This window comes from Citrobacter sp. CK185, from assembly GCF_030333565.1.
Taxonomy (GTDB): domain Bacteria; phylum Pseudomonadota; class Gammaproteobacteria; order Enterobacterales; family Enterobacteriaceae; genus Citrobacter_B; species Citrobacter_B koseri.
In genome coordinates this window covers 114706-171669 of the sequence record NZ_JAOWFR010000027.1, presented here as the reverse complement: position 1 = coordinate 171669, position 56964 = coordinate 114706, and the positions used below count along the sequence as shown (strand labels likewise).

The window sequence follows — 56964 nt, the reverse complement described above, 5'->3', positions numbered from 1 at the left end:
GATTCACGCGTGATACTTTTCACTTTACTCATCGCATTTACCTTCATTTTTGTTCAAATTGAATCAGTTTGTGATTGGTTTTGATTAATCCTGACATTATTTTTTCAAGATGGCAACGGCATATTTTTGCTTGTGAAGGGCAGTCTGGAAGTAAAGGAGAACGTAATGAAGGGCGTATAACTATTGAAATTAAATATATCTATTTGATTAAAATGAGTTTTATTGATGACTGGTTAACGTCGGGTTAATCCTTTTCTTAAGTGTGGGAATTATTTGCGTGGTGCGTCACAATTAATCAAATTCAATCTTGTTGTGATTACTTTTGAAAATTAGAGTGGTGACACAACAACCTGAGCGTACGCAGAGCTCAGCAACTTCGTCTACTGGAGATCGTTATGGAGATCCTCTACAACATCTTTACCGTTTTCTTTAACCAGGTTATGACCAATGCTCCGCTGCTACTGGGTATTGTCACCTGTCTGGGCTATATCCTCCTACGCAAAAGTGTCAGCGTTATTATCAAAGGTACGATAAAAACCATTATTGGTTTCATGTTATTACAGGCAGGGTCCGGCATCCTGACCAGTACCTTTAAGCCCGTCGTGGCGAAGATGTCTGAGGTGTATGGCATCAACGGCGCGATTTCTGATACTTACGCCTCCATGATGGCGACGATCGAGCGCATGGGCGACGCCTACAGTTGGGTCGGGTATGCCGTGCTGTTAGCGCTGGCATTGAATATCGGCTACGTGCTGCTGCGCCGGATTACCGGGATTCGCACCATCATGCTTACCGGACATATCATGTTCCAGCAGGCGGGGCTGATCGCGGTGTTCTTCTACATCTTCGGTTATCCGATGTGGACCACCATTATCTGCACGGCGGTTCTGGTGTCTCTGTATTGGGGGATTACCTCCAATATGATGTATAAGCCGACGCAGGAAGTCACGGACGGCTGTGGTTTCTCCATTGGTCACCAGCAACAGTTTGCCGCATGGCTGGCGTATAAGGTCGCGCCATATCTCGGTAAAAAAGAAGAGAGCGTTGAAGATCTCAAACTGCCCGGCTGGCTGAATATCTTCCACGACAATATCGTCTCCACGGCAATTGTCATGACCATCTTCTTCGGCGCGATCCTGCTCTCTTTTGGCCTGGATGTGGTTCAGGCGATGGCGGGTAAAACGCACTGGTCTATCTATATCCTGCAAACCGGCTTCCAGTTCGCTGTCGCTATTTTCATCATCACGCAGGGCGTGCGCATGTTTGTCGCCGAACTGTCCGAAGCATTTAACGGTATCTCTCAGCGTCTGATCACCGGTGCTGTGCTGGCGATTGACTGTGCGGCGATTTATAGCTTCGCGCCGAACGCGGTGGTCTGGGGCTTTATGTGGGGCACGATTGGTCAGCTGATCGCCGTTGGTATTCTGGTAGGTTGCGGCTCCTCCATTCTGATCATCCCTGGCTTTATCCCAATGTTCTTCTCTAACGCCACGATTGGCGTGTTCGCTAACCACTTTGGCGGCTGGCGCGCGGCGCTCAAGATTTGCCTGGTTATGGGCATGATCGAAATCTTTGGCTGCGTCTGGGCGGTGAAACTGACCGGTATGAGCGCCTGGATGGGAATGGCGGACTGGTCGATTCTGGCGCCTCCGATGATGCAAGGCTTCGTCAGCATCGGGCTGATGTTTATGAGCGTCATGATACTGATTTCACTGGCTTATATGTTCTTCGCAGGGCGCACATTGCGCGCTGAAGAAGATGCAGAAAAACAACTGGCAGAACACTCTGCTTAATAAGGAGTTCCGATTATGACCGTACGTATTCTGGCTGTTTGTGGTTGTGGGCAAGGTAGTTCAATGATCATGAAAATGAAAGTTGACCAGTTTCTGACGCAGCAGGGCGTTGCGCATACGGTAAATAGCTGCGCAGTGGGTGAGTACAAAAGTGAGCTGAACGGCGCGGACATCATTATTGCCTCGACGCACGTCGCCAGCGAAATCACCGTCTCCGGTAATAAATATGTGGTGGGCGTGCGCAATATGCTTTCCGCCGCTGATTTTGGTCCGAAACTGATGGAAGTGATCAAAGAGCACTTTCCGAACGACCTGAAATAAGGACGCAGCATGAAATTACGTGATTCGCTGGCGGAGAATAAGTCCATTCGCCTGAATGCAGAAGCGAGCACCTGGCAGGAGGCGGTGAAAATCGGCGTAGACCTGCTGGTGGAAGCAGATGTTGTGGAGCCGCGTTACTACCAGGCCATTCTTGATGGCGTAGAGCGTTTTGGTCCGTATTTTGTGATTGCGCCAGGCCTGGCGATGCCGCATGGCCGCCCGGAAGAGGGCGTCAAAAAAACCGGCTTCGCGCTGGTGACGCTGAAAACGCCGATGGTCTTCAACCACGAAGATAATGACCCGGTCGATATCCTCATCACGCTGGCGGCAGTGGATGCCCGCGCGCATCAGGAAGACGGCATCATGCAAATCGTCAACCTGTTTGAAGATGAAGCCAACTTTGACCGTTTACGCGCCTGCCGTACCGAGCAGGATGTGCTGGATTTAATTGATAACGCCACTGCGGCGGCAGTTTAAGTAAGGAATAGAAATGTCATTACCTATGTTGCAAGTTGCGCTGGATAACCAGACGCTGTCCCACGCTTACGAAACGACCCGCCTGATCGCGGAAGAAGTCGATATTATCGAAGTTGGCACCATCCTGTGCGTGGGTGAAGGCGTACGTGCGGTACGCGATCTGAAAGCGCTCTATCCGCATAAGATCGTGCTGGCTGACGCCAAAATTGCGGACGCGGGGAAAATTCTTTCTCGTATGTGCTTTGAAGCCAACGCGGATTGGGTGACGGTTATCTGCTGCGCGGATATCAACACCGCCAAAGGCGCGCTGGAAGTGGCGCAAGAGTTTAACGGCGATGTGCAGATTGAACTGACCGGCTACTGGACCTGGGAGCAGGCGCAGGAGTGGCGCGATGCGGGGATCCAGCAGGTGGTTTATCACCGTAGCCGTGATGCACAGGCCGCTGGCGTGGCCTGGGGCGAAGCGGATATCAGCGCGATCAAACGTCTCTCTGATATGGGCTTTAAAGTGACCGTGACTGGCGGCCTGGCGCTGGAAGATCTGCCGCTGTTTAAGGGCATTCCAATCCATGTCTTTATTGCTGGTCGCAGCATTCGCGACGCCGCCTCTCCGGTTGAAGCCGCGCGTCAGTTCAAACGTTCTATCGCCCAGTTGTGGGGATAAGGAGCGGATATGCTGTCTAAACAGACTCCGCTTGGCATCTACGAAAAAGCGCTCCCCGCCGGGGAGTGCTGGTTGGATCGCCTGCGGCTGGCGAAAGAACTGGGCTTCGATTTCGTTGAAATGTCTGTCGATGAAACCGATGCCCGCCTGGCGCGCCTCGACTGGAACCGTGAGCAGCGCCTGGCGCTGGTGAGCGCTATCGCTGAGACCGGCGTGCGGGTGCCGTCCATGTGCCTGAGCGCGCATCGTCGCTTTCCGTTGGGCAGCGAAGATGATGCTGTACGTGCGCAAGGGCTGGAGATCATGCGTAAAGCCATTCAGTTTGCGCAGGACATCGGTATTCGCGTCATCCAGCTTGCGGGTTACGACGTGTACTATCAGGAGGCCAACAATGAAACGCGCCGTCGTTTTCGTGATGGGCTGAAAGAGAGCGTCGAAATGGCAAGCCGTGCCCAGGTCACGCTGGCGATGGAGATCATGGATTACCCTCTGATGAACTCCATCAGCAAAGCGTTGGGTTATGCGCACTATCTTAATAACCCGTGGTTCCAGCTTTATCCTGATATCGGCAACCTGTCAGCCTGGGATAACGATGTGCAGATGGAGTTGCAGGCTGGAATGGGGCATATCGTCGCGGTTCATGTCAAAGATACGAAGCCAGGCGTGTTCAAGAACGTGCCGTTCGGTGAAGGTGTCGTTGATTTTGAACGCTGTTTCGCCACGCTCAAGCAGAATGGGTATTGCGGGCCATACCTGATTGAGATGTGGAGTGAAACGTCGGACGATCCGGCGCGTGAGGTGGCGAAAGCGCGTGATTGGGTGAAAGCGCGTATGGCCAGCGCCGGTCTGGTGGAGACAGCATAATGCAAAAACTCAGGCAGCACGTTTTTGAAGCCAATATGGATTTGCCGCGTTATGGCCTGGTGACTTTCACCTGGGGCAACGTCAGCGCGATCGACAGGGAGCGCGGGCTGGTGGTCATTAAGCCTAGCGGGGTGGCTTATGAAACCATGAAAGCGGACGATATGGTGGTGGTGGATCTCCAGGGCAAGGTGGTGGAAGGGCAGTGGCGGCCTTCTTCCGATACCGCCACGCATCTGGCGCTGTACCGTCGTTACCCTTCGCTGGGCGGCATCGTGCACACGCACTCTACGCATGCCACGGCGTGGGCGCAGGCAGGGCTGGCGATCCCGGCGCTGGGCACGACCCATGCGGACTACTTCTTTGGCGATATCCCCTGTACCAGGGCGTTAACCGAAGAAGAAGTGCAGGGTGAATATGAGCTGAACACCGGCCATGTGATTATCGAAACGCTGGGTGACGGTCAGCCGCTGCATACGCCTGGCGTCGTGGTGTATCAGCACGGGCCGTTTGCCTGGGGCAAAGATGCGCATGACGCCGTGCATAATGCGGTGGTGATGGAAGAGGTCGCGCGGATGGCATGGATTGCTCGCGGTATCAATCCGGCGCTCAGCCCGATCGACGATTATTTAATGAATAAACATTTTATGCGTAAGCATGGGCCTGACGCCTATTACGGACAAAAGTAAGACACGTGCCCTGGAATCATTACTTCCTTCGGGATGTTACCGGCCTGATTCCGGGGCCGCTTTTGCCATAAAAAAGCCCCCGGTGAAGGGGGCAAGTCAAACTATGGCAATGTTCTCGTTGGTTTTTCCTGGTGCTAGCGATAAATATCCGCGCTGGCGCGCATGTTGCCGTTACTTCCCGGTTCCCGGGTCAGGATGGCGTGGTAGTACGTTGCGCCTCGCGCATCTGTCTCTTCATTCAATGCCTGATCTGCTTCACTTTCAGTGGCGAAGTTATGGTTTATATAAATCACGCCTAAGCTCTGCACATCATCCATATTTCGTGCCTGGTGATTATCGATTTTGATGGCTGCCATCGCGTTTGCACTGAGCAAAAGCGCAGCCAGAAGGGTCATAACACGCGCTCGCATACTGTACCTCCTCGACTGCTGTGTCTGGTTAGCAATATCTCCTGTAAGTGAATTGCTTCTGATTTAATTTTAATCGCTACCAGCGAAGTCGATAGCGACCATTTCTGATGCAGTTGTTCAAAAAATTGGCGCGATGCCATGTGATTAATTTTAAATCACATGGTTAACCTGTCTTTGCGCTTCGTGTGAATTTTTGCGCAATCAACTTGTGTTTCCTCATGGGCGCAAGTATTATGACGCGTCATTTTTCAGCCGACCTTTAACACGTTCCTTGCCTCCCCGGGATTCGGCTGACCCAGACAGGAGGCTGAATAATCCGTAAGGAGCAATTCGATGCGTCATTACGAAATCGTTTTTATGGTCCATCCTGACCAGAGCGAACAGGTTCCGGGCATGATCGAGCGCTACACTGGTGCAATCACTGGTGCAGAAGGCAAGATCCACCGTCTGGAAGACTGGGGCCGCCGTCAGCTGGCTTACCCGATCAACAAACTGCACAAAGCTCACTACGTTCTGCTGAACGTTGAAGCGCCGCAGGAAGTGATCGATGAGCTGGAAACTAACTTCCGCTTCAACGATGCCGTTATCCGTAGCATGGTAATGCGTACTAAGCACGCTGTTACCGAAGCATCTCCGATGGTTAAAGCGAAAGACGAGCGCCGTGAGCGTCGCGATGATTTCGCAAACGAAACCGCAGATGATGCAGATGCTGGGGATTCTGAAGAGTAATTTCTGATGACCAACCGTCTGGCGTTGTCCGGCACCGTGTGCAGGATGCCCCTTCGAAAGGTCAGTCCATCAGGAATTCCGCACTGCCAGTTCGTGCTTGAGCATCGTTCTGTGCAGGAGGAAGCCGGGTTTCACCGGCAGGCGTGGTGTCAAATGCCCGTTATTGTTAGCGGACACGAAAACCAGGCCATTACTCACAGTATAACGGTCGGCAGCCGCATAACCGTTCAGGGGTTCATCTCTTGCCACAAGGCAAAGAACGGTCTGAGCAAAATGGTTCTGCATGCCGAGCAGATTGAATTGATAGATTCTGGAGACTAGCCATATGGCACGTTATTTCCGTCGTCGCAAGTTCTGCCGTTTCACCGCGGAAGGCGTTCAAGAGATCGACTATAAAGATATCGCTACGCTGAAAAACTACATCACCGAAAGCGGTAAGATTGTCCCAAGCCGTATCACCGGTACCCGTGCAAAATACCAGCGTCAGCTGGCTCGCGCTATCAAACGCGCTCGCTACCTGTCCCTGCTGCCGTACACTGATCGTCATCAGTAATCGGCCACGGTCCATTAATACGACTTTGAGAGGATAAGGTAATGCAAGTTATTCTGCTTGATAAAGTAGCAAACCTGGGTAGCCTGGGTGATCAGGTTAACGTTAAAGCGGGCTACGCTCGTAACTTCCTGGTACCACAGGGTAAAGCTGTTCCTGCTACCAAGAAAAACGTTGAGTTCTTCGAAGCACGTCGCGCTGAACTGGAAGCTAAACTGGCTGACGTTCTGGCTGCTGCAAATGCACGCGCAGAGAAAATCAACGCCCTGGAAACCGTAACCATCGCGTCCAAAGCTGGCGACGAAGGTAAACTGTTCGGTTCCATCGGTACTCGCGACATCGCTGACGCTGTAACAGCAGCAGGCGTTGAAGTGGCTAAGAGCGAAGTTCGTCTGCCGAACGGCGTTCTGCGTACCACTGGTGAGCACGAAGTGAACTTCCAGGTTCACAGCGAAGTATTCGCTAAACTGACTGTAAACGTAGTAGCTGAATAAGTTTTATTCTTCTATCGCGTAAAAACGCCGGCCTTGTGCTGGCGTTTTGCTTTTCTGCCCCCCTGTTTTTCGCACTGGCTATTCTTTACCCTTTTCGGGATAATAAAAAATAAAACATTATTTCAAAGTGGTGATGGAATGGAGATAACCCACCAGCAGCCCCTGTTCGCGCGTAAAAACGTTGTCTATCTGGGGGCGGCATTTTGTTGTCTGTTATGGGGAAGCGCCTACCCGGCGATAAAAAGCGGGTATGAGATCTTTCAGATTGCGACAGATGATATCCCGTCAAAAATTGTCTTTGCCGGATACCGTTTCTTGTTCGCGGGGTTATTGCTGCTGTTGCTGGCGATGGCGCAGCGTAAACCGATCGGCCGCTTAAGCCCGCGCCAGTTTGGTCAACTGACCCTGCTGGGGCTGACGCAAACCTCGCTGCAATATATCTTTTTCTATATCGGTCTGGCGTTCACCACGGGCGTGAAAGGATCGATCATGAATGCCACAGGCACTTTTTTTAGCGTGCTGCTGGCGCACTTCATCTACCAGAACGACAAACTGAGCTACAACAAAACCCTCGGCTGTATTCTTGGCTTTGCCGGGGTGATGGTGGTGAACTTCAACAGCGGGCTGATGGATTTCAGCTTTAGCCTGTTGGGTGATGGCTCCGTGGTGCTGGCTGCTTTTATTCTTTCTGCCGCGACCCTTTACGGTAAACGTATTTCGCAGACGGTTGACCCAACGGTGATGACGGGCTATCAGCTTGGCATCGGTGGCCTGGCGCTGGTGATTGGCGGCTATGCCTTCGGCGGCTCGCTCTCCGTGCACGGCCTCTCTTCTGTGGCGATTCTGGGCTATCTGACGCTGCTCTCGTCTGTTGCTTTTGCGTTGTGGAGTATTTTGCTCAAGTACAACCGCGTCGGGATGATTGCGCCGTTTAACTTCCTGATTCCGGTTTCTGGTGCGGTGCTGTCGGCGATTTTCCTCGGCGAAAACATTTTTGAATTGAAATATGCGGTTGCGCTGGTGCTGGTGTGTTCGGGGATCTGGTGGGTGAACAAGGTGAAGCGGTAACGCCTGATGGCGCTACCGCTTATCAGGCCTGCAATCGCGGGTGCCGTAGGCCGGATAAGGCGATGCCGCCATCCGGCAATTTGCGCGCTTAACGGGCGCGAATAAAGCTGCCGTTTGGCTGACGGGTAAACAGAACCTGTTGGTCATTACCGGTATCGATGGTCAATCCTGTCACCACGCCATTCGCATTCTGGCGGATCTGCACCATCTGGCCATCTTTCAGATTGCTCAGCGGCTTGCCTGCGCCTTCAACCTGCGCCATCGCGTAAACGTCCGTTGGCGGCAGGCCGTGGTCACGGAACAGCTGCGCCAGCGTTTTACCTGACTCCACGCGATAGGAGCGCCACTGCTGGTCAATTCCCCCGTTCTGCTGGAAAGGCTGTGTTTGCGGCTGGGATTGCTGCGTCTGCGGCGGCTCTTCCGGTTGACCTTCCTGGATGGGTTCCGGCGCTACGGGGGCGACCTGTCCCGGATCGTTTTGCGGGGCGACCAGTTGTGCCTGAAGTTCGGCTTCCGTCGGCGGTTGCGACTGTGACTGGATATCTGTCTGGACATTACGCGTGACGACGGGCGTATCGCGGGTATCATTCGAGGGAAGCAGAAAACCGACCACCAGCACGATAGCGGCAATAATAATGCCACGGCGATGCATAGGCGGCAGCGGGTCCATGATGCGAAAATTGTCCGGTGCATGCCAGATTTTCGCCAGGGTTGGTTTTAGTTCAAAGCGCCCGGGCATGGCTTTCCTCCTGCTCCGCGTCTCGTTCCTCAATCATAGAGTATAGATGCCTAACGCTATGATGTTCGTAGTTATACCCGCTTTCGTGACATCAGCATGGGTTATTCTTATTGTTTCTTTTTCCCCGCGATTTGTCATCTCTTCCCGAGACAAAGTTTTACCGGAAGAGACGTGGCTGTTATGCTGCCCGCTACTTTACCTCCGATGAAAGGAAATATGATGGCAACCCCGACTTTTGACACTATCGAAGCGCAAGCAAGCTACGGCATTGGTTTACAGGTAGGGCAGCAGCTGAGCGAATCCGGTCTGGAAGGTCTGTTGCCTGAAGCGCTGGTGGCAGGTATCGCTGATGCGCTGGAAGGCAAACACCCGGCAGTGCCTGTTGATGTGGTGCATCGCGCGCTGCGTGAAATTCACGAACGTGCGGATGCCGTACGTCGCGAACGTTTCCAGGCAATGGCGGCAGATGGCGTCAAATATCTGGAAGAAAACCGTGAGAAAGAGGGTGTGAACAGCACCGAATCCGGTCTGCAATTCCGCGTGATCACCCAGGGTGAAGGCGCGATTCCGGCGCGTACTGACCGTGTACGCGTACACTACACCGGCAAACTGATCGACGGCACCGTATTTGACAGCTCCGTTGCGCGCGGTGAACCGGCTGAATTCCCGGTGAACGGCGTGATCCCAGGCTGGATTGAAGCGCTGACCCTGATGCCGGTTGGTTCCAAATGGGAACTGACTATCCCTCAGGAACTAGCCTACGGCGAGCGTGGCGCGGGCGCGTCCATTCCTCCGTTCAGCACTCTGGTGTTTGACGTAGAACTGCTGGAAATCCTGTAAGCAGTGACTTCTGTTCCCCTCTTTGTTGGGGGGAACAGAAAATATGCAAGAAAACCGTAAGTTAGCCAGATGTCGATATTTTATCTTGCAAATGTAGCTATTGCGTGTATTTTTGTGAGCTAATTCGCGTTGCCAGAGTGATATGACACTCACTTTAAACATATAATTAACATTATATCTAAATCTTAGTATTCATCCCGCCGATTCTTACCTAATATCGATGAGTTCTGATAACAGGATCGTCGTATCATATGACGCACTAAAGGCCGCAGAGCCTGCACAACACAGACAGGTACAGGAAGAAAAAACATGGTAGATCAGGTAAAAGTCGTTGCCGACGAACAGGCACCGGCTGAACAGTCGCTACGGCGCAATCTCACAAACCGTCATATTCAGCTTATTGCGATTGGCGGCGCCATCGGCACCGGCTTATTTATGGGCTCCGGTAAAACGATCAGCCTCGCCGGGCCGTCGATCATTTTCGTTTATATGATCATCGGTTTTATGCTCTTTTTCGTCATGCGGGCAATGGGTGAATTGCTGCTCTCGAATCTGGAATATAAATCCTTCAGTGATTTCGCTTCCGACCTGCTCGGGCCGTGGGCAGGATATTTCACCGGCTGGACTTACTGGTTCTGCTGGGTGGTCACCGGGATGGCGGACGTCGTTGCGATTACCGCCTATGCGCAGTTTTGGTTCCCCGGCCTTTCCGACTGGGTCGCCTCGCTGGCGGTCGTTGTTCTGCTGCTGAGCCTTAACCTTGCGACCGTGAAAATGTTCGGCGAGATGGAGTTCTGGTTCGCGATGATCAAGATTGTCGCTATCGTGGCGCTGATCGTCGTCGGTCTGGTGATGGTTATGATGCACTTCAAATCACCGACCGGGGTTGAAGCGTCGTTTACTCATCTGTGGAATGATGGCGGCTGGTTCCCGAAAGGGATCAGCGGCTTCTTTGCGGGCTTCCAGATAGCGGTATTCGCGTTCGTGGGGATTGAACTGGTGGGCACCACCGCCGCAGAGACCAAAGACCCGGAGAAATCCCTGCCGCGCGCGATTAACTCAATCCCGATTCGTATCATCATGTTCTACGTTTTTGCGCTGATCATCATTATGTCGGTCACGCCGTGGAGCTCGGTAGTACCAACCAAGAGCCCGTTTGTTGAGCTGTTTGTACTGGTAGGACTGCCGGCCGCCGCCAGCCTGATTAACTTCGTGGTGCTGACGTCTGCGGCCTCTTCCGCCAACAGCGGCGTGTTCTCTACCAGCCGTATGCTGTTTGGTCTGGCGCAAGAGGGTGTGGCGCCGAAAGCGTTCGCTAAATTGTCTAAGCGCGCGGTACCGGCGAAAGGGCTGACCTTCTCCTGTATCTGTCTGCTGGGCGGCGTGGTGATGCTGTACATCAATCCGAGCGTGATTGGCGCGTTCACCATGATCACGACGGTGTCGGCTATTCTGTTCATGTTTGTCTGGACCATCATTCTCTGCTCGTACCTGGTGTACCGTAAGCAGCGTCCGCACTTGCATGAGAAGTCCATCTATAAGATGCCGCTTGGTAAGCTGATGTGCTGGGTGTGTATGGCGTTCTTTGTCTTTGTGCTGGTACTGCTGACGCTGGAAGATGATACCCGTCAGGCGCTGATCGTCACGCCGCTGTGGTTTATTGCGCTGGGGCTGGGCTGGCTGTTTATCGGTAAGAAACGTATGGCAGGAGTGCGTTAATCTTGATGCCCGGTGGCGTAAAGCTTACCGGGCCTACGGATTGTAGGCCGGATAAGCGTTAGCGCCATCCGGCAACACATTATTCCCCGGCCAGTGCGCGCGGGAACAAGACGTTGTTTTCCAGACTGATGTGTTCCATCAGATCGTCAATCATTTCATTAATGCCGTTGTACATCGCTTTCCAGGTGGTGCAGGCTTCTGGCGGCGGCGTGACGTTGTTGGTGGTGTGTTTGATCACTTCCAGCAATTCGCCAGCGTCATCGTGTTCGCTTTCCATGACGCTAATCGGGCCCATTGCCTGGCTTCCCATGCCTTGTTTGATCATCGGGAACAGGATCTGCTCCTCTTTCATCATGTGGCTGGAAAGTTCCTGATGCAGCATAGTCAGGTATTTCGCCAGACCTTTCGGTACGCTGGGTTTGTCTGCGTGAACGCGTTCCACTTTGGTGGCTTGCAGGATCAGCTCCGGCAGTTGCTCGCGGTGTCTGTCGTGGTAGCGCACGATAATGTGGTCGATAATTTCGGCCAACGGCGCGGTACGCCAGTCCTTCTCAATCGGTTGTTCAGCCAACTGTGCCAGTTCTGCTTCAATGGCTTCTACATCCAGCTCTTTACGTGCAGCAGCGCGCGCGAGCGTCTGCTTACCACCGCAGCAGTAATCCATATCGTACTTACGAAACAGCGCCGAGGCGCGAGGAATAGAGAGCGCCAGTTCACCTAAAGGTTGATCGCGAAAAGACATAGCCGTTACCTCATTCTCAATAATATAAGATGTATTTTAAATACATCTTTAAGCCGAAGATATAACCCTTTCGGGTCAGAATAAAATGTGATGACCATCACAAAAAAATGTTTGTGCCTTAACGTGCTGAATCTTATTGAAAAGGGCAGGAATACGCGCGGCAAGTCGCCGGGCAAAATTAAATATGCCGGCGGCACTGCCGATAGTTAGACCTCTGACAATACCTGCATAGTAAAAGGCAACAAATGTTCAAACGAATCAAAGTTATAACCTTACTGATTATCGTGTTACTCACCCTCGGCGCGATGCAGCTTATTTCGGCGGGCGTTTTTATCAGCGCGCTCAATAACGATAAGCAGAATTTTACCGTATCGCAGCGTTCCAGCCAGAACGTCGCGGAGTTTACCGATGCCTGGATCAGCCTGAACCAGGCGCGCGTCACGCTTAACCGCGGCATGTTGCGCCTGCAAAGCAGCATGGCCAATGAGATCAACGGCGGTCAGCTAAATGAACTGGTGAAGACGGCGAATGCTCTGCTGGCTGATGCGCAGCGTCATTACGATAAATACTACGCGCTGCCAGAAACGCCGGGGCTGGATGAACACCTGGCCGACCGTCTGGAAGAGCAGTACGGCATCTACTCCGCGACGCTGGCGAAAATGAATACCTTCCTTGCCGCAGGACAACTGGAAGAGATGTTCAAACAGAATGCGGAACAAAAACAGACGGCGATGCAGGACGTGTACCTGGAATGGCGTGCCGCGCAGGCCGAACTGACGAACGCGGGCATTCAACAAAATGAACAGGACTACCAGCGCATTCTGTGGATTCTGGCGGCCGTTATGCTGGCGGTTGTCGCGGTGATCGTGATTAGCTGGCTGGCAATGCAGCGTGTCTTACTTAAACCGTTACATGATGTTATGGAACATATCCGCCATATTGCGGCAGGCGACCTGACGCGCAATATCCATACCGAAGGCAGTAATGAAATGGCGCTGCTGGCGCATAACGTACATGAGATGCAGCAGGCGCTGGCGAACACGGTCAGCGTGGTACGTGAAGGCGCTGACACGATCTATACCGGTGCGGGTGAAATTGCGACAGGCAGTAGCGATCTCTCTTCGCGTACTGAACAGCAGGCCGCATCGCTGGAAGAGACTGCCGCCAGTATGGAACAACTCACCGCAACCGTGAGACAGAACGCCGACAACGCACGTCAGGCGTCCAGCCTGGCAAAAAATGCCTCTGAGACGGCGCAGAAGGGCGGCAACGTAGTGGACGGCGTTGTGCGCACGATGGATGAAATTGCCACCAGCTCCAGCAAAATCGCGCAGATCACCAGCGTTATCGACGGTATCGCATTCCAGACCAATATCCTGGCGCTGAACGCGGCGGTGGAAGCCGCTCGCGCGGGCGAACAGGGCCGTGGCTTTGCGGTGGTCGCTGGCGAGGTGCGCACGCTGGCGCAGCGTAGCGCGCAGGCGGCGAAAGAGATCAAAACGCTGATTGATGACTCCGGTAATCGGGTCAGCGCGGGTTCCGCGCTGGTGCATGAAGCGGGGGAAACGATGGCGGAAATTGTCAGTGCGGTAACCCGTGTGACCGACATCATGGGGGAGATTGCCTCTGCATCTGATGAACAAAGTCGCGGCATTGACCAGGTTGGCCTGGCGGTGGCGGAGATGGATCGCGTGACGCAGCAGAACGCCGCGCTGGTGGAAGAGTCGGCGACTGCCGCCGTAGCGCTTGAAGAGCAGGCGGCACGTCTGACCCAGACGGTAGCGGTGTTTAAAGTTTAACCTCTGCTCCGGCCTACAGGATAATATCTTGTAGGCCGGATTAGCGCAGCGCCATCCGGCACATTATGACTGTGAAACCACGACGACGCCGGGTTTCTGCGGCCTGGCTCTGACGGCTATCACCACCCCAACAATCAGCAGCGCAATGCCGCTTACCGTCAGCAGCGGTGGAAATTCCTGGCGCAGTATAAAGGTGTACAACAGGCCAGCCAGCGTTTCGAACACGATCAAGGGCCCCAGAATCACCGTCGGCAGCTTCTGACTGGCGACGTTCCAGCATAGCGCCCCCACCCATGAACAGAGCACGGCAATGGCGACCATCAAGGCGACAAAGACATCCGGCCGGGGGCCAAAGGGGAGAGGAAAGTCGGGCATCTGCTTACCCAACCAGATGCAGGCCGCGACATAACCCAACAGCGAAACGGGAAGCGTCACTAGCGCCTGTGCTGTTGCCCACATCATCGGATGTTTATCCGGGTTTTCCCGCAGCCAGCGGGCATTACGCAACGCGTACCATGCCCAGCACACAACGGAAACCAGCGCCAGCGCGATACCTGAACCGTAGCGCCAGCCGCTAAACTCCGGCAGCCCCTGATTCAGCTCCGCAATATTGACGCACAGCAGGCCAACGCCGATGAGCGCCAGCGCAGGCGCCAGACGCCGCCAGGATAACTTACCATCTCGCTGGCTGTAGAGCAGGTTGGCAAACACTGGGATCACCACCGGCAACGTGCCGATGATCATGGTAGAAACAGGGGCTCCCGTGCGCTGGATGGCGCTCGCCAGGCAGACGTAATAGATCAGATTGCCCATCATCGTCAGCGCGAGTGCGGTTATCCAGTCTTTGCGCGTCAACTGGCGCAGGCGCGCACGCCCCAGCCACGCCAGGGGCACAGCAATTAACCCCAGCGCCAGATAGCGCCCCATCGACTGCAATGCCGCCGGATACTCCGGTACGATCAACGGTCCGACAAAAATCAGTCCCCACATTAACCCTGCCAGCAGGGCATACAACACGCCGCTAATCATCGTTGATATCCACATCGTTTCACGTTGCGAAAAGTGTAGGCAGGAGAAATACGCCAGTATTGTATGAGATTGCGCATTAGCGCGGATAAACCTGTTTTTGATAACGCACTGGCGTAATGCCGTAGCGATGGGTAAAGGCGCGCGTGAGATGAGATTGATCGGTTAGCCCGGTGGCGGCCGCCACATCCGCTGCGGGCATCCCGAGCGTGAGAAACGCCTTTGCCCGCCACAGACGGATCGCCATCAGCATTTGGTGCGGCGTAACGTGGAAATGGGCCTTGAACTGACGCTGAAAATGCCAGGGGCTTAATGAGGCGACCCGCGCCAGTTCGTCAAGCGTGACCGGATGCATGTAGTTGTCGTGCAGATAGTCCCGCACGCGCTCAAAGCGATGCCCGCCTTCCCGCACTTCCGGCGCATGGCGCGCCAGCGGCTGGAAGGTGTCGATCAGATCGAGCAGCAGCCCTTTTTGCGCCAGCGGATCGTCGGTATGCCACAGGCCGTGGATCAGCGTGCAGATCTGGCGTGAGCGCAGCGGATCGTGGCGCGTGACCTCATGAAACCACCAGTGACGAACCCCGGTCACCTCTTCCAGCAGATCGGGATCGAGATAAATCATCCGATAGCGCCAGCCGTCGGCGGTTTCCGCTTCGCCGGTATGCAGCTCATCGGGATTCATGGTGACAACGGAGTGAACGGGAGCAACGTACTGCGTGCCGCGATAGCGAAAGCGTTCGGCGCCGGCTTCAATCGCGCCGATACCGAAGGCTTCGTGGGTATGAGGCTCGAAAGCGTAACGCGAGATATGCGCATGATACAGCTCAACTCCCGGCACCTGCGCCAGATGGCGAAAGCGGGCGCTGTCTTTCTCATCGCTAAACTGTTCGGGTACGCCTTGCACGTTGTCTCTCCCTGAAAGCCATCTGTTCATTATCAGAGATGGCCAGCAGGGATGCCACAACAATTAACCTGTTTTTAACACTTACAGGATGCTTTTGACGCTTTCCGCCAGCGAGGTTGTCGGGCGACCGATCAGTGCGCTCAGAGTATGGCTGTCGTCAAACAGGCCGCCTTTTGCGGCGCCCGCGTCAGAATCAGCCAGCATATCCGCCAGACCCGCTGGCAGGCCCACGCCTTTCAGCGCGGCGGCGAAATCGGCTTCACTCAGGTTCTGATAGACGACCTTTTTCCCGCTCTGTTTTGCCAGCTCGGCGGCTAACTGGCTCAGCGTCCAGCCTTCGTCGCCTGCCAGTTCATACACTTTACCGGCATGGCCTTCTTCGCTGATGACGCGAGCGGCTGCGGCAGCGTAATCGGCACGGGTTGCGGAGGCGATTTTGCCTTCTCCGGCCGCGCCGATAAAGACGCCGTGCTCCAGGGCCGCTGGCGCGCTCGCCAGGTAATTTTCGGTGTACCAGCCGTTGCGCAGCAGGGCGTAAGGAATGCCTGAATCCGCCAGCATTTTTTCGGTTTCCACATGTTCAACATGCAGGCCCAGCGGGGAACGGTCTGCGTGCAGCAGGCTGGTATAGGCAATGAATTTCACGTTTGCGGCTATTGCCGCGTTAATCACGTTGCGGTGCTGAGCGGCACGTTGCCCGACTTCGCTTGATGAGATCAGTAGCAATCTGTCGATGCCCTGCAACGCTGCCGTGAACGCGGCTTCGTCGCTGTAGTCTGCCTGGCGTACGGTAACGCCCAGTCGGGTTAGCGCGTCAGCTTTCGCGGGGTTACGGACAATCGCCGCAATCTGGCTGGCAGGAACGGTTTTCAGTAAGGTATCGATAACGTGTTGGCCCAGTTGGCCGGTCGCGCCGGTAATTGCAATCATGGGGGATCTCCCTGTGTTCGTCTTGTGTTTCATTAAGCTAGCACTTAAACTTACTTTTAGTAAGTACGCACAAAAAGGTAAGTGTAAAGATGACGAACCCGACGCTTTCTCAGCAGCTTCGCGATGGCAATTTGTTTGCCGAGCAGTGTCCTTCTCGCGAGGTGTTAAAGCATGTCACCAGCCGCTGGGGCGTATTAATTCTCGTGGCGCTGCGTGATGGAACGCACCGCTTCAGCGATTTACGCCGCAAGATGGGCGGCGTGAGTGAAAAAATGCTGGCGCAGTCATTGCAGGCGCTGGAGCAGGATGGATTTATCCATCGGGTGTCGTACCCGGTGGTGCCGCCGCATGTGGAGTACAGTCTGACGACGCTGGGTGAACAGGTGAGTGAGAAAGTCGCCGCGCTGGCAGACTGGATCGAACTCAATTTGCCGCAGGTGCTGGCACAGCGGAAAGAGCGAGCGGCATAACGGCTTGCCGGATGGCGCTGCGCTTATCCGGCCTACGGCGTGTCGATCGCGTAGGCCGGATAAGGCGAAGCTGCCATCCGGCGTGGTTTTACTTACTCAAATCCAGCTGATAAATCGCAAAGCCGATATCATCGGTAGCGACTTTATTCATCGGATATTGTCCCTTCTCTTTGATAAATGCGGCAGCCTTATCGGACGGCGAGGTTTCGAAGCGGATATCCAGTTTCGTGTCGCTGTGAACTGGCGCCAGACGCCAGTTGTTGTCCGCCGCCGGATGGATTTCCCCCGCACGCTTCGACTCCGCGCCAATCCACGCCGCCAGTACGGAGCGGTTCTCATCCGGTGATGCAAAAGCGATGTGGCTGTCGCCCGTACCGGCAAATTTGCCGCCGTAGGCGCGATAGTTATTGGTCGCGACCAGGAACATAGCGTTCGGATCGACAGGCTTGCCGTTGAAGGTCAGATTTTTAATACGTTCCGCTTGCGGATTCACCGTCTGGCATTCGCCGTCGTAACGTGCAGGCTGCGACACATCAATCTGATACTCCACGCCGTCAATCACATCAAAGTTATAGGTGCGAAAACCGTCCCAGTTGATCAATGACTGCGGTTTACTGCTGTGGACATCAATCTGATTGAACTGCCCGGCGGAACATTCCAGCCACTCTTTCACCTCTTTGCCGCTGGCTTTTACGACGACCAGCGTATTCGGATAGAGGTAAAGATCGGCGGCGTTGCGGAAGGTAAGCTGACCTTTTTCCACTTCAACAAAGCTGGCAGGATCGTTTTTACGTCCACCGACTTTAAACGGCGCAGCGGCAGAGAGTACCGGCAGTTTCGCCAGATCCGGGTCGCCCTGAATAAAGTGTTCGACATACGCTTTCTGCGCGTTGTTCACCACCTGCACGGTAGGATCGTCCTGCACCAGCGCCAGGTAGCTGTACATGTTATCGGCGGACTTACCGATCGGTTTGCTAACGAACTCGCGGGTGGCATCGTGGTCGGCTTTCAGGATTCCCACCAGTTTTTTATCTTCTGCGGCCAGCGATTTTTTCGCGGCGGCATCGTAAATGGGCCGCGCTTCGGCTTTCGCACCGGTCACCTGCCATTTGCCGCTGTCGTTGTTGAGCACCAGATCCACCACGCCCAGATGATCGCCCCACATACCCGGCATGACCGCCGGTACTCCGTTAAGCGTACCTTTTGCGATATCCGCGCCGTTGATATCGGCAAAATCTTTGGAAGGGAAGACCGCGTGCGCATGGCCGAACATGATGGCGTCAACGCCGGGGACTTCGCTCAGGTAATACACGGAGTTTTCCGCCATCGTCTGGTACGGATCGGCAGAAAGCCCGGAGTGGGCAATCACCACCACAACGTCGGCGCCGTTGGCGCGCATCTCCGGCACATACTGACGAGCGGTTTCGGTAATGTCGTTGACGGTGACTTTGCCGCTCAGGTTGGCTTTATCCCAGGTCATAATCTGCGGAGGGACAAAACCGATATAGCCAATTTTCAGCGTCTGCGTGTTGCCCTCTTTATCGATCACGTCAGTCTCTTTGATCAGATAAGGCGTAAACAGCGGCTTTTTGGTCTTAACGTCGATGATATTGGCATTCACGTAAGGGAATTTCGCGCCCGCCAGCGCCTTATGCAGATAGTCCAGACCGTAGTTAAATTCATGGTTACCGAGGTTGCCGACCGCATAATCCAGCGTATTCAACGCCTTGTAGACAGGGTGAATATCACCAGCTTTCAGCCCCTTTGCCGCCATGTAATCGCCCAGCGGACTCCCCTGAATAAGATCGCCGTTATCGACCAGCACGCTATTTTTGACTTCATTTCTGGCGGCGTTAATTAAACTTGCTGTGCGTACCAGTCCGAATTTTTCGGTCGCTGTATCTTTGTAATAATCGAAATCCATCATGTTGCTATGCAAATCAGTGGTTTCCATAATCCGAAGATCGACGGTCGCCGCATTCACGCTGGCGGCGATCAGCGTGGCCAGGAGCGTTGCGCTAAACTTAATCATCAGGGGCATCCTTTTTTAGATCTGAAACACAAAAGAAAATGTATATAAGTCTTGTTGCTTACAGAACTGTGAATCATGACATGAATTCAGCCATTAAAACCGCAATCGCTATCACAGATGGCGGATTCATTTACGATGGGGTATAAGTAAAACAAAGAGTTAAACGCCACTGCCATAAACGAGGTGGAGAATGCTAGAACATGTATGCCAGCTTGCACGGAATGCGGGCGATGCCATTATGCAGGTCTACGATGGAATCAAACCGATTGAAATCACCAACAAGCAGGATGATTCTCCGGTTACTGCGGCGGATATTGCCGCCCACGCGGTGATACTGGAAGGGTTACAGGCGCTGACGCCGGATATCCCGGTTTTGTCGGAAGAAGATCCGCCCTCCTGGGATGTGCGCCAGCACTGGCAGCGCTACTGGCTGGTTGACCCGTTAGACGGCACCAAAGAGTTCATCAAACGTAACGGCGAGTTTACCGTCAATATTGCGCTGATTGATAAAGGCAAACCGGTTCTGGGCGTGGTCTACGCGCCCGTCATGAAAGTGATGTACAGCGCTGCGGAAGGAAAAGCCTGGAAAGAAGAGTGCGGCGTGCGTAAACGGATTCAGGTGCGCGACGCGCGACCGCCGCTGGTGGTGATTAGCCGCTCCCATGCCGACAACGAGTTGCAAGAGTACCTGCAACAGCTGGGCGAGCATCAGACGACCTCCATCGGCTCATCGCTGAAGTTTTGTCTGGTGGCGGAAGGGCAGGCGCAGCTGTATCCGCGCTTTGGGCCGACCTGCGTCTGGGACACTGCCGCAGGCCATGCCGTTGCCGCTGCGGCCGGGGCGCACGTTCACAACTGGCAGGGGAAACCCCTGGACTATACCCCGCGTGAATCGTTCCTTAACCCCGGCTTCCGGGTCTCTATCTATTAATTATTCAGCAACTTATGCAGCAGGGCGATCACCTGCTGCACCTCTGCCTGGCTTAACCCGCCGTCTTTGGCATACTGAATACGCCCGTCTTTATCGAGCACCACAATGGCGGAGCTCTCTTCTTCAAGCTGCCATGCCTTACGCGCCACGCCATTGCTGTCGACAATAAATTGTGACCACGGATAGAGTTTTTTATTGCTCTCGATGCTGCTGCGCACAAACATGCTGGTGCCCGGAATCGCGTCGTCGGTGTTGACGATAGTGGTCGTCTGGTAGCGGTCATGCGGGAGATTCGCAGATTTAATCGCTTCTATCAGTGCGGCGTTTTTCTCTTTCGCTGACGTTCGTCCGGCGATGTGCTGCAACACCCGAACTTTCCCGGGGAGCTGCGCGCTATTCCAGCTTTTGTAGCTAAACTTGTTGTTATCAAGAATCAGTTCGCCGCGATCGGCGATCCCAATCGGCGATACGCGCTGATGGGTTTCAAAGTTATGCGCGGAGGCCATCATCGGCAGTAACAGGCACGACAGCGCCAGCAGTTTACGTAAGGTCATGGGGTTTCCTTCTTTATTTTTTGCAGGTGATCCGACCACTTGGGTCTGAGGTTTAATCATATGTGCGAATGATGCTTTTTCCCGCAAGCGTGATGCCAGTTTGCGGACGGGCGCACAAATCCTGCGAAAAATGAAGACTTATACTGAAGACAGCGAATCGGTGAATAGATAATTCTGAATAACTGTAATGAAAAGGTAAATAAACTTATACACACTGGAAACATCGTAGAGATAGTCTATAGTCATATGGCATTAAAATTTGCGCCTTAGAACAGCTGGGCCGAATGTGGCACCGCAAAGGCGTAACGCTCAGCAGGAGATAACAATGAAAATTTTCCAACGGTACAACCCGCTACAGGTGGCGAAGTACGTGAAGATCCTGTTCCGTGGACGGTTATATATCAAGGACGTTGGCGCTTTTGAGTTTGATAAGGGCAAGATTCTTATCCCAAAAGTGAAGGATAAGCAGCATTTGTCTGTGATGTCCGAAGTTAACCGTCAGGTTCTGCGTCTGCAAACTGAGATGGCTTAACCAAAGTGCTATGCAGTAGTTTAAAGTAGTATAAAAAAACGGCTCCCAATGGGAGCCGTTGATGTTTCCAGGGCCAGGCATTTATGCCGGGCCTTCTTCTTTCTCTTTGCTATCCGGCAGCTTAGGGACCAGGATGCTGGTTTTGGTGTCGAGGCGCGTTACCAGTAGCTGATCGATACGGTAGTTGTCGATATCCACCACCTCAAATTTATAACCCGAGAACTTCACCGAGTCGGTGCGTTTCGGGATTTTACGCAGCATAAACATCATAAAGCCGCCGATGGTCTCGTAGTTGCCGGACTGCGGGAACTCGTCGATATCCAGCACGCGCATGACGTCGTCAATCGGCGTTCCGCCGTCGATCAGCCAGGAGTTTTCATCGCGCGCCACGATTTGTTCTTCCAGACCCTGGCCGACCAGGTCGCCCATCAGCGTGGTCATCACGTCGTTCAGCGTGATAATCCCGACCACCAGCGCGTATTCGTTCATGATCACCGCGAAGTCTTCCCCCGCCGTCTTAAAGCTTTCCAGCGCTTCAGAGAGGGTCAGGGTGTCCGGCACGATTAATGTGTTGCGGATCTGCACGCCGCTGTTAAGCGCCATACTCTGGTTTGCCAGAACGCGGTTGAGCAGATCTTTAGAATCAACGTAGCCGATGATGTGGTCGATATCTTCATTACACACCAGGAATTTTGAGTGCGGATGCTCCGCGACTTTATTTTTCAGGCTTTGCTCATCTTCATGCAGATCGAACCAGATGATGTTTTCACGCGACGTCATGGAGGACGGCACGGTACGCGATTCCAGCTCAAACACGTTTTCAATCAGCTCGTGTTCCTGCTTACGCAGCACGCCAGCAAGCGCCCCGGCTTCCACGACGGCGTAAATATCGTCCGAGGTGATATCGTCTTTACGTACCATCGGGATTTTAAACAGGCGGAAAATGCTGTTTGCCAGGCCGTTGAAGAACCACACTAAGGGGCGGAAGACGAACAGGCAGAAGCGCATCGGGTTGATGATACGCAAAGCCACGGCTTCTGGCGCAATCATACCGATGCGTTTCGGGGTTAAATCGGCGAACAGGATGAACATACCGGTAACTAACGAGAAGGAGAGCACGAAGCTTAACTGCTCGGAGAGTTCTGGCGACATATAGTTCGAGAACAACGAATGAAAGGCCGGAGAGAATGCGGCATCGCCGACGATACCGCCCAGAATGGCGACAGCGTTAAGGCCAATTTGCACCACGGTAAAAAACGTCCCGGGGTTTTCCTGCATTTTCAGGATGCGTTGCGCATTGATGTTGCCTTCATCAGCCAGCAACTTGAGTTTTATCTTTCGTGAAGCGGCAAGCGAGATCTCGGATATCGAGAAGAACGCACTCACAGCGATCAGGCAGAGTATAATTAAAATACTGTTTAACATATCTTATCCGACCGTTCAGGTCAGATCCTCGGAAGGGGAAGTTGATAAATCCGTGTGATATACACATTGAAAACCGGCCCGAAGGATGTGGGCCGGTAATTTCAGTCGCTAGTATAGCGTAAGGAACTGTAAAGCCGCCAGAGGCGCTGAATTAACCTTGCGGCGGTAAGCACACGCCGATCCCGCCAATGCCGCAATAGCCATACGGATTCTTGTGCAGATACTGCTGGTGATCGTCCTCGGCATAGTAAAACGGGGTGGCGGTGTTGATCTCGGTGGTGATGTGGCGATCGTCGTTTGCCGCAGTCATCGCGCTCTGGAAACGCGCCAGGCTGGCATGTGCGGCGGCGTTCTGCTCTGGCGTTAACGGATAAATCGCCGAGCGGTACTGCGTTCCGTGATCGTTGCCCTGCTGCATACCTTGCGCCGGATCGTGATTTTCCCAGAAGACCTGCAACAATTGTTCATAGCTGATAACCTGCGGATCGTAGACGACGCGTACCGCTTCGGCGTGGCCGGTTTGCCCGGAGCAGACTTCCCGATAGGTTGGGTTTGGCGTATAGCCGCCGGTGTATCCCGCTGCGGTGCTGTAAACGCCGGGTAATTGCCAGAACAAACGCTCGACGCCCCAGAAGCAACCCATGGCGAAGAGGGCAATTTCCATCCCTTCGGGCACGTTTGTCATTGAGTGTCCGTTTACCGCATGTAAAGTTGCCACTGGCATCGGGGTATTGCGTCCAGGTAGGGCATCTGCTTGTGAAACAAGATGCTTTTTATCAAATAAACTCATGGGCCATTCTCCCGAAATCAGTAATTGGGGTTAAGGTTGTAACGAGACGCGTCTTTGCACACAATAGTTACAGTGAATGCGTCTAGAGTAAACATAAGAAATATTTGGGTTGTCGTCTGTTTTTCAATCCCGGTTGTTGGGTTTTTGTTAAGCCGTGGAGCGGCATTGTGATTTCCTTCCAGGGGTGGGAATAAGGGATATTCAGGAGAAAACGTGCCATATATCCGTCAGTTATGCTGGGTTAGCTTACTGTGCTTAAGCGGTTCTGCCGTAGCCGCAAACGTCCGTTTACAGGTCGAGGGGTTATCGGGCGAGCTGGAAAAAAACGTTCGTGCGCAGTTGTCTACGATTCAAAGTGATGAAGTGACGCCGGACCGGCGTTTTCGCGCGCGCGTTGATGATGCCATCCGCGAAGGGTTAAAAGCGCTGGGCTACTACGAGCCGACCATTGATTTTGAGCTGCGCCCGCCGCCGGAGAAGGGGCGTCAGGTCTTGCTCGCCAAAGTGACGCCAGGCGAACCGGTTCGCATCGGCGGAACAGAAGTGATTTTACGCGGCGGCGCGCGTACCGACAGGGATTATCTGGATTTGCTGAAAACGCGTCCGGCCATCGGAACCGTGCTGAATCATGGCGACTATGACGGCTTCAAAAAGTCATTAACCAGCGTGGCGCTACGTAAAGGCTATTTCGACAGTGAATTTAATAAAAGCCAGTTAGGCGTGTCGCTCGATCGTCACCAGGCGTTCTGGGACATTGATTACAACAGCGGCGAGCGCTATCGCTTTGGTCAGGTCACTTTCGAAGGTTCGCAGATTCGCGACGAGTATCTGCAAAACCTGATCCCGTTCAAAGAGGGAGATTACTACCAGTCGAAAGACCTGGCGGAACTGAACCGCCGTCTGTCGGCCACCGGCTGGTTTAACTCGGTCGTCGTCGCGCCTGAATTTGATAAAGCGCGCGAAACCAAAGTATTGCCGCTGCACGGCGTCATGTCTCCACGTACTGAAAACACCATTGAAACGGGCGTCGGCTACTCTACCGACGTCGGGCCGCGTGTGAAGGCGACGTGGAAAAAACCGTGGATGAACTCCTACGGCCACAGCCTGACCACCAGCGCCAGTATCTCCGCCCCGGAGCAGCAGGTCGATTTCAGCTATAAAATGCCGCTCTTAAAGAACCCGCTGGAACAATACTATCTGGTTCAGGGGGGGATTAAGCGCACCGATCTCAACGACACCGAAGCGGACTCCTCCACGCTTGCCGTTTCCCGTTACTGGGACCTTTCCAGCGGCTGGCAGCGCGCCATCAATCTGCGCTGGAGCCTCGATCACTTTACGCAGGGTAACGTCACCAACACCACCATGCTGCTCTATCCGGGCGTGATGATCAGCCGTACCCGTTCGCGCGGCGGACTGATGCCGACGTGGGGGGATTCCCAGCGTTACTCCATCGATTACTCAAACACCGCCTGGGGTTCGGACGTGGATTTCTCGGTATTTCAGGCGCAAAACGTCTGGATTCGCTCGCTGTACGATCGCCATCGCTTCGTGATGCGCGGCAACCTGGGCTGGATTGAGACCGGCGATTTCGACAAAGTGCCGCCGGATTTGCGTTTCTTCGCCGGTGGCGATCGCAGTATTCGCGGTTATAAATACAAATCTATCTCGCCGGAAGACAGCGATGGCAACCTGAAAGGGGCGTCGAAGCTGGTGACGGGCTCGCTGGAATACCAGTACAACGTGACCGGAAAATGGTGGGGGGCGATGTTCGTCGACAGCGGCGAAGCCGTCAGCGATATCCGTAAGAGCGACTTTAAAACCGGCGCCGGGGTTGGCGTGCGTTGGCAGTCTCCGGTCGGGCCGATTAAGCTCGATTTTGCCGTGCCGGTTGGTGACAAAGACGAACACGGTTTACAGTTTTACATCGGTCTGGGGCCTGAATTATGAGTTTATGGAAGAAAATAAGCCTCGGCGTACTGATTTTTATTCTGCTGCTGCTGGGAACCGTGGCGTTCCTGGTGGGCACCACGACGGGGCTGCATCTGGTCTTTAACGCGGCGAACCGCTGGGTGCCAGGGCTGGAGATCGGTCAGGTAACTGGCGGCTGGCGTGACCTGTCGCTGAAAAATATTCGTTACGATCAGCCCGGCGTGGCGGTGAATGCCGGTGAAATCCACCTGGCGGTGAAACTCGGCTGTCTGTGGGACAGCAGCCTGTGTGTTAACGATCTGTCGTTGAAGGACATCAACGTCGCCATCGACAGCAAAAAAATGCCGCCTTCCGAACCGGTGGAGGAAGAAGAGGACAGCGGGCCGCTGAATCTTTCCACGCCGTATCCCATCACGCTTTCGCGCGTGGCGCTCAGCAATATCAATCTCAAAATTGATGATACGACCGTCTCGGTGATGGATTTCACCTCCGGCCTTAACTGGCAGGAGAAAACCCTGACTCTGAAGCCCACTTCGCTACAGGGGCTGCTAATCGCGCTGCCAAAAGTGGCGGAAGTGGCGCAGGAAGAGGTGGTTGAACCGAAGATTGACCATCCCCAACCGGATGAAAAGCCGCTTGGCGAGACGCTGAAGGATCTGTTCTCAAAGCCCGTGTTGCCGGAGATGGCCGATGTGCATCTGCCGCTCAACCTTAATATTGAGGAGTTTAAGGGCGAACAGCTGCGCGTGACGGGCGATACTGACCTGACGGTGCGCAACATGCTGCTGAAAGTCAGCAGCATCGACGGCAATATGAAACTGGATGCGCTGGATATCGACGCCAACCAGGGCACCGTCAATGCGACCGGAACGGCGCAGTTGACCAACTCGTGGCCGGTGGATATCACCCTCAACAGCACGCTGAATATCGATCCGCTGAAAGGCGAAAAGGTGAAGCTGAAGGTAGGCGGCGCGCTGCGTGAACAGCTGGAGATCGGCGTTAACCTCTCCGGGCCGGTGGATATGGATCTGCGCGCCCAGACGCGCCTCGCCGAGGCCGGGTTGCCGCTGAACGTTGAAGTGGCAAGCCGCCAGATTTACTGGCCGTTTACCGGCGACAAGCAGTTCCAGGCCGACGATATCAAACTCAAACTTACCGGCAAGATGACCGACTACACGTTGTCGATGCGCACGGCGGTGAAGGGGCAGGACATTCCGCCCGCCACCATTACCCTGGATGCAAAAGGCAACGAACAGCAGATCAATCTCGATAAGCTCACCGTGGCGGCGCTGGAAGGGAAAACCGAGCTGAAAGCGCTGGTCGACTGGCAGCAGGCGATCAGCTGGCGCGGCGAACTGACGCTGGACGGCATCAACACGGCGAAAGAGATCCCGGACTGGCCTTCTACGCTCAACGGCCTGATCAAAACCCGGGGAAGCCTCTATGGCGGCAGCTGGCAGATGGATGTGCCTGAGCTGAAACTGACCGGTAACGTGAAGCAGAACAAGGTCAATGTTAACGGTTCTCTGAAGGGTAACAGCTACATGCAGTGGGTCATTCCGGGTCTGCATCTGGAGCTGGGACGCAATAGCGCCGATGTGAAAGGCGAGCTGGGCATTAAGGATCTCAATCTCGACGCCACAATTGATGCGCCGAATCTGGATAACGCGCTGCCGGGGCTGGGCGGTACCGCCAAAGGGCTGGTGAAGGTTCGTGGTACGGTCGATGCGCCGCAGCTGCTGGCGGATATCAACGCGCGCGGATTACGCTGGCAGGAGCTGTCGGTGGCGCAGGTGCGTGTGGAAGGGGACATCAAATCCACCGACCAGATCGCCGGGAATCTTGACGTTCGCGTTGAGCGGATTACGCAACCAGACGTCAATATCAACCTCGTCACCCTGAATGCCAAAGGCAGCGAAAAGCAGCATGAACTGCAACTGCGGATTCAGGGCGAGCCGGTCTCCGGGCAGCTTGCGCTTGCGGGCAGTTTTGACCGTAAAGAAGCGCGCTGGAAAGGGACGCTCAGCAATACGCGCTTCCAGACGCCGGTGGGGCCGTGGTCGCTGACGCGCGCCATTGCGCTGGATTACCGTAATCAGGAACAGAAAATCAGCATCGGGCCGCACTGCTGGACGAACCCGAATGCGGAGCTGTGCGTACCGCAAACGATCGATGCCGGGGCAGAAGGACGGGCGGTGGTGAATCTCAACCGTTTCGATCTGGCGATGCTGAAGCCGTTTATGCCGGACGCTACGCAGGCCAGCGGCGTCTTTAGCGGAAAAGCGGATGTCGCGTGGGACACCACCAAAGAGGGGCTGCCGCAAGGGCAGGTCACGCTGTCGGGTCGTAACGTGAAGGTAACGCAACGGGTCAATGACGCGCCGCTACCGGTGGCTTTCGACACGCTGAACCTGAATGCCGATCTGCACAATAACCGGGCGCAGTTAGGCTGGATGATCCGTCTGACCAATAACGGCCAGTTCGACGGGCAGGTACAGATAACCGACCCGCAAGGGCGGCGTAATATTGGCGGTAACGTCAATATCCGCAACTTCAACCTGGCGATGATCAACCCTGTCTTCTCGCGCGGCGAAAAAGCGGCGGGCATGTTGAACGCAAACCTGCGTCTGGGGGGCGACGTGCAAAGCCCACAGATGTTTGGTCAGCTACAGCTGAGCGGCCTGGATGTGGATGGCAACTTTATGCCGTTTGATATGCAGCCAAGCCAACTGGCGATGAATTTCAACGGTACGCGCTCAACTCTGCAAGGCGTGGTGCGCACGCAGCAGGGGCAAATTAATCTGAGCGGCGACGCTGACTGGAGCCAGATAGATAACTGGCGCGCCCGCGTGGCGGCGAAAGGCAGCCGCGTGCGTATCACCGTGCCGCCGATGGTGCGGCTGGATGTTTCCCCGGATGTGGTCTTTGAGGCGACGCCGAGCCTGTTCACGCTGGATGGACGCGTGGATGTGCCGTGGGCGCGTATCGTGGTGCATGAACTGCCGGAAAGCGCGGTAGGCGTCTCCAGTGATGAAGTCATGCTCAATAACGATCTACAGCCTGAAAATCCGCAGAGCGCGTCGATTCCGATCAACAGCAACCTGATTATCCACGTAGGGAACAACGTCCGCATGGATGCCTTTGGCCTGAAAGCGCGTCTGACCGGCGACCTGAAAGTTGCGCAGGATAAACAGGGGCTGGGGCTTAACGGGCAGATCAATATTCCTGACGGGCGCTTCCATGCGTATGGTCAGGATCTGATCGTGCGTAAGGGGGAACTGCTGTTCTCTGGCCCGCCGGATCAGCCGCTGCTCAACATCGAGGCGATTCGTAATCCTGAATCGACGGAGAACGACGTCATTGCCGGGGTGCGCGTGACTGGCACCGCAGATGAGCCGAAAGCGGAAATCTTCTCTGACCCGGCGATGTCCCAGCAGGAGGCGCTGTCTTACCTGCTGCGCGGCCAGGGGCTGGAGAGCGATCAGAGCGACAGTGCGGCGATGACCTCAATGCTTGTTGGTCTGGGGGTTGCACAAAGTGGTCAGGTTGTGGGTAAAATCGGGGAGACATTTGGCGTAAGCAATCTGGCGCTGGACACGCAAGGGGTGGGCGACTCATCCCAGGTTGTGGTCAGCGGATATGTGCTGCCAGGTCTGCAAGTGAAATATGGTGTGGGTATATTTGACTCTTTGGCGACGCTCACGTTACGTTATCGCCTGATGCCTAAGCTATATCTGGAAGCAGTGTCTGGCGTAGATCAGGCACTTGATTTGCTCTATCAGTTCGAGTTTTAGCAATGCGAATATTTGTTTACGGCAGTTTACGACGCAAACAGGGCAACAGCCACTGGATGACCAACGCCCAGTTGCTGGGCGATTACAGTATCGATAACTACCAGTTGTATAGCCTGGGCCACTATCCAGGCGCAGTTCCGGGAAACGGATCGGTACACGGTGAAGTTTATCGTATTGATAACGCCACGCTGGCCGAACTTGATGCCTTGCGCACCAGGGGCGGCGAATATGCACGCCAGTTAATCCAGACACCGTACGGAAGCGCATGGATGTATGTGTACCAACGTCCGGTCGAAGGGTTAACGCTGATTGAAAGCGGTAACTGGTTAGACAGAGACCAGTGCTGATAAAAAAACACGCCACCTTCGGGTGGCGTTGTTTTATGTGGTGCCATAATCATGCTGCGGATGCCTGATGGCGCTGCGTCCTTCACCACCGCCACTGGAGGTGGCTTAGGATGGATAAAAAAAAGACCCTCAATAAATGAGGATCTCCAATAGTGACGTTGGCCTTAACGCGAAAACGAACTTATTTCTTCGCTGCGCGCTCGAAGGAAGCAACGATTTCAGCTTTAGCCGCTTCAGCGTTGTCCCAGCCGTCAACTTTCACCCATTTGCCTTTTTCGAGGTCTTTGTAGTGCTCGAAGAAGTGCGTGATCTGCGCTTTCAGCAGTTCCGGCAGGTCGTTCACGTCGTTGATGTGATCGTATTCTTTGCTCAGTTTGGTGTGCGGTACGGCAACCAGCTTCGCATCTTCACCGGATTCGTCGGTCATTTTCAGAACGCCAACTGGACGGCAACGGATCACAGCACCCGGTTGCAGCGGATACGGCGTCGGGACCAGAACGTCTACCGGATCGCCATCCAGAGACAGGGTGTTGTTGATGTAGCCGTAGTTGCACGGATAGAACATCGCGGTGGACATGAAGCGGTCAACGAACAGTGCGCCGCTCTCTTTGTCAACTTCGTATTTGATCGGATCTGCGTTAGCCGGGATCTCAATAACAACGTAGATATCTTCCGGCAGATCTTTACCCGCAGGGACGTTGAGTAAGCTCATGTCTGTTTCCTTTAAATATATATGGCAAACAAGTGGCGAGTATTATAGCCAACTCGCGCTGAAAGTCTCCGCTTGTTTTCGTCTTCTTTCCCCTCCGGCTGCGATTTTCAGACGGTTTACGTGACAGGAAAATCCATAACAACAGCTGCTTTTTTCATAGGCGAATGAAAGCGATTACAAAGTTGTGATTAACCTTTTATTTACTTTTTTGAAGTGTGATGTAACGCAATCCGTTACATCACCTATTGTCTATAGTTTTCCTCGCGAATGCTTTTCACCCAACAATAACCTGGGCTACGAGGACATCATTATGTGGAAGCGCTTACTTTTAGTCACAGCAGTTTCGGCAGCCATGTCGTCTATGGCAATGGCCGCCCCCTTAACCGTAGGATTTTCGCAGGTCGGCTCTGAGTCCGGCTGGCGCGCCGCCGAAACCAACGTGGCGAAGAGCGAGGCCGAAAAACGCGGCATCACGCTGAAAATTGCCGACGGTCAGCAAAAACAGGAAAACCAGATTAAAGCCGTACGCTCATTTGTCGCTCAGGGCGTGGACGCCATCTTTATTGCGCCAGTGGTCGCGACAGGCTGGGAACCGGTCTTAAAAGAAGCCAAAGATGCGGAAATTCCGGTCTTTCTGCTCGACCGCTCCATTGATGTTAAAGACAAATCGCTCTATATGACCACCGTCACCGCCGACAACGTGCTGGAAGGCAGATTGATCGGCGACTGGCTGGTAAAAGAGGTGGATGGTAAGCCGTGTAACGTTGTTGAGCTGCAAGGCACCGTCGGGGCCAGCGTGGCGATCGACCGTAAGAAAGGGTTTGCCGAAGCCATCGCCAAAGCGCCAAACATCAAAATCATCCGCTCTCAGTCTGGCGACTTTACCCGTAGTAAGGGGAAAGAGGTGATGGAGAGCTTTATCAAAGCGGAAAACAACGGCAAAAACATCTGCATGGTTTACGCCCATAACGACGACATGGTGATCGGCGCGATCCAGGCGATTAAAGAAGCGGGCCTGAAGCCGGGAAAAGATATTCTGACGGGCTCTATCGACGGCGTGCCGGATATCTATAAAGCGATGATTGATGGCGAAGCCAACGCCAGCGTTGAACTGACGCCGAACATGGCCGGGCCCGCTTTCGATGCGCTGGAGAAATACAAAAAAGACGGCACGATGCCTGAGAAGTTGACCATCACCAAATCGACGCTGTACCTGCCTGACACCGCAAAAGAAGAGTTAGAGAAGAAGAAAAACATGGGCTACTGATTTTGCTGTCGGTCTTCTGTAGGCCGGATAAGGCGTTACGCCGCCATCCGGCATTTATTGCCTGATGGCGCTGCGCTTATCGGGCCTACGGAAAGGCCGCGCTTTCGAACCGGAGGAATGCCATGACCATCGACCAAAATCAGGAAATCCTCCGTACCGAGGGACTCAGTAAATTTTTTCCCGGCGTTAAGGCGCTGGATAACGTCGATTTTAGCCTGCGCCGGGGCGAAATCATGGCGCTGCTCGGGGAAAACGGGGCGGGAAAATCAACGCTGATTAAAGCATTAACCGGCGTATACCATGCCGATCGCGGCACAATCTGGCTGGAAGGCCAGGCGATTTCACCGAAGAATACCGCGCATGCCCAGCAACTGGGGATCGGAACCGTCTACCAGGAGGTTAACCTTCTGCCCAATATGTCGGTGGCGGATAACCTGTTTATCGGTCGTGAGCCCCGGCGTTTTGGCCTGCTGCGGCGCAAAGAAATGGAGAAACGCGCCACTGAATTGATGGCCTCTTACGGTTTTTCGCTGGATGTGCGTGAGCCGCTCAACCGCTTTTCCGTTGCAATGCAGCAGATTGTCGCTATCTGCCGGGCCATCGATCTCTCCGCGAAAGTCCTGATCCTCGACGAACCCACCGCCAGCCTCGACACCCAGGAAGTTGAGATGCTGTTTGGCCTGATGCGCCATCTGCGCGATCGCGGCGTCAGCCTGATCTTTGTTACGCACTTTCTCGATCAGGTTTATCAGGTGAGCGATCGGATTACCGTGTTACGCAACGGCAGCTTTGTCGGCTGCCGCGAAACCCGCGAGCTTCCACAGATCGAACTGGTGAAAATGATGCTGGGGCGCGAACTGGAGACCCATGCGCTACAGCGGGCGGGGCGCACCTTGCTGAGCGATAAACCGGTGGCTGCCTTTAAAGATTACGGCAGGAAGGGCACGATCTCGCCGTTCAGCCTGGAAGTTCGCCCCGGCGAGATCGTCGGTCTGGCAGGGCTGTTGGGATCGGGGCGTACCGAAACCGCAGAGGTGATCTTCGGCATTAAACCGGCCGACAGCGGCAGTGCGATGATCAAAGGTAAACCGCAAACCCTGCGATCGCCGCATCAGGCTTCATGCCTTGGGATCGGCTTTTGCCCGGAAGACAGGAAAACGGACGGCATTATTGCCGCCGCATCGGTACGGGAAAATATCATTCTGGCGCTACAGGCGCAGCGAGGCTGGCTGCGGCCGATTTCCCGCAGAGAACAGCAGGAGATTGCCGAGCGTTTTATCCGCCAGTTGGGCATTCGTACCCCCAGTGCGGAGCAGCCGATTGAATTTCTCTCCGGCGGCAATCAGCAAAAAGTGTTGCTGTCGCGCTGGTTGCTGACCAAACCGCAGTTCCTGATCCTGGATGAACCGACACGCGGTATCGACGTTGGGGCGCATGCGGAGATCATCCGACTGATTGAAACGCTGTGTGCGGACGGGCTGGCGCTGCTGGTCATCTCCTCTGAACTGGAGGAACTGGTGGGCTATGCCGATCGGGTGATCATCATGCGCGATCGTAAACAGGTGGCGGAGATCCCGCTGGCGGAACTGTCCGTTCCGGCGATCATGAACGCCATTGCGGCGTAAGGAGAATAGTGTGATGCCTCAGTCTCTCCCGCAAACCACACCGCCGAAGCGACGTTTTCGCTGGCCGACAGGTATGCCGCAGATCGTGGCATTGCTGCTGGTGCTGTTGGTGGACAGCCTGGTGGCGCCGCATTTCTGGCAGGTGATTTTGCAGGATGGCCGCCTGTTCGGCAGCCCGATTGACATTCTTAACCGCGCGGCTCCCGTTGCGCTGCTGGCGATTGGGATGACGCTGGTGATCGCCACTGGCGGTATCGATCTCTCCGTCGGGGCGGTAATGGCGATTGCCGGGGCGACCACTGCCGCCATGACGGTGGCCGGGCACAGCTTACCGGTGGTGCTGCTCGCGGCGCTGGGAACCGGCGTACTGGCGGGCTTGTGGAATGGCATTCTGGTGGCGATCCTTAAAATTCAGCCGTTTGTCGCCACGCTCATTCTGATGGTGGCCGGACGTGGCGTGGCGCAACTCATCACCTCCGGGCAGATCGTCACCTTTAACTCACCCAACTTATCGTGGTTCGGCAGCGGTTCGCTGCTGCTGTTTCCGACGCCCGTGATTATCGCGCTGCTTACCCTGGTGGTGTTCTGGCTGCTGACCCGTAAAACGGCGCTGGGGATGTTCATTGAAGCGGTGGGGATCAACATTCGGGCGGCGAAAAATGCCGGGGTGAACACCCGCATTATCGTCATGCTCACCTATGTTCTGAGCGGCCTGTGCGCGGCGATTGCGGGCATCATCATCACGGCGGATATTCGCGGCGCGGACGCCAACAACGCCGGACTCTGGCTGGAACTGGACGCTATTCTGGCCGTGGTTATTGGCGGCGGCTCGCTGATGGGCGGGCGCTTTAACCTGCTGCTGTCGGTCGTGGGCGCATTGATTATCCAGGGGATGAATACCGGCATCCTGCTGTCAGGCTTTCCGCCGGAGATGAACCAGGTCGTCAAAGCCATCGTGGTGTTATGCGTGCTGATTGTGCAGTCGCAGCGCTTTATCAGTCTGATAAAAGGAGTGCGTGGTCGTGATAAAACGTAACTTACCGTTGATGATCACCCTCGGGGTTTTTGTGCTGGGCTACCTCTATTGCCTGACGCAGTTCCCCGGTTTCGCCTCAACCCGGGTTATCTGCAATATCCTGACCGATAACGCTTTCCTCGGGATTATCGCGGTTGGCATGACCTTCGTGATCCTCTCCGGCGGCATCGATCTGTCCGTGGGATCGGTGATCGCGTTTACCGGCGTTTTTCTGGCGAAGGCCATTGGCTACTGGGGGATCTCGCCGCTGCTGGCCTTCCCGCTGGTACTGGCGATGGGCTGTGCGTTCGGGGCATTTATGGGGCTGCTGATTGATGCGCTGAAGATTCCGGCGTTTATCATTACGCTGGCGGGGATGTTCTTCCTGCGTGGCGTCAGCTACCTGGTGTCTGAGGAGTCAATTCCGATTAACCACCCGATTTACGATACGCTTTCCAGCCTGGCGTGGAAAATCCCCGGCGGCGGGCGTCTGAGCGCAATGGGGCTGCTGATGCTGGCGGTGGTGGTGATCGGTATTTTCCTCGCCCACCGTACGCGGTTTGGTAATCAGGTTTACGCCATTGGCGGAAATGCGGCGTCGGCGAACCTGATGGGGATTTCGACGCGCAGCACCACCATCCGTATTTATATGCTCTCTACCGGGCTTGCGACGCTGGCGGGTATTGTTTTCTCCATTTATACCCAGGCCGGTTATGCGCTGGCGGGCGTTGGCGTTGAGCTGGATGCCATCGCATCGGTGGTGATTGGCGGTACGTTGCTGAGCGGAGGCGTGGGGACGGTGTTAGGTACGCTGTTCGGCGTGGCGATCCAGGGGCTGATCCAGACCTATATTAACTTCGATGGCACGCTGAGTTCCTGGTGGACGAAGATCGCTATCGGGATTTTGTTGTTTATTTTTATTGCCTTGCAGCGTGGTCTGACGGTGCTGTGGGAGAATCGCCAGAGCTCTCCGGTTACGCGTGTCAACACAGCCGCAACACCGAAGTAACATATTGAATTTCCTGAAACGTATAAACTTTTTCCGGTTGTAGTCGATAGATTCTATATCCCTACAACCGGAAAGATAACGATGCCAAAATCCCTCTCTATTCGTACAAGTTTACTGGTTTTACTGTCTTTACTTACCCTGCTCCTGTTGCTGACGGGCGGTATGGGGCTCTACGCCTCCACCCGTATTATCACTTCCTGGGTCTATTATGGGGTGATGACGGGGGCGACGCTGGCCGCCATCGGCCTGCTGGCGCTGGTATGGCTGATGTTGCGTAATAAGCTCCTGAAACCTCTTGATAATGTTGTTGAGCAACTGGAGCGTCTGGCGACAGGGGATTTATCGCCGACGGTAAGCCGTTTTGCCAGCTCTGAATTTAACCGTCTGAATACCGCCCTTGAAGAGATGCGTGCGGCGCTGAGTGAATCCGTGGTACGCGTTCGTGACGCCAGCACGCAAATTGATACCGGCAGCCGTGAACTGACGGCGGGCAACCTGCATCTGGCGCAACGCACGGAGTCTACGGCCACCTCGCTGGAACAGACAGCCGCCAGCATGGAAGAGCTGACTGCGACGGTGAAACTGAACGCTGAAAATGCCGATCAGGCGCACCAACTGGCGAAATCAGTCTCGGACACCGCCGATCGCGGCAGCGAGATGGTGTGCTATGTCATTGAGAAAATGCGTGATATTTCCGGCAGCTCTGACCGTATCGCCGATATTCTCGGCGTAATTGACGGCATCGCTTTCCAGACCAATATTCTGGCGCTGAATGCCTCCGTTGAAGCGGCGCGCGCTGGTGAACAGGGGCGCGGTTTTGCGGTGGTTGCCGGTGAGGTGCGTAATCTCGCCAGCCGCAGCGCCGATGCTGCGAAAGAGATCCGCGCGCTCATCAGCGACTCGCAAACGCATGTCGGAGAGGGCAGCGATCTGGCGATGCAGGCCGGTGAAACGATGGATGAGATTGCGACAGAAGTGATGCGCATGACCAAACTGATGCGTGAGATTGCCAGTGCTTCTCAGGAACAGAGCCGGGGCATTGAGCAGGTGAATATCGCGGTCAGTCAGATGGATGAAACCGCACAGCAGAACGCGGCGCTGGTACAGCAATCTTCCGCAGCCACCCGTTCGCTGGAAGAGCAGTCCCATGCGCTGCTGGAGGCGATGGCCGTATTTAAGCTACAGGCAGCGTAACCGAACGTAGGCCGGATAAGGCGAAGCCGCCACCAGGCAATAAATTGCCGGATGGCAACGCTGCGCGTTTTATCCGGCCTACATCCGTGCGATTAATGATAATTATGCGTCCGGGAACTCGCGGATGAAGCGTTCTACGTCTTCCACCATATGATCGGTGCCGACGAAGAACGGACGGCGCTGGTGCAGGCTTTCCGGCGTAATATCCAGAATGCGCTCTTTACCGTCGCTCGCTTTGCCGCCCGCCTGCTCAGCCAGGAAGGCCATCGGGTTGCATTCGTACAGCAGACGCAGTTTCCCTTCCGGGTGGCTGGCGGTGCTCGGGTAGAGGTAGATCCCGCCTTTCAGCAGGTTGCGGTGGAAATCCGCCACCAGGGAGCCAATATAGCGCGAGGTGTACGGGCGATTCGTGGACTTGTCCTCTTCCTGGCAGAACTTAATGTACTTCTTCACGCCATTCGGGAATTTGATGTAGTTGCCTTCGTTAATGGAGTAGGTGTTACCCTTCTCCGGGAAGCGCATACGCTCCTGGCACAGGCAGAAAACGCCCAGCGACGGATCGTAGGTGAAGGCGTGTACGCCGCAGCCGGTGGTGTAAACCAGCATGGTTGAAGAGCCGTAGACCACATAACCCGCAGCCACCTGCTTGTTGCCCGGTTGCAGGAAATCTTCTTCCGTCACCGGCGTGCCGACAGGCGTTACGCGGCGGTAGATAGAGAAAATAGTACCGACAGAGACGTTAACATCGATGTTGGACGAGCCATCCAGTGGGTCCATCAGCACCACGTATTTCGCGTGTTCGCAGCCTTCAAAGACGACAATTTCATCTTCTTCTTCAGAAGCGATGCCCGCCACAATATCGCGCGCCTTCAGTGCAGCTTTCAGTTTTTCGTTCGCGAACAGGTCGAGTTTCTGCTGAACCTCGCCCTGCACGTTCTCAGCACCGCTGGCACCCAGGATATCGACCAGACCGGCCTTGTTGATATCGCGGTGGATGATCTTGGCGCCCAGCTTTATTGCCGACAACAAAGCAGTGAGCTCACCGGTAGCATGAGAGAACTCGTGCTGCTTTTCGACAATAAATTCACCTAACGTTTTCATAACACTTTCCCTGCAATTGATATGGAGTAAAGCGACCGTAACAATCTTAACAAATATTTCAGCGGCCGCGCTCAGGTGAATCGCGCCAGCAAAGTACGGAATATCCTGAAATGCGTTTCTCACTTGCCTGACATGTGCGTAAAATGACCCCCAGATTAAAAAAGGGTAGTGACGTATGCGCATTCATATTTTGGGAATTTGTGGCACTTTCATGGGCGGTCTGGCGATGCTGGCGCGCTCGCTCGGTCATGAAGTAACGGGTTCGGACGCCAATGTGTATCCGCCGATGAGCACCCTGCTTGAGAAGCAGGGCATTGATTTAATTCAGGGTTACGACGCCAGCCAGCTCGACCCACAGCCAGACCTGGTGATCATCGGCAACGCCATGACCCGTGGAAATCCGTGTGTTGAAGCGGTGCTGGAAAAGAACATTCCGTATATGTCCGGCCCGCAGTGGCTGCATGACTTTGTTCTGCGCGATCGCTGGGTGCTGGCCGTAGCCGGTACGCACGGTAAAACCACCACGGCAGGCATGGCGACCTGGATTCTGGAAGCCTGCGGTTATCAGCCGGGCTTCGTGATTGGCGGCGTTCCGGGCAATTTCGACGTTTCTGCCCGTCTGGGTGAAAGTCACTTCTTCGTCATTGAGGCGGATGAGTACGACTGCGCGTTCTTCGATAAGCGTTCCAAGTTTGTGCATTACTGCCCGCGCACGCTGATCCTCAACAACCTTGAGTTCGACCATGCGGACATCTTTGACGATCTGAAAGCGATTCAGAAGCAGTTCCACCACCTGGTGCGCATCGTGCCGGGGCAAGGGCGCATTATTTTCCCGGAACACGACATCAACCTGAAGCAGACGATCGCGATGGGCTGCTGGAGCGAGCAGGAGCTGGTGGGCGAGCAGGGGCACTGGCAGGCGAAGAAACTGAACGCGGATGCATCCGTTTGGGAAGTGTGGCTGGACGGTGAAAAAGCCGGTGAAGTGAAGTGGTCGCTGGTCGGTGAACACAATATGAATAACGGGCTGATGGCGATTGCCGCCGCTCGTCATGTTGGCGTGACGCCTGCGGATGCGGCTAACGCGTTGGGATCGTTCATCAACGCCCGTCGTCGTCTGGAGTTGCGCGGTGAAGCCAACGGTGTGACGGTGTATGACGATTTCGCTCACCACCCGACGGCGATCCTGGCGACGCTTGCGGCGTTGCGCAGTAAAGTGGGCGGTACGGCGCGTATTCTTGCGGTGCTGGAACCGCGCTCCAACACCATGAAGATGGGTCTTTGCAAAGACGATCTGGCTCCGTCGTTAGGGCGTGCGGATGAAGTGTTCTTGCTGCAACCGCAGCATATTCCGTGGCAGGTGGCGGAAGTCGCGGATGCCTGTGTTCAGCCTGCGCACTGGAGCGGAGATGTGGACGCGCTGGCCGATATGGTGGTGAAAACCGCGCAGCCCGGCGATCATATTCTGGTGATGAGCAACGGCGGGTTCGGCGGCATCCATCAAAAACTGTTGGATGGCCTGGCGAAAAAGGCAGAGGCGGCGGAGTAATCATATGCCCGGTGGCGCTGCGCTTACCGGGCCTACAAACTGTAGGCCGGATAAGACGCGTTGCGTCGCCATCCGGCAATACCAAATGCACCAGGCTGTAGGCCGGATAAGACGCATTGCGTCGCCATCCGGCACACTTAACTTACGTACGCATTACTCTTCGTTTTCCGCCAGCTCACGCAGATACTGGAAGATCTGCCGCGCCGACTTCGGCGGCTTGTTGCCTTCTTTCTCTTTCTTCGCGTTGCGGATCAGCGAGCGAAGCTGCTGACGGTCGGCATTCGGCCACAGGCTCAGCACTTCCTCCACCGCATCATCACCTTCAACGATCAGGCGATCGCGCAGTTGCTCAAGCTTATGGAACAGCACCACCTGCTGGTTGTGGCGGTTTTTCAGCTTATCCAGCGCCTGACGAATAGGTTCAACGTCGCGTTGACGCAGCATCTTACCGATCAGCTGCAACTGACGGCGGCGGCCTTCCATCTTAATACGCTGGGCCAGCTCAATGGCGGCGCGCAGATCCGCATCAAGCGGGATCTTATCCAGCGCGTTTTTCCCCAGATCCACAATTTCCGCGCCCAGGCGTTTTAACTCCTCGGCATCGCGTTTAATTTCACTTTTGCTGACCCAGATAATTTCATCGTCTTCGTCTTCGATGTCATCACCGGGAACGTCGTCGAGCCAGTCTTCGGGCTGCTTTGTCATGTCAGGCTCCTTAAAAAAAGAGGCTAATGTTACCAGTTAAGAGGCGCACTGAAAAACGGTTCTCTGTTAGACTTCAGAGAAACTCTCTACAGTATGGCATTTGCGATGAAAGTAATCTCACAAGTTGAAGCGCAGCGTAAGATTCTGGAAGAAGCGGTCTCGACAGCCCTGGAGCTCGCCTCAGGCAAATCAGACGGCGCGGAAGTCTCTGTCAGCAAGACCACCGGCATCAGCGTCAGCACCCGTTATGGTGAAGTGGAGAACGTAGAATTTAATAGTGACGGCGCGCTGGGGATCACCGTTTATCACCAGAACCGTAAAGGCAGCGCGTCATCCACCGATTTAAGCCCGCAGGCGATTGCCCGTACCGTACAGGCGGCGCTGGATATTGCTCGCTATACCTCGCCGGACCCGTGCGCGGGCGTGGCAGATAAAGATCTGCTGGCCTTTGAGGCGCCGGATCTCGACCTGTTCCACCCGGCGGAAGTGACCCCGGATGAGGCCATTGATCTGGCTGCTCGCGCGGAACAGGCGTCGTTGCAGGCGGATAAACGTATTACCAACACCGAAGGCGGCAGCTTTAACAGCCATTACGGCATCAAAGTGTTCGGCAACAGCCACGGCATGTTGCAGGGGTACTGCTCCACGCGCCATTCGCTCTCAAGCTGTGTCATCGCCGAAGAAAAGGGCGACATGGAGCGTGATTACGCCTACACCATTGGCCGTGCGTTAGGCGATCTGCAAACGCCGGAATGGGTGGGCGCCGAGTGCGCGCGCCGTACGTTATCTCGCCTGGCGCCGCGCAAACTCTCGACCATGAAAGCGCCGGTGATTTTCGCGAATGAAGTGGCGACCGGGTTGTTTGGTCACTTGGTCGGCGCGATTGCGGGCGGCTCGGTATACCGTAAATCGACCTTCCTGCTGGATTCGCTGGGCAAACAAATTCTGCCGGAATGGCTGACCATCGAAGAACACCCGCATCTGCTGAAAGGGCTGGCCTCTTCGCCATTCGACAGCGAAGGTGTGCGCACAGAGCGTCGCGACATTGTGAAAGACGGCGTGCTGACCCAGTGGCTGCTGACCAACTATTCCGCGCGCAAACTGGGGCTGAAAAGCACCGGGCACGCGGGCGGCATCCATAACTGGCGCATTGCCGGGCAGGGGCTGAGCTTTGAACAACTGCTCAAAGAGATGGGCACCGGTCTGGTCGTCACCGAACTCATGGGCCAGGGGGTGAGCGGCATTACTGGCGACTACTCCCGTGGCGCGGCCGGTTTCTGGGTTGAGAATGGTGAGATCCAGTATCCGGTCAGCGAGATCACCATCGCCGGGAATTTAAAAGAGATGTGGCGCAATATCGTCACCGTGGGTAACGATATTGAAACGCGTAGCAATATACAGTGTGGTTCCGTGCTGTTACCGGAGATGAAAATCGCCGGGCAGTAGCACTCGTTTGTTTTCTTTTCATAATAAAAATGAGGAAGTGAGCAATGCGTAAAAACCTGTTAGCTGTTCTTGCCATATCATCCCTGGCGTTCAGTTCGGCGGTGTTTTCTGCCGATCTTGAAGACAATATGGACACGCTTAACGACAATCTGAAGGTGGTGGAAAAAACGGATAACGCGACCGAACTGAAAGACGCGTTAAGCAAAATGCGCGCCGCTGCGCTGGATGCGCAAAAAGGCACGCCGCCTAAGCTGGAAGATAAAGCCCCGGATAGCCCGGAGATGAAGGATTTTCGCCACGGTTTAGATACGCTGGTCGGTCAGATTGACGGCGCATTAAAACTGGCGAATGAAGGAAAAATCAAAGAGGCGCAAGCGGCGGCGGAAGCGTTTAAAACCACCCGCAACGCGTACCATAAGAAGTATCGTTAATAACGTATGTAGGCCGGATAAGACGCATCGCGTCGCCATCCGGCATTTCCCCTGGGCCATAAGTAATCCCTATTCCCGTCACACTTTTTCACATTCGGCGATCGCGCGAATGTGCTTTTTCTCATCGGTTTTTCCGCCTTTCCTTGCGACGTATGTCACAGTTTTTCAGCGATAAATCGCCAAATCCCCCTTTTCTGTGGAACAGATCACTGTCGCCACTCGCCTTTCCACTTCGAAGTGGAAAACAACTCGCTACAAACTTTTAACCCCTGCCGTTAGTTTTAACCCAGAGCCATTAACGGGGTAAGACGAGTGAATAACGGAGCAGTAATGAACGACATGGGGGAGCAGGTGACGGAGATCGGTGAACTGGCCGACCGCATGCTGGCGCAGGTGTATGCCTTACTCAGCGAACATCACATCATTCCCAACGCCGTACAGGAACAAATGCTGACGTCTCATGTTCGCGCCATGGCGCACCGGTCAGTGACCGGCGAGCCTTTGCCGGAAGTGGATGCCAGTTTATTTGATGAAATTTCAGCCGAATCAATGGCGCTTGCCCGCGACATCGTGGCGGCGTTTGGCAACCTTCCAGAGGAAGAAGCCTGGCTGCTGTCAGTACATTTCGAAGTCGCGAAAGACAACCTTTAAGGAGCAAAAAATGGAACAGATTACAGTCGTAATTGGCGATCGTCTGGGTAAGGGCCAGAAAGTGGCGGCAGGTGTGGAAAAAGCCGGTGGTCGTGCGGTGGTGGTGCCGGGCGTGGCGGCGGATATGAAGCTGGGCGACGTGATGAAAGCGGAAAACGCCACCTTTGGCATCTCTTTTTGCGGTAGCGGCGGCGCGGGCGCCATCACGGCGCAAAACAAGTATGGCTACAAAGCCAAATACGGGATGCGCTCTGTGGATGAAGGCGTCACGGCTATCAACGAAGGCTGCAACGTGCTGGGGTTCGGCTTTATGGATAAAGAAGAACTTGGCGAGCGTCTGGTTCAGGCGTGGCAGAAGAAATACGGCGCTTAAGTATGAAAGAACAATTCACCACTACGGTGAGAGTCACCGGTAAAGGCGAAGCCAAAGCGCGCGCCTTTGCCGATGCCCTGAACCACGTTCAGGGCGCGGTGATGAAAGCATCGCCGCATATTTTATTGCGTATTGAGCCACAGGATGTGCAGGTTGTTCAAGCGCGTGAAACGGTGCGCAAAGAAGCGTTTTTATTTGTCTTTTTGCGCCGGGAAAGACGCACCTACAGCGTGGAGCTGGAAGTGACCGTCAACGTGACTGCCATCAATCTCGACAAGGTGGACTTCGTCGCGCAACGCTGATTCTTTATTAAAAGGCATAAATATGTTCCTGATAATATTAATAAAATCGCTCATCATTGGTGGCCTGGTCGGCGTCGGTGTGGGCGCCGGGGCTGCACGCATGTTTCATGCGCCGACTACACAGGGTATGGGCGCGTTTCGTACATTGGGGGAACTGAACTCCTGTGAAGGAGACCCGGCTTCTCACTTCTCCTTCGGTCTGGGCTTCTTCTTCAACGCCTGGGCTTCATCCGTTGCGGCGGGTTCATTCACGCAGGATGTCGATCACCGCATCATCCCGAACTGGGGCGCGGCAGCGCTGATGATCAAAAACCGCAATGTCGGCGAGACGCTGCACGATCCGAAGAAAATGGCGATTGCCTGCGGCATCATCGGCATGATCGTCGTGACCTTCCTCAACCTTACCGCCTCTTCCGTACCGGAAGCGTTGCAGGTCACCGCCGTTAAGGTATTGGTGCCTGCGGCTAACCTGCTGGTGAATACCGTGATGCCGGTTATCTTCTGGCTGGCGGCGATCGACGCCGGGAAAAAATCAGGCTTCTGGGCCACCGTGTTTGGCGGCGCGGCGCAGCTGATCATGGGTAACGCCGTTCCGGGTCTGGTGCTGGGTATTCTGATCGGCAAAGGCGTTGAAGAGAGCGGCTGGAACCACGTCACCAAAGTGATGATGGTCGCCATTGTGGCGCTGTTTGTCCTGAGCGGCTTCTTCCGCGGCTTCGATATGAAGATGATCGAATCCTTCAATATGACCGTGCCGAACTGGCTCGAACTGATCCACGGCTCGCTCAGCGGCAAATAACGGAGGCCATCATAATGGAACAGAATAAAGGTTTTTGGTATGCCGACTGGTCGTTCCCGATCTTTGTAGGCTTGCTCTCATCCGGCGTTTTTGCCGGGACGCATATGTACTACCTGTACGGTATCGGCGCGTTTAACGAAGTGGCCTTTGTGGCAATGCTGAAAGCGGGGATGGACACCGGCGTTTACGGCGCGGTGGCCGCGTTTGGCGCAAGCTTCTTGTTTGCCCGCATTATCGAAGGGTCGCTGGTGGGGATTCTGGACATCGGCGGGGCGATCCAGACCGGCGTCGGTCTTGGGGTTCCGGCGCTGCTGCTGGGCGCAGGGATCGTTTTCCCGGTCGCTAACTTTGTCGCCTCGTTAATCACCGGTCTGGTGATTGGTCTGGCAATTGGCTACGTCATCATTCTGGCGCGTAAGTTCACCATCAATCAGAGCGACTCCACCTACGGGGCGGACGTGATGATGGGGGCGGGTAATGCGTCAGGCCGCTTCCTGGGGCCGCTGATCATCCTCAGCGCGATGACCGCCTCGATTCCAATCGGCGTGGGTTCTTTGCTGGGGGCGTTGCTGTTCTATCTCTGGCAGAAGCCGATCACCGGCGGCGCGATCCTCGGCGCCATGATTTTAGGTTCGATCTTCCCGATTGCCATTAGCTAACTGTTGATTTGTAGGCCGGATAAGGCGGTTACGCCGCCATCCGGCAAAGGAGAGAGCGATGTATGATTTACTCCTGCGCCGTGCGCGTCTGGTTGACGATACGGTGAGCGATATCGCCCTGAAGGACGGCAAAATTGCCGCGCTGGGCAATATCCAGCAACCGGCGGCGAAAACCGTCGATCTGCGCGGCGAGTATTACGTTAGCGCAGGGTGGATTGATTCCCACGTCCACTGCTATCCGAAATCCCCGATTTATCACGATGAGCCGGACAGCGTCGGTATTGCGACAGGCGTCACCACCGTTGTTGATGCGGGCAGTACCGGCGCAGACGACATTGATGATTTCTACATGCTGACCCGTGAAGCGGCCACTGAAGTTTATGCGTTGCTGAATATCTCCCGCGTAGGGCTGATCGCACAAAACGAACTGGCGAATATGGCCAATGTCGATGCGGACGCCGTGAAACAGGCGGTGAAGCGCCATCCGAATTTCATTGTGGGCCTGAAGGCGCGAATGAGCAGTAGCGTGGTGGGTGAAAACGGCATTACGCCGCTGGAATGCGCCAAAGCGATGCAGAAAGAGAACGGCGATCTGCCGTTGATGGTACACATCGGCAACAACCCGCCGGATCTGGATGAGATCGCTGAGCGTCTGACGGCGGGCGATATCATCACTCACTGCTATAACGGCAAACCTAATCGCATTCTGACGCCGGACGGCGAGCTGCGCGCGTCAATCACCCGGGCGCTACAGCGCGGTGTGCGCCTGGACGTTGGTCACGGCACTGCCAGCCTGAGCTTTGCTGTCGCGCAGCGCGCGATTAGCTTAGGCATTTTGCCGCACACCATCAGCTCGGATATCTACTGTCGTAACCGCATCAATGGCCCGGTTTATTCGCTTGCCAACGTGATGTCGAAATTCCTCGCCATCGGCATGACGCTGCCGCAGGTCATCGACTGTGTGACGGCAAATGCCGCTGATGGCCTGAACCTGAAAAGCAAGGGCCGCCTTGAGCCAGGTCTGGACGCCGACTTGACTCTCTTTACGCTCAGGCGTCAGCCAACCGTGCTGGTGGACGCTGAAAACGACAGCTTACAGGCTGAAAAATTGCTGGTGCCGCTTGCCGCCATCCGTGCGGGTAAGGGCTATGTAACCGAACAAGGGAGTGCTGAACGTGACTTCGATTTATGAAAAATACAATCTGAAACAAGTGATTAATACATCAGGGCGCATGACCGCGCTCGGTGTTTCCACCCCGCGCCCGGAAGTGGTGCAGGCGGCAATGGATGGCATGAACCAGTACTTTGAGATGAAAGATCTGGTCAATAAAACCGGGGAGTACATTGCAAAACTGCTGGATGTGGAAGGGGCGACGGTCGTCTCCTGCGCCTCGGCGGGGATTGCCCAGTCGGTAGCGGCGGTACTGGTTCAGGACAGCGACTGGCTGCTGGAAAACCTGCATGTTACCCCGATCGAGAATAACGAAATTGTATTGCCGAAAGGGCACAACGTTAACTTTGGCGCGCCGGTTGGCACGATGGTGGCGCTGGGCGGCGGTAAGCTGGTCGAAGCCGGTTATGCCAACGAATGTTCCGCAGCGCAGCTTGCGGCGGCGATCACCCCGCGCACGGCGGCGATCCTCTATATCAAATCTCACCACTGCGTGCAGAAAAGCATGCTCAGCGTAGAGCAGGCGGCGGTAGTCGCGCGCACGCACAATTTACCGTTGATTGTGGATGCGGCGGCAGAAGAGGATTTGCAGTGTTACTACCGCGTCGGCGCGGATCTGGTGATCTACAGCGGCGCGAAAGCGATTGAAGGGCCGACCAGCGGTCTGGTGATCGGTAAAACTCAGTACGTCGAGTGGGTGAAACGCCAGACGGCGGGCATTGGCCGCGCCATGAAAGTCGGCAAAGAGGGCATCCTCGGGCTGACCTGCGCCATCGAACTCTACCTGAACGCGCAGAAAGAGAGCGGCGCGGAGATGGTCGAAAAAATGACGCCGTTTACTGATGCGCTGAATGCGCTTAATGGCGTGAGCGCCCGCGTGGTGTGGGACAGCGCTGGACGCGATATCGCGCGAACGGAAATTAAATTCGATGAGGCCGTGACCGGCATTGCCACCGGCGATCTGGTGGAAGCCCTCAAACAGGGTGAGTACGCCATCTATTTCCGTGGCTACAAAGCTAACGAAGGCATTATTGAGGCGGATGTCCGCAGCGTAAATCAGGCGCAACTGGAGATTGTGGCACGCCGTATTCGCGACGTGATTAATCAGGAGAAAAAAGCATGAAACTGACCCCTAACTTTTACCGTGACCGCGTTTGTCTGAACGTTCTGGCGGGTTCCAAAGAGAACGCCCGTGAGATTTATGCGGCGGCGGAAGGCCATGTGCTGGTCGGCGTGCTCTCCAAAAATTACCCGGATGTCGACAGCGCGGTGGCGGATATGCGCGAATACGCGGCGCTTATCGACAATGCCCTCTCCGTTGGCCTGGGGGCTGGCGATCCGAACCAGTCGGCGATGGTGAGCGAAATCTCTCGTCAGGTGCAGCCGCAGCACGTTAATCAGGTCTTTACCGGCGTGGCGACCAGCCGCGCGCTGCTGGGGCAGAGTGAAACGGTCGTTAACGGTCTGGTCTCCCCGACGGGGACGCCGGGCAGGGTGAAAATTTCTACCGGCCCGCTGAGCAGCAAAACGCCGGACGGCATTGTTCCCGTTGAGACGGCGATTGCCCTGCTGAAAGACATGGGCGGCAGCTCGATTAAATACTTCCCGATGGGCGGCCTGAAATGCCGCGATGAGTACAAAGCGGTAGCGGAAGCCTGCGCCCGTCACGACTTCTGGCTGGAGCCGACTGGCGGTATCGATCTGGAAAACTTTGGCGAGATTTTGCAGATTGCGCTTGATGCCGGCGTCAGCAAAATCATTCCTCACATTTATAGTTCGATTATTGATAAGGTGAGTGGCAACACCCGTCCAGACGATGTGCGCCAGCTGTTGGCCATTACCCGGACGTGCGTAGGTTAATAGCAAGAGTGAGGTAAGTGACGTGCGATTCCCCAACCAACGTTTGGCACAGCTGTTTGATATGTTGCAAAACGAGACGCTGCCGCAGGATGAGCTGGCGCAGCGGTTGTCGGTTTCCACGCGCACCGTGCGGGCGGACATTACTGCGTTGAATGCGTTGCTGACGCAGTATGGCGCGCAGTTTGTTCTGAGCCGGGGCAACGGTTATCAGCTCCGAATTGACGATCCGGCCCGCTATCAAACCCTGCGGGAGCAGCAGCCGAGTACGCTGCGCATCCCGCGAACCAGCCAGGAACGGGTGCACTATCTGGTGGTTCGTTTCCTGACGTCCGCTTTCTCGCTCAAACTGGAAGATCTGGCGGATGAGTGGTTCGTCAGCCGCGCGACGCTGCAAAATGATATGGCGGAAGTTCGCGAGTGGCTGCGCCGCTATCATCTGACGCTGGAAACCCGCCCGCGCCACGGCATGAAATTGTTCGGCAGCGAAATGGCGATCCGCGCGTGTCTGACCGATCTTCTGTGGACGCTGGCGCAGCAGGACCCGGCGAACCCGTTGATTGTGGAAGAAGCGCTTAACGCGGGCGTACCGGAGCAATTGCAGCCGATTTTGCAGGAAATATTTACCCGTTTTCGTATCCGTCTGACAGATGAAGGCGAGCTGTTTTTACGCCTGTATTGCGCCGTCGCGGTACGGCGCATCAGCGAAGGGTATCCGCTGTCAGAATTTACCACGGAAGAGGTGGAGGACAACGTCTGCTTCGCGGCGCGGGATATTGCGGCGGTGCTGCAACACCTGGCGGATAAACCGCTGTCGGCGTCTGAAGAGAACTGGCTGAAGGTACACATTGCCGCACGGCAGGTGCAGGAGATTGCTCCCAGCGCCATCAATGCCGATGACGATGAAGCGCTGGTTAACTATATCCTCCGTTTTATCAACACGCAGTACAACTATAATCTGTTGAATGACAAACAGTTACACGCCGACCTGCTCACCCACATCAAAACGATGATCACGCGGGTGCGCTATCAGATAATGATCCCCAATCCGCTACTGGAAAACATTAAGCAGCACTACCCTATGGCGTGGGATATGACGCTGGCGGCCGTGTCGGGTTGGGGAAAATACACGCCATATACCATCAGCGAAAACGAGATTGGTTTTCTGGTATTGCATATCGGCGTTGGGCTGGAGCGTAGTTACAACATCGGTTACCAACGGCAGCCTAAAATCCTGCTGGTATGTGACGCGGGAAATGCGATGGTACGCATGATCGAAGCGGTGCTGGCGCGGAAATATCCGCAGATTGAGATCGTGAGAACCCTGACTCTGCGTGACTATGAGCAGCGGGACAGCATTGCCGAAGATTTTGTCATCTCTACCGCGCGCGTCAGCGAAAAAGATAAGCCGGTGGTCATGATTGCGCCATTCCCTACCGACTACCAGCTGGAGCAGATCGGCAAGCTGGTGCTGGTGGACAGAACCCGCCCGTGGATGCTGAACAAATACTTCGACGCCGCCCACTTTCGCATTATCGACGGTGCAATGGATCAGCAGACGCTGTTTAAGACATTGTGCGATCAGCTGCAAAGCGAGGGGTTTGTGGATGCGGAGTTTCTCGACTCGGTGGTTGAGCGTGAAGCCATTGTCAGCACAATGTTAGGCGACAGCATCGCCCTGCCGCACGCCCTGGGATTGCTGGCGAAGAAAACGGTGGTCTATACCGTGCTCGCGCCGCAGGGCATCGTCTGGGGAGATGAGACGGCGCATGTCATCTTTTTACTCGCCATCAGTAAAAGCGAGTACGAAGAAGCAATGGCGATCTACGATATTTTTGTCACTTTCCTGCGTGAGCGCGCCATGACGCGACTCTGCGCCAGCCAGAATTTTGCCGAGTTCAAAGCGGTAGCGATGGAGTGCGTGAGCCGTTTTTGAGAGGCGTTTTCCAGAAATGAATGTTAATGCAAATGTAATGCTATAACGCATTACATTTGTTTATCCTGAAGCAGAGAAACGGCGTTAAAGAGTGCGATCAACGTAAATGATGGACGACCTGGTTACTGCTGCCGCGCCAGATCAGCATCGGGTCTTTAAGATCCTGTACGAATTTACCGTCGACCAGCACGTTAATCAGATCCACAACCTGCATTTGCGCGGCGTTGAGTTCATCCAGCTTATAACCCGTCCATACCCAGATGTCTTTGCCGGGGCACTCTTCGCGAATGCGTCGCACCAGTTTCAGAATGTCCGGTACGTTTTGGGGATGCAGCGGATCGCCGCCAGACAGTGAAATCCCTTGGCGTTTAATCCGCGCGTCGTTCAGATCGTTAATGATCTGGTCTTCCATCTCTTTCGTAAACGGTTTACCCGAATTGAGCCGCCAGGTGCTTTTGTTGTAACACCCGGGGCATTCATGCACGCACCCGGAAACAAACAGAGTACAGCGCGTGCCGGGGCCGTTGACGATGTCGACGGGGTAGTACTGGTGAAAGTTCATTGTTTCCTCGTTGCATTTGGCGCTGTAGCGGCGTTGGCCGCTCTCACTTACCCAGGTCACTTACTTATGTAAGCTCCCTGGGATTCGTTCGTTTGCCGCCTTGCTACAACACCAACTGCTTAGAGGAAACTCATGAAATTGGAACTATAGCCAGCGGTTGTAGGCCGGATAAGGTGTTTACACCGCCATCCGGCATTTACGTATTGCAAACGGAGGATTAACCGATCTGCCCATTGCCTAAATGCTTAACGCGGCGCTTCACTTCTTCCTGCTTACCGGCGTTAAACGGACGCGCATCCGGGCTGCCTAAATAACCGCATACGCGGCGGGTGACTGAAACACGCGCGGCGTCGTGGTTACCGCATTTCGGGCAGGTAAACCCTTTGCTGGTGCACTCGAACTCGCCGGTAAAGCCGCACTCGTAACACTCATCGATTGGCGTGTTGGTTCCATAATACGGCACGTGCTGATAGCTGTAATCCCAGACGTCTTCCAGCGCTTTCAGGTTGTGCTGAATGTTCGGGTATTCGCCGTAGCAAATGAAGCCACCGCTCGCCAGCGGCGGATACGGCGCTTCGAAATCGATTTTATCGTACGGGTTCACCTTTTTCTCCACGTCGAGGTGGAAGCTGTTGGTGTAGTAGCCTTTATCGGTCACGCCCGGCACGACGCCAAACTCAGCGGTATCCAGACGGCAGAAGCGGTCGCACAGGTTCTCGCTCGGTGTGCTGTACAGGCTGAAGCCATAGCCGGTTTCGTCTTTCCACTGATCCACCGCCTGACGCAGGCGCTCGACAATGGCGATACCTTTAGCGCGCAGCGCTTCGCTGTCGTACAGATGTTTGTCGCCAAACAGCGCGTTGATGGTTTCGTGAATACCGATATAGCCCAGCGAAATTGACGCGCGGCCATTTTTAAAAATCTCGGAAACGTCATCGTCAGCTTTCAGGCGGACACCACAGGCGCCTTCCATATAAAGGATTGGCGCAACGCGGGCTTTCACGCCTTCCAGACGGGCGATACGGGTCATCAGCGCCTTACGCGCCAGCACCAGGCGATCGTCCAGTAGCTTCCAGAACGTTGCTTCATTGCCACCGGCTTCCAGCGCGATACGCGGCAGGTTGAGGCTGATGACGCCCAGGTTGTTGCGGCCATCGTGAACCTGTTCGCCGTTCTCATTTTCCCAGACGCCGAGGAAGCTGCGACAGCCCATTGGCGTTTTGAACGAGCCGGTCACTTTCACCACCTGATCGTAGTTCAGGATGTCTGGATACATGCGTTTGCTTGCGCACTCCAGCGCCAGCTGTTTGATGTCGTAGTTCGGATCGCCAAACTTGTGGTTCAGACCGTCGCGAATCGCAAACACCAGTTTCGGGAACACGGCGGTTTTACGGTTCTTACCCAGACCTGCGATACGGTTACGCAGGATGGATTGCTGAATCAGGCGCGATTCCCAACTGGTGCCGAGGCCAAAACCAAAGGTGACGAACGGCGTCTGCCCGTTGGCGGTGTGCAGCGTATTCACTTCGTATTCCAGAGACTGGAAAGCGTCGTAGCACTCTTTCTCGGTACGGGCGTGCGCGTAGCCGTCAGCGTCCGGGATCTGCCACTCTTCGGCGGTCTTACGGTGTTTATTGAAGCTGGCGGTAACAAACGGCGCCAGCACTTCATCAATACGGTTGATGGTGGTGCCGCCATAAATATGGCTGGCAACTTGTGCAATGATTTGCGCGGTTACGGCCGTGGCGGTGGAGATGGATTTCGGCGGCTCGATTTCCGCATTCCCCATCTTAAAGCCCTGCGTCAGCATGCCTTTCAGATCGATCAGCATACAGTTGAACATCGGGAAGAACGGAGAATAGTCGAGATCGTGATAGTGAATGTCGCCGCGCTCGTGCGCCTGCACCACATCACGCGGCAACAGATGCTGACGGGCGTAGTGTTTCGCCACGATACCGGCCAGCAGATCGCGCTGGGTCGGGATCACTTTACTGTCTTTGTTGGCGTTTTCGTTCAGCAGCGCGGAGTTGGTTTGCTCAACCAGACCACGAATTTCCTGGTTCAGACGGCCACGTTTTTCACGTTGAATATCACGGTCATGGCGGTATTCAATGTAAGCGCGAGCGAGTTGTTTGTACGGCCCGGACATCAGCTGGTTCTCAACGGCTGTCTGGATCTCGTTGATATCAACCTGGCTGCGCTCATTCATCTGGTTACTAACGACTTCTGCGACGGTGGCGCAGTAATCTGCGTCATCGACTCCCGCTGCTTTAGCTGCACGCAGAATGGCTTCCTTGATGCGCTCTGATTTAAACGGCACTTTACAGCCATCTCGTTTCATCACATGCGGTGTCATGATCACTCCATATTTATAAGAACAGGTTATCCACAGAGGCTGAGGAAGTCTGCGTGGGTTTATTCATCTCTCTATCCAACGACTTCCCGCAATCCCGACCCACGTTATCCACAACATCACCGTTATGGCGTCGTGTTGTGTTTGTAGCAATTGTAGTCGATTAATACAACATATTGGGTCGGGTTGCATTTTAAGTTCTATATGTAGTGATTTGCATCAAAGATGTTTACGATTTTATTGATTCAGAACAAAGTAAAAATTTAAGAGTACGAATGGCGGGCGCTTGCGCTTAATGTAAATTTTTGGACTTAAAAATTGCGTAAAAATTCAACAAAATTCGGGCGTTAAGCCAGGCGTTCGTCAAACCGGCGCGAAAAGAAACAACCGGTTTGACGCAGGAGGGGTTATTGCGCTGTTGCGTTCATCCAGTGAATACCCGCATTGATAAATGCAGCAACAGCGACGATCCCCAAAACCAGGGGGACAAGCCGGGTGTTTTTCACCGCAATGGCGGGGTCTGGCGAAACCGAAGGCGCATCTGGCGAGAGCAGCGCAAGCACCTCTTCGGCAGAGGAAGCGTTGATGAGTGATTCACGCACTTTATCGTCCACCAGAGACGAGGTTAGTCGGGTTAATAATTGCATATGCGTACTGCCTGCTTCTTCTGGGGGAATCGCCAGCAGAAACACCAGTTGAACCTCCTCGTCCCCCTCAAGACCCGGCCACATGACGGGCTGGCGAAACAGGGCGACGCTAAATGCGGCCTGGACAACCGAGCCGCATTTCCCATGTGGGACCGCCAGCGACTCTCCCAACGCCGTGGGCCCTTCGCTTTCACGGCGCAGGACGCTATCAATAAACATCGCCTTGTCGTTGATCAGGCCCTGCCTGAACAGGGCGGCGGACATCTCCCCGATCACCGCTTCAGGAGTGCGGTGCGGCGGATCGATAAAAATCAGTTCAGAATGCGTAAGCGCGGACAACTCCATGTTATGCCTCCGGTTGCGTATCAGCGAGAATCCATACCGTTTGCCAGCCGGAAAGCTCGCAAGCGCCGTTGAATGCTGCGCCTGTCAGCAGATCTGTTCCTGTGACAGGCAGTGAAAGTGATTGTGGTATTCCTGTGACGTTCACGACGCAGTACAGCGTTTCGCCTTCTGTAGGATGCTGGCGAACGACGCCAAAGAGCGCGTCAGGCAATTCAGGAACGCGCTGCGAGGCGAACGGAGAAAATGCGGGATGCTGCTGACGTATACGCGCTAACTTCGCCAGAGACGCGTAGATTCGGGATTGTCTCGTTTCCGGCGAGAGCAACTGCTCATGGAGCGTGGCAGCGTCCAGTTTTTCCCGGTTAATGCGGCGATTTATGCCCGATTCGAGCAGCCCGGCGTTGTCATTTTCACTGCCGAAGAGGCTGTGATAATAGATCGCAGGCACGCCCCGCAGCATAAAGAGGATGGCGTGCGCGGCGGTGAATCTGGTGAGCTGGTCGTCGGGACTTTCCCCTGGCTCGCTCAATGCGCTCAGAAAGTTGATGTTAAGTTCATACGGCGACTGGCTGCCGTCAGGGTTGGTTTTCCATGAAATACGCCCCTGCTTGCGTTCTACCTCGCTTATCAGAAACTGCCGCTCTTCTGCGCAAAGGAGATTTTCCACGGGACGCAGCCCGATGCCGTCGTGGCTGGCGAGGAAATTAAAAAAGGTCGTCTTGTCGGGAAGCGCATCCTGTTCCAGACGTTGCGCCCACTGGCGTAACCAGCGTGCGTTACCGCGTAAAAAGGCATGGAGCGTCAGCGGAGGCAAGGGGAACTGATACACCATGTGAGCTTCATCGCCGTTGCCGAAGTAGCTGATATTTTCCTGATGCGGGACGTTGGTTTCCGTAATCAACAGGCAGTCAGGCCAGGTTGCATCCAGAATGGCGCGCCAGAGTTTAACGATCAGATGCGTCTGCGGCAGGTGAATACAGGTGCTGTTTCGCTCTTTCCACAAAAAACCGATTGCATCGAGTCTGATTGCGCGCGCGCCGCGCGTTGCGTATTCCAGCAGGATGTCGATACTTTCCAGTAACACGTCAGGTTCCCGGAAATTCAGATCGATCTGATCGGCGCTGAATGTCGTCCAGATATGTACGGTTTCCCCTGTTTTGCGCTTGAATGGCGTAAGCAGGGGAAGGGCGCGTGGACGCGTGACAAGATGGTAGTCATCGTCAGGGTCGGCGCTAATAAAGTAGTGCTGATAACGCGGTTCGCCGTGTAAATAGCCCTGGAACCAGCGGCTTTGCTGAGAGATATGGTTAATCACGAAATCAAACATCAGATTAAAATCGCCTGCCAGCGCTGCAATGTCTGACCACTGGCCTAACTCTGGCGCAATGTGGCGATAATCTTTAACGCTGAAGCCATCATCAGATGTCCACGGGAACATGGGCAACAGGTGAATGTCGCTGATGACGCCTTTAAGCCAGCGTGTCGAAAACTGATGCAGACAGGCAAGAGCGTTCGCGTCCCCGCTATGGATACTGTCGCCATAAGCAATCATCCACACCCGGCTCTGATCCAAAGGCGCGGTGATTTGCTCTCGTAGCTTCCAGCGTTGGCAGAGTTGCTCGATTTTCGCCGCCAGCGCGTACCGATCCGCATGGGGATAAAGCTGAGCTAACGTATTTTTGATGAAGGTATGATGGGCGTTCTGGCTCATACTTTTTCGTTACGCTCCTGATGAGTAAAAAGGAAATCACACGTACTGCAAGGCAAAATGGTGGTGCAATCTGCGACAGGTTCTTCCAGATAATTGATTTGCGGAATATTTCTTAGCGAAGGCGGGAGCGGCACCGGGTGCTCTCCGGCATTGAAAATGCGAATGATTGTTCCGTCTACCGTATGGGCATGGGGTATTGCGGAAAGCATCAGCGGTTCGGGAAGCGTCAGCAGGCTGAATGTTTCCGGCAGCGAGCGCGAAACAAAATTGAGCGTAAAACGCTCCAGGCGGTTGTCCAGCGTGTTCAACGTCTGATTTTGCCAGGTGAATGGCTGGCGCGTCACGCGGGTTTCAAGATGCCTTAACGTCACAGGGTCGGCCCGATCGGCAAGCGCCAGCGTCAGGCTGAAATGCAGCGGTTTAAGCAGCTGCGCGTCGGGCGTGTTGACGACGGTATTATTAATGCCGGAAGCGCGTCCGGGTCGCCAGTCAAGATCGTCACGTCCCAGGACTCCCGTTGATTTAAACAACGTCAACGCTATCTGCGCCGTCTCGTTCTGGCATATCTGAAACTCTTTCATGCCCAGGCTATTGATGATGAGCGAGCGGTTGTTTTCTTCAATGGCGATAATGCCCTCGCTGGTTTCAATATCGACCGGCTTTTCCCGATAGTGCTGACGCCAGTCGGCTGGCGCATCGGCAACAGGACGCCGGATGACGGCAAAGGGCTGAGAGGCGATGGATTCCGTGGTGCGAATATCGCTGTTGATGAGTAAGCGCAGGCGGTGATCGCAGACGGTGTTTTCCAGCGAAACGTCGATAAAAAGCTGAGCGTCATGCTGGCGAAGCTCGCAGACAAGGCGTACAGGGTAGGGCTGAACATCCTGCGCCGCTCGTGCCGCCAGCGAAGGGGGTAGCATCAGCGTGGCGCTTAGCGTCATCCGTTCAATGTGCGGGCCTTTCTCGCAGGCAATAAGCGTAAATGTGTGGCAGCGCTGCGGAACATCGCCCTCCAGCGGCGAAAAGTCATAGCTATCGCCCGCATCCGCACAGTCTTCAAAGGCCAGCAGGTCGGATATTACCCGGCCGTTGCGCTTATCATGGAGCGACAGCGAACCGGCATGCAGCACCAGCCGGTAATCGTTGTTTTCAATGGCGCTTTCAGCGCAGTTGCGCATTGCAGGCGCGATGCGTGACGATTCCTGCACCTGAATGTGGGTATAACCCAGCGGCGGTAACGCTGGCGCGTCAATAGCGACCTGCCAGCGGTAATAAGGCGGAAGTTCGACCTCTTTTTCGCCCTGCACAGTAACCTGAACCGTGCGCCCGCCGGAGACCTGCGTGCGTTCGAGAACGCTGAACGGAAGAGGACGCGCATGATGGCTGAGTTCAATACCGGCCGTACGGCTATATAATGTGGCTTTGATAATGCCTGACCAGGCGGTGGCGCTGGGGTTGATGACGAAAAGATCGCCCTCTTCACAACTGGCGGTCGCCAGTTCTTTTACGACCAGATTCCACAGGCTATGGCTAAGCTGTTCCGTTTGCTCAAGGCGATGGAGAATATCGCGATTGGTGGCATCGCTGTTACACCCGCCGATGGAATCATGCGCATGATTACGCAGAAGGTTTTTCCATATCTGGTCCACCCATTGCACGTTGACTTCAATGCCCTGATAACGCGCCAGCGCAATGGTGGGTTCGAGCTTGCCTAACAGGAACTGTTCAACGTCATAATTCTTCTTTTTGATGTCGTAACGTACTGAACCGATTGTTTTATGAATGCGGGTATAGCGGGGAGATTTTAATTCCCCTTGCCAGCGATCATATCCCGATGCCTGTTGTCGAAGGTGGTCAATGTACGCTTCCAGAGAGGAGATCTGAAAACGATCGCCTTCAGGGGAACATGCGCTGGCGATACGCAGTATCTCCGGCAGATGGGGATCAATATTGACCTGGTCGCCGCCGCAGGGCAGGAGCAGATC

The 56964-nt window shown here is 54.9% G+C and carries 56 protein-coding genes (2 of these 56 cut by a window edge); 37 read left to right on the top strand and 19 right to left on the bottom strand.

What is annotated here, in order from left to right; genetic code table 11:
- On the bottom strand, window positions 1-32 hold the 5' end (the start) of the coding sequence (gene ulaG, locus OGV79_RS21275; RefSeq protein WP_024130791.1) for an L-ascorbate 6-phosphate lactonase. The gene continues 1033 nt to the left of window position 1, outside the view; only the first 32 of its 1065 coding nucleotides appear in the window; it begins with the start codon at window positions 30-32; its stop codon lies beyond the left edge, outside the window.
- 363 nt (window positions 33-395) lie between these two features.
- Between ulaG and ulaA the strand changes: the two genes are divergently transcribed.
- Genes ulaA through OGV79_RS21245 form a run of 6 tightly spaced genes read left to right on the top strand, consistent with a single transcriptional unit; the run spans window position 396 to window position 4805 of the window.
- Window positions 396-1793 (top strand): PTS ascorbate transporter subunit IIC, encoded by a 1398-nt coding sequence (ulaA, locus tag OGV79_RS21270; protein ID WP_286468906.1) that lies wholly within the window; start codon window positions 396-398, stop codon window positions 1791-1793.
- A gap of 15 nt (window positions 1794-1808) precedes the next feature.
- Window positions 1809-2114, top strand: coding sequence for a PTS ascorbate transporter subunit IIB (gene ulaB / locus OGV79_RS21265; RefSeq protein WP_024130790.1), 306 nt, complete (start codon window positions 1809-1811; stop codon window positions 2112-2114).
- Between the two features lie 9 nt (window positions 2115-2123).
- Complete coding sequence (gene ulaC, locus OGV79_RS21260) at window positions 2124-2591, top strand: PTS ascorbate transporter subunit IIA (RefSeq protein ID WP_012134416.1); 468 nt, start codon at window positions 2124-2126, stop codon at window positions 2589-2591.
- Window positions 2592-2604: 13 nt separating this feature from the next.
- Window positions 2605-3255 carry a 3-keto-L-gulonate-6-phosphate decarboxylase UlaD gene (gene ulaD / locus OGV79_RS21255; RefSeq protein ID WP_024130789.1) on the top strand — a complete coding sequence of 217 codons (651 nt, stop codon included), beginning with the start codon at window positions 2605-2607 and terminating at the stop codon, window positions 3253-3255.
- Window positions 3256-3264: 9 nt separating this feature from the next.
- Entirely contained in the window at window positions 3265-4119 is an 855-nt protein-coding gene (locus OGV79_RS21250; RefSeq protein ID WP_134769841.1) for an L-ribulose-5-phosphate 3-epimerase, read from the top strand.
- Window positions 4119-4805, top strand: coding sequence for an L-ribulose-5-phosphate 4-epimerase (locus OGV79_RS21245; protein WP_286468905.1), 687 nt, complete (start codon window positions 4119-4121; stop codon window positions 4803-4805). Before OGV79_RS21250 ends, OGV79_RS21245 begins: the two co-directional genes overlap by 1 nt.
- A gap of 134 nt (window positions 4806-4939) precedes the next feature.
- On the opposite strand, the gene yjfY is transcribed toward OGV79_RS21245, so the two are convergent.
- Entirely contained in the window at window positions 4940-5215 is a 276-nt protein-coding gene (yjfY, locus tag OGV79_RS21240; RefSeq protein WP_024130788.1) for a DUF1471 family protein YjfY, read from the bottom strand.
- Between the two features lie 333 nt (window positions 5216-5548).
- Here yjfY and rpsF point away from each other — a divergent pair, with 333 nt between their 5' ends.
- From rpsF to OGV79_RS21215, 5 genes are all read left to right on the top strand, one after another.
- Complete coding sequence (gene rpsF / locus OGV79_RS21235; RefSeq protein ID WP_012134408.1) at window positions 5549-5944, top strand: 30S ribosomal protein S6; 396 nt, start codon at window positions 5549-5551, stop codon at window positions 5942-5944.
- Between the two features lie 6 nt (window positions 5945-5950).
- The gene (gene priB, locus OGV79_RS21230; RefSeq protein ID WP_012134407.1) at window positions 5951-6265 is read left to right on the top strand and encodes a primosomal replication protein N; all 315 of its coding nucleotides are present in this window, start codon (window positions 5951-5953) and stop codon (window positions 6263-6265) included.
- Between the two features lie 4 nt (window positions 6266-6269).
- On the top strand, window positions 6270-6497 hold the full coding sequence (rpsR, locus tag OGV79_RS21225) for a 30S ribosomal protein S18 (protein WP_000135199.1): 228 nt from the start codon (window positions 6270-6272) through the stop codon (window positions 6495-6497).
- A 41-nt stretch (window positions 6498-6538) separates the two neighbouring features.
- On the top strand, window positions 6539-6988 hold the full coding sequence (rplI, locus tag OGV79_RS21220; protein ID WP_012134405.1) for a 50S ribosomal protein L9: 450 nt from the start codon (window positions 6539-6541) through the stop codon (window positions 6986-6988).
- A gap of 138 nt (window positions 6989-7126) precedes the next feature.
- The gene (locus tag OGV79_RS21215; RefSeq protein ID WP_012134404.1) at window positions 7127-8056 is read left to right on the top strand and encodes a DMT family transporter; all 930 of its coding nucleotides are present in this window, start codon (window positions 7127-7129) and stop codon (window positions 8054-8056) included.
- 88 nt (window positions 8057-8144) lie between these two features.
- On the opposite strand, the gene OGV79_RS21210 is transcribed toward OGV79_RS21215, so the two are convergent.
- On the bottom strand, window positions 8145-8795 hold the full coding sequence (locus OGV79_RS21210) for an OapA family protein (protein WP_012134403.1): 651 nt from the start codon (window positions 8793-8795) through the stop codon (window positions 8145-8147).
- A 219-nt stretch (window positions 8796-9014) separates the two neighbouring features.
- Here OGV79_RS21210 and bamJ point away from each other — a divergent pair, with 219 nt between their 5' ends.
- Both bamJ and cycA read left to right on the top strand, forming a co-directional pair.
- Window positions 9015-9635, top strand: coding sequence for a BamJ family beta-barrel-assembly machinery protein (gene bamJ / locus OGV79_RS21205; protein ID WP_024130787.1), 621 nt, complete (start codon window positions 9015-9017; stop codon window positions 9633-9635).
- A 309-nt stretch (window positions 9636-9944) separates the two neighbouring features.
- Entirely contained in the window at window positions 9945-11354 is a 1410-nt protein-coding gene (gene cycA / locus OGV79_RS21200; protein WP_012134401.1) for a D-serine/D-alanine/glycine transporter, read from the top strand.
- Window positions 11355-11433: 79 nt separating this feature from the next.
- On the opposite strand, the gene ytfE is transcribed toward cycA, so the two are convergent.
- Window positions 11434-12096, bottom strand: coding sequence for an iron-sulfur cluster repair protein YtfE (gene ytfE / locus OGV79_RS21195; protein ID WP_012134400.1), 663 nt, complete (start codon window positions 12094-12096; stop codon window positions 11434-11436).
- 245 nt (window positions 12097-12341) lie between these two features.
- Between ytfE and OGV79_RS21190 the strand changes: the two genes are divergently transcribed.
- The gene (locus tag OGV79_RS21190) at window positions 12342-13895 is read left to right on the top strand and encodes a methyl-accepting chemotaxis protein (RefSeq protein WP_071257350.1); all 1554 of its coding nucleotides are present in this window, start codon (window positions 12342-12344) and stop codon (window positions 13893-13895) included.
- A gap of 63 nt (window positions 13896-13958) precedes the next feature.
- Here OGV79_RS21190 and OGV79_RS21185 read toward each other — a convergent pair whose 3' ends face one another.
- The 3 genes from OGV79_RS21185 to OGV79_RS21175 all read right to left on the bottom strand — a co-directional run bounded on the left by OGV79_RS21185 (window position 13959) and on the right by OGV79_RS21175 (window position 16755).
- Window positions 13959-14924 carry a DMT family transporter gene (locus OGV79_RS21185; protein WP_286468903.1) on the bottom strand — a complete coding sequence of 322 codons (966 nt, stop codon included), beginning with the start codon at window positions 14922-14924 and terminating at the stop codon, window positions 13959-13961.
- Between the two features lie 76 nt (window positions 14925-15000).
- Window positions 15001-15825, bottom strand: coding sequence for an AraC family transcriptional regulator (locus OGV79_RS21180; protein ID WP_047459432.1), 825 nt, complete (start codon window positions 15823-15825; stop codon window positions 15001-15003).
- An 81-nt stretch (window positions 15826-15906) separates the two neighbouring features.
- A complete protein-coding gene (locus OGV79_RS21175) occupies window positions 15907-16755 on the bottom strand; it encodes an SDR family oxidoreductase (RefSeq protein WP_024130785.1) in 849 nt (282 codons plus the stop codon).
- A gap of 89 nt (window positions 16756-16844) precedes the next feature.
- Between OGV79_RS21175 and OGV79_RS21170 the strand changes: the two genes are divergently transcribed.
- The gene (locus tag OGV79_RS21170; protein WP_012134394.1) at window positions 16845-17225 is read left to right on the top strand and encodes a winged helix-turn-helix transcriptional regulator; all 381 of its coding nucleotides are present in this window, start codon (window positions 16845-16847) and stop codon (window positions 17223-17225) included.
- An 88-nt stretch (window positions 17226-17313) separates the two neighbouring features.
- On the opposite strand, the gene OGV79_RS21165 is transcribed toward OGV79_RS21170, so the two are convergent.
- Window positions 17314-19257: a bifunctional 2',3'-cyclic-nucleotide 2'-phosphodiesterase/3'-nucleotidase gene (locus OGV79_RS21165; protein WP_286468902.1), complete on the bottom strand. Its 1944-nt coding sequence runs from the start codon at window positions 19255-19257 to the stop codon at window positions 17314-17316.
- A 190-nt stretch (window positions 19258-19447) separates the two neighbouring features.
- On the opposite strand from OGV79_RS21165, the gene cysQ reads away from it, so the two are divergent.
- Complete coding sequence (gene cysQ / locus OGV79_RS21160) at window positions 19448-20188, top strand: 3'(2'),5'-bisphosphate nucleotidase CysQ (RefSeq protein ID WP_047459424.1); 741 nt, start codon at window positions 19448-19450, stop codon at window positions 20186-20188.
- Here cysQ and OGV79_RS21155 read toward each other — a convergent pair.
- Window positions 20185-20742, bottom strand: a complete 558-nt coding sequence (locus OGV79_RS21155; RefSeq protein ID WP_275166077.1) for a YtfJ family protein — start codon at window positions 20740-20742, stop codon at window positions 20185-20187. The genes cysQ and OGV79_RS21155 overlap by 4 nt on opposite strands.
- Before the next feature lie 325 nt (window positions 20743-21067).
- On the opposite strand from OGV79_RS21155, the gene OGV79_RS21150 reads away from it, so the two are divergent.
- A complete protein-coding gene (locus OGV79_RS21150; RefSeq protein WP_004857160.1) occupies window positions 21068-21274 on the top strand; it encodes a DUF1107 domain-containing protein in 207 nt (68 codons plus the stop codon).
- A gap of 81 nt (window positions 21275-21355) precedes the next feature.
- Here OGV79_RS21150 and paeA read toward each other — a convergent pair whose 3' ends face one another.
- The gene (gene paeA / locus OGV79_RS21145; RefSeq protein ID WP_012134390.1) at window positions 21356-22699 is read right to left on the bottom strand and encodes a polyamine export protein PaeA; all 1344 of its coding nucleotides are present in this window, start codon (window positions 22697-22699) and stop codon (window positions 21356-21358) included.
- Between the two features lie 151 nt (window positions 22700-22850).
- Window positions 22851-23489, bottom strand: a complete 639-nt coding sequence (msrA, locus tag OGV79_RS21140) for a peptide-methionine (S)-S-oxide reductase MsrA (RefSeq protein WP_024130782.1) — start codon at window positions 23487-23489, stop codon at window positions 22851-22853.
- 213 nt (window positions 23490-23702) lie between these two features.
- On the opposite strand from msrA, the gene tamA reads away from it, so the two are divergent.
- From tamA to OGV79_RS21125, 3 genes are read left to right on the top strand one after another with little or no spacing between them, the layout of a single operon-like run.
- Window positions 23703-25436, top strand: a complete 1734-nt coding sequence (tamA, locus tag OGV79_RS21135; protein ID WP_012134388.1) for an autotransporter assembly complex protein TamA — start codon at window positions 23703-23705, stop codon at window positions 25434-25436.
- Window positions 25433-29212: an autotransporter assembly complex protein TamB gene (gene tamB, locus OGV79_RS21130; protein WP_286468901.1), complete on the top strand. Its 3780-nt coding sequence runs from the start codon at window positions 25433-25435 to the stop codon at window positions 29210-29212. The genes tamA and tamB overlap by 4 nt, the downstream gene beginning before the upstream one ends.
- A 2-nt stretch (window positions 29213-29214) precedes the next feature.
- A complete protein-coding gene (locus OGV79_RS21125; RefSeq protein ID WP_012134386.1) occupies window positions 29215-29559 on the top strand; it encodes a gamma-glutamylcyclotransferase family protein in 345 nt (114 codons plus the stop codon).
- Between the two features lie 181 nt (window positions 29560-29740).
- On the opposite strand, the gene ppa is transcribed toward OGV79_RS21125, so the two are convergent.
- A complete protein-coding gene (gene ppa, locus OGV79_RS21120) occupies window positions 29741-30271 on the bottom strand; it encodes an inorganic diphosphatase (protein WP_012134382.1) in 531 nt (176 codons plus the stop codon).
- Between the two features lie 310 nt (window positions 30272-30581).
- On the opposite strand from ppa, the gene ytfQ reads away from it, so the two are divergent.
- The 5 genes from ytfQ (at window position 30582) to OGV79_RS21095 (ending at window position 36381) form a co-directional block, all read left to right on the top strand.
- A complete protein-coding gene (ytfQ, locus tag OGV79_RS21115; protein WP_012134381.1) occupies window positions 30582-31538 on the top strand; it encodes a galactofuranose ABC transporter substrate-binding protein YtfQ in 957 nt (318 codons plus the stop codon).
- A 122-nt stretch (window positions 31539-31660) separates the two neighbouring features.
- Window positions 31661-33163: a galactofuranose ABC transporter, ATP-binding protein YtfR gene (gene ytfR / locus OGV79_RS21110; RefSeq protein ID WP_058668471.1), complete on the top strand. Its 1503-nt coding sequence runs from the start codon at window positions 31661-31663 to the stop codon at window positions 33161-33163.
- Window positions 33164-33176: 13 nt separating this feature from the next.
- Complete coding sequence (gene ytfT, locus OGV79_RS21105) at window positions 33177-34199, top strand: galactofuranose ABC transporter, ATP-binding protein YtfT (RefSeq protein WP_024130780.1); 1023 nt, start codon at window positions 33177-33179, stop codon at window positions 34197-34199.
- Window positions 34186-35187 carry a galactofuranose ABC transporter, permease protein YjfF gene (gene yjfF, locus OGV79_RS21100; protein ID WP_024130779.1) on the top strand — a complete coding sequence of 334 codons (1002 nt, stop codon included), beginning with the start codon at window positions 34186-34188 and terminating at the stop codon, window positions 35185-35187. The genes ytfT and yjfF overlap by 14 nt, the downstream gene beginning before the upstream one ends.
- Before the next feature lie 81 nt (window positions 35188-35268).
- Window positions 35269-36381: a methyl-accepting chemotaxis protein gene (locus OGV79_RS21095; RefSeq protein ID WP_080750335.1), complete on the top strand. Its 1113-nt coding sequence runs from the start codon at window positions 35269-35271 to the stop codon at window positions 36379-36381.
- A 102-nt stretch (window positions 36382-36483) separates the two neighbouring features.
- On the opposite strand, the gene fbp is transcribed toward OGV79_RS21095, so the two are convergent.
- Entirely contained in the window at window positions 36484-37482 is a 999-nt protein-coding gene (fbp, locus tag OGV79_RS21090; protein ID WP_024130778.1) for a class 1 fructose-bisphosphatase, read from the bottom strand.
- A 175-nt stretch (window positions 37483-37657) separates the two neighbouring features.
- Here fbp and mpl point away from each other — a divergent pair, with 175 nt between their 5' ends.
- Window positions 37658-39031, top strand: coding sequence for a UDP-N-acetylmuramate:L-alanyl-gamma-D-glutamyl-meso-diaminopimelate ligase (gene mpl, locus OGV79_RS21085; RefSeq protein WP_198447273.1), 1374 nt, complete (start codon window positions 37658-37660; stop codon window positions 39029-39031).
- A gap of 153 nt (window positions 39032-39184) precedes the next feature.
- Here mpl and yjgA read toward each other — a convergent pair whose 3' ends face one another.
- A complete protein-coding gene (gene yjgA, locus OGV79_RS21080; protein WP_012134373.1) occupies window positions 39185-39736 on the bottom strand; it encodes a ribosome biogenesis factor YjgA in 552 nt (183 codons plus the stop codon).
- Window positions 39737-39829: 93 nt separating this feature from the next.
- On the opposite strand from yjgA, the gene pmbA reads away from it, so the two are divergent.
- The 11 genes from pmbA to OGV79_RS21025 all read left to right on the top strand — a co-directional run bounded on the left by pmbA (window position 39830) and on the right by OGV79_RS21025 (window position 49361).
- Entirely contained in the window at window positions 39830-41182 is a 1353-nt protein-coding gene (gene pmbA, locus OGV79_RS21075; RefSeq protein ID WP_047459405.1) for a metalloprotease PmbA, read from the top strand.
- 44 nt (window positions 41183-41226) lie between these two features.
- Entirely contained in the window at window positions 41227-41613 is a 387-nt protein-coding gene (gene cybC, locus OGV79_RS21070; protein ID WP_115615198.1) for a cytochrome b562, read from the top strand.
- Between the two features lie 330 nt (window positions 41614-41943).
- Complete coding sequence (locus tag OGV79_RS21065; RefSeq protein ID WP_012134369.1) at window positions 41944-42264, top strand: glycine dehydrogenase; 321 nt, start codon at window positions 41944-41946, stop codon at window positions 42262-42264.
- A gap of 10 nt (window positions 42265-42274) precedes the next feature.
- Window positions 42275-42637: an SFCGS family glycine-rich protein gene (locus tag OGV79_RS21060; RefSeq protein ID WP_012134368.1), complete on the top strand. Its 363-nt coding sequence runs from the start codon at window positions 42275-42277 to the stop codon at window positions 42635-42637.
- Between the two features lie 2 nt (window positions 42638-42639).
- A complete protein-coding gene (locus tag OGV79_RS21055) occupies window positions 42640-42939 on the top strand; it encodes a DUF4312 family protein (RefSeq protein WP_012134367.1) in 300 nt (99 codons plus the stop codon).
- Window positions 42940-42961: 22 nt separating this feature from the next.
- Window positions 42962-43738: a DUF4311 domain-containing protein gene (locus tag OGV79_RS21050; RefSeq protein WP_012134366.1), complete on the top strand. Its 777-nt coding sequence runs from the start codon at window positions 42962-42964 to the stop codon at window positions 43736-43738.
- 14 nt (window positions 43739-43752) lie between these two features.
- Entirely contained in the window at window positions 43753-44397 is a 645-nt protein-coding gene (locus OGV79_RS21045; protein WP_012134365.1) for a DUF4310 family protein, read from the top strand.
- A gap of 58 nt (window positions 44398-44455) precedes the next feature.
- Window positions 44456-45589, top strand: coding sequence for an amidohydrolase/deacetylase family metallohydrolase (locus OGV79_RS21040; RefSeq protein ID WP_286468900.1), 1134 nt, complete (start codon window positions 44456-44458; stop codon window positions 45587-45589).
- Window positions 45573-46691 carry a DgaE family pyridoxal phosphate-dependent ammonia lyase gene (locus OGV79_RS21035; protein ID WP_286468899.1) on the top strand — a complete coding sequence of 373 codons (1119 nt, stop codon included), beginning with the start codon at window positions 45573-45575 and terminating at the stop codon, window positions 46689-46691. Before OGV79_RS21040 ends, OGV79_RS21035 begins: the two co-directional genes overlap by 17 nt.
- Window positions 46688-47428, top strand: coding sequence for a 2-dehydro-3-deoxy-phosphogluconate aldolase (gene dagF / locus OGV79_RS21030; protein ID WP_047459393.1), 741 nt, complete (start codon window positions 46688-46690; stop codon window positions 47426-47428). Before OGV79_RS21035 ends, dagF begins: the two co-directional genes overlap by 4 nt.
- 22 nt (window positions 47429-47450) lie before the next feature.
- Window positions 47451-49361 (top strand): BglG family transcription antiterminator, encoded by a 1911-nt coding sequence (locus tag OGV79_RS21025; protein ID WP_049009908.1) that lies wholly within the window; start codon window positions 47451-47453, stop codon window positions 49359-49361.
- Between the two features lie 97 nt (window positions 49362-49458).
- On the opposite strand, the gene nrdG is transcribed toward OGV79_RS21025, so the two are convergent.
- The 5 genes from nrdG to OGV79_RS21000 all read right to left on the bottom strand — a co-directional run.
- Window positions 49459-49923 carry an anaerobic ribonucleoside-triphosphate reductase-activating protein gene (gene nrdG, locus OGV79_RS21020; protein WP_047459387.1) on the bottom strand — a complete coding sequence of 155 codons (465 nt, stop codon included), beginning with the start codon at window positions 49921-49923 and terminating at the stop codon, window positions 49459-49461.
- Window positions 49924-50140: 217 nt separating this feature from the next.
- Complete coding sequence (gene nrdD / locus OGV79_RS21015; protein WP_047459384.1) at window positions 50141-52279, bottom strand: anaerobic ribonucleoside-triphosphate reductase; 2139 nt, start codon at window positions 52277-52279, stop codon at window positions 50141-50143.
- 404 nt (window positions 52280-52683) lie between these two features.
- The gene (locus OGV79_RS21010; RefSeq protein ID WP_134769833.1) at window positions 52684-53268 is read right to left on the bottom strand and encodes a fructose PTS transporter subunit IIA; all 585 of its coding nucleotides are present in this window, start codon (window positions 53266-53268) and stop codon (window positions 52684-52686) included.
- A 1-nt stretch (window position 53269) separates the two neighbouring features.
- Window positions 53270-54979, bottom strand: a complete 1710-nt coding sequence (locus tag OGV79_RS21005; protein WP_286468898.1) for a sugar phosphorylase — start codon at window positions 54977-54979, stop codon at window positions 53270-53272.
- Window positions 54976-56964: the 3' portion of a glycoside hydrolase family 38 N-terminal domain-containing protein gene (locus OGV79_RS21000; RefSeq protein WP_230012241.1), read on the bottom strand. It continues 630 nt past the right edge of the window; the window shows 1989 of its 2619 coding nt (coding positions 631-2619); its start codon lies beyond the right edge, outside the window; it ends in the stop codon at window positions 54976-54978. Before OGV79_RS21000 ends, OGV79_RS21005 begins: the two co-directional genes overlap by 4 nt.

Excerpts from the sequence above, each read along its gene's own strand:
- rpsR (WP_000135199.1), top strand. The coding sequence starts at position 6,270 with ATGGCACGTTATTTCCGTCGTCGCAAGTTCTGCCGTTTCACCGCGGAA.
- cysQ (WP_047459424.1), top strand. The coding sequence starts at position 19,448 with ATGCTAGAACATGTATGCCAGCTTGCACGGAATGCGGGCGATGCCATT.
- pmbA (WP_047459405.1), top strand. The coding sequence starts at position 39,830 with ATGGCATTTGCGATGAAAGTAATCTCACAAGTTGAAGCGCAGCGTAAG.
- OGV79_RS21150 (WP_004857160.1), top strand. The coding sequence starts at position 21,068 with ATGAAAATTTTCCAACGGTACAACCCGCTACAGGTGGCGAAGTACGTG.
- ulaC (WP_012134416.1), top strand. The coding sequence starts at position 2,124 with ATGAAATTACGTGATTCGCTGGCGGAGAATAAGTCCATTCGCCTGAAT.
- ulaD (WP_024130789.1), top strand. The coding sequence starts at position 2,605 with ATGTCATTACCTATGTTGCAAGTTGCGCTGGATAACCAGACGCTGTCC.
- OGV79_RS21045 (WP_012134365.1), top strand. The coding sequence starts at position 43,753 with ATGGAACAGAATAAAGGTTTTTGGTATGCCGACTGGTCGTTCCCGATC.
- OGV79_RS21125 (WP_012134386.1), top strand. The coding sequence starts at position 29,215 with ATGCGAATATTTGTTTACGGCAGTTTACGACGCAAACAGGGCAACAGC.
- OGV79_RS21065 (WP_012134369.1), top strand. The coding sequence starts at position 41,944 with ATGAACGACATGGGGGAGCAGGTGACGGAGATCGGTGAACTGGCCGAC.
- OGV79_RS21185 (WP_286468903.1), bottom strand. The coding sequence starts at position 14,924 with ATGATTAGCGGCGTGTTGTATGCCCTGCTGGCAGGGTTAATGTGGGGA.
- ytfE (WP_012134400.1), bottom strand. The coding sequence starts at position 12,096 with ATGTCTTTTCGCGATCAACCTTTAGGTGAACTGGCGCTCTCTATTCCT.
- msrA (WP_024130782.1), bottom strand. The coding sequence starts at position 23,489 with ATGAGTTTATTTGATAAAAAGCATCTTGTTTCACAAGCAGATGCCCTA.
- ytfR (WP_058668471.1), top strand. The coding sequence starts at position 31,661 with ATGACCATCGACCAAAATCAGGAAATCCTCCGTACCGAGGGACTCAGT.
- OGV79_RS21095 (WP_080750335.1), top strand. The coding sequence starts at position 35,269 with ATGCCAAAATCCCTCTCTATTCGTACAAGTTTACTGGTTTTACTGTCT.
- bamJ (WP_024130787.1), top strand. The coding sequence starts at position 9,015 with ATGGCAACCCCGACTTTTGACACTATCGAAGCGCAAGCAAGCTACGGC.
- OGV79_RS21245 (WP_286468905.1), top strand. The coding sequence starts at position 4,119 with ATGCAAAAACTCAGGCAGCACGTTTTTGAAGCCAATATGGATTTGCCG.
- paeA (WP_012134390.1), bottom strand. The coding sequence starts at position 22,699 with ATGTTAAACAGTATTTTAATTATACTCTGCCTGATCGCTGTGAGTGCG.
- OGV79_RS21040 (WP_286468900.1), top strand. The coding sequence starts at position 44,456 with ATGTATGATTTACTCCTGCGCCGTGCGCGTCTGGTTGACGATACGGTG.
- OGV79_RS21190 (WP_071257350.1), top strand. The coding sequence starts at position 12,342 with ATGTTCAAACGAATCAAAGTTATAACCTTACTGATTATCGTGTTACTC.
- OGV79_RS21155 (WP_275166077.1), bottom strand. The coding sequence starts at position 20,742 with ATGACCTTACGTAAACTGCTGGCGCTGTCGTGCCTGTTACTGCCGATG.
- rpsF (WP_012134408.1), top strand. The coding sequence starts at position 5,549 with ATGCGTCATTACGAAATCGTTTTTATGGTCCATCCTGACCAGAGCGAA.
- ulaA (WP_286468906.1), top strand. The coding sequence starts at position 396 with ATGGAGATCCTCTACAACATCTTTACCGTTTTCTTTAACCAGGTTATG.
- OGV79_RS21175 (WP_024130785.1), bottom strand. The coding sequence starts at position 16,755 with ATGATTGCAATTACCGGCGCGACCGGCCAACTGGGCCAACACGTTATC.
- OGV79_RS21210 (WP_012134403.1), bottom strand. The coding sequence starts at position 8,795 with ATGCCCGGGCGCTTTGAACTAAAACCAACCCTGGCGAAAATCTGGCAT.
- tamB (WP_286468901.1), top strand. The coding sequence starts at position 25,433 with ATGAGTTTATGGAAGAAAATAAGCCTCGGCGTACTGATTTTTATTCTG.
- OGV79_RS21010 (WP_134769833.1), bottom strand. The coding sequence starts at position 53,268 with ATGGAGTTGTCCGCGCTTACGCATTCTGAACTGATTTTTATCGATCCG.
- OGV79_RS21060 (WP_012134368.1), top strand. The coding sequence starts at position 42,275 with ATGGAACAGATTACAGTCGTAATTGGCGATCGTCTGGGTAAGGGCCAG.
- ytfT (WP_024130780.1), top strand. The coding sequence starts at position 33,177 with ATGCCTCAGTCTCTCCCGCAAACCACACCGCCGAAGCGACGTTTTCGC.
- yjgA (WP_012134373.1), bottom strand. The coding sequence starts at position 39,736 with ATGACAAAGCAGCCCGAAGACTGGCTCGACGACGTTCCCGGTGATGAC.
- nrdD (WP_047459384.1), bottom strand. The coding sequence starts at position 52,279 with ATGACACCGCATGTGATGAAACGAGATGGCTGTAAAGTGCCGTTTAAA.
- ytfQ (WP_012134381.1), top strand. The coding sequence starts at position 30,582 with ATGTGGAAGCGCTTACTTTTAGTCACAGCAGTTTCGGCAGCCATGTCG.
- OGV79_RS21055 (WP_012134367.1), top strand. The coding sequence starts at position 42,640 with ATGAAAGAACAATTCACCACTACGGTGAGAGTCACCGGTAAAGGCGAA.
- mpl (WP_198447273.1), top strand. The coding sequence starts at position 37,658 with ATGCGCATTCATATTTTGGGAATTTGTGGCACTTTCATGGGCGGTCTG.
- OGV79_RS21170 (WP_012134394.1), top strand. The coding sequence starts at position 16,845 with ATGACGAACCCGACGCTTTCTCAGCAGCTTCGCGATGGCAATTTGTTT.
- ulaB (WP_024130790.1), top strand. The coding sequence starts at position 1,809 with ATGACCGTACGTATTCTGGCTGTTTGTGGTTGTGGGCAAGGTAGTTCA.
- dagF (WP_047459393.1), top strand. The coding sequence starts at position 46,688 with ATGAAACTGACCCCTAACTTTTACCGTGACCGCGTTTGTCTGAACGTT.
- OGV79_RS21005 (WP_286468898.1), bottom strand. The coding sequence starts at position 54,979 with ATGAGCCAGAACGCCCATCATACCTTCATCAAAAATACGTTAGCTCAG.
- fbp (WP_024130778.1), bottom strand. The coding sequence starts at position 37,482 with ATGAAAACGTTAGGTGAATTTATTGTCGAAAAGCAGCACGAGTTCTCT.
- priB (WP_012134407.1), top strand. The coding sequence starts at position 5,951 with ATGACCAACCGTCTGGCGTTGTCCGGCACCGTGTGCAGGATGCCCCTT.
- cybC (WP_115615198.1), top strand. The coding sequence starts at position 41,227 with ATGCGTAAAAACCTGTTAGCTGTTCTTGCCATATCATCCCTGGCGTTC.
- yjfY (WP_024130788.1), bottom strand. The coding sequence starts at position 5,215 with ATGCGAGCGCGTGTTATGACCCTTCTGGCTGCGCTTTTGCTCAGTGCA.
- OGV79_RS21215 (WP_012134404.1), top strand. The coding sequence starts at position 7,127 with ATGGAGATAACCCACCAGCAGCCCCTGTTCGCGCGTAAAAACGTTGTC.
- OGV79_RS21250 (WP_134769841.1), top strand. The coding sequence starts at position 3,265 with ATGCTGTCTAAACAGACTCCGCTTGGCATCTACGAAAAAGCGCTCCCC.
- OGV79_RS21165 (WP_286468902.1), bottom strand. The coding sequence starts at position 19,257 with ATGATTAAGTTTAGCGCAACGCTCCTGGCCACGCTGATCGCCGCCAGC.
- rplI (WP_012134405.1), top strand. The coding sequence starts at position 6,539 with ATGCAAGTTATTCTGCTTGATAAAGTAGCAAACCTGGGTAGCCTGGGT.
- cycA (WP_012134401.1), top strand. The coding sequence starts at position 9,945 with ATGGTAGATCAGGTAAAAGTCGTTGCCGACGAACAGGCACCGGCTGAA.
- nrdG (WP_047459387.1), bottom strand. The coding sequence starts at position 49,923 with ATGAACTTTCACCAGTACTACCCCGTCGACATCGTCAACGGCCCCGGC.
- ppa (WP_012134382.1), bottom strand. The coding sequence starts at position 30,271 with ATGAGCTTACTCAACGTCCCTGCGGGTAAAGATCTGCCGGAAGATATC.
- OGV79_RS21050 (WP_012134366.1), top strand. The coding sequence starts at position 42,962 with ATGTTCCTGATAATATTAATAAAATCGCTCATCATTGGTGGCCTGGTC.